Annotated in this window: 32 protein-coding genes and 1 tRNA gene; 7 read left to right on the top strand and 26 right to left on the bottom strand. The window is 70.9% G+C overall.

The genetic code is table 11. The features are described 5' to 3' along the window. Window positions 1–332: 332 nt before the first annotated feature. The 3 genes from MLY01S_RS05740 to MLY01S_RS05730 all read right to left on the bottom strand — a co-directional run bounded on the left by MLY01S_RS05740 (window position 333) and on the right by MLY01S_RS05730 (window position 6,694). Window positions 333–2,078 (bottom strand): HNH endonuclease signature motif containing protein, encoded by a 1,746-nt coding sequence (locus tag MLY01S_RS05740; RefSeq protein WP_255218009.1) that lies wholly within the window; start codon window positions 2,076–2,078, stop codon window positions 333–335. Between the two features lie 133 nt (window positions 2,079–2,211). Beyond that, complete coding sequence (locus tag MLY01S_RS05735) at window positions 2,212–6,171, bottom strand: DNA polymerase III subunit alpha (RefSeq protein WP_067190159.1); 3,960 nt, start codon at window positions 6,169–6,171, stop codon at window positions 2,212–2,214. A gap of 193 nt (window positions 6,172–6,364) precedes the next feature. Further along, window positions 6,365–6,694, bottom strand: a complete 330-nt coding sequence (locus MLY01S_RS05730; protein ID WP_067190157.1) for a DUF6504 family protein — start codon at window positions 6,692–6,694, stop codon at window positions 6,365–6,367. Between the two features lie 386 nt (window positions 6,695–7,080). Here MLY01S_RS05730 and MLY01S_RS05725 point away from each other — a divergent pair, with 386 nt between their 5' ends. Further along, the gene (locus tag MLY01S_RS05725) at window positions 7,081–9,057 is read left to right on the top strand and encodes a calcineurin-like phosphoesterase C-terminal domain-containing protein (protein ID WP_067190156.1); all 1,977 of its coding nucleotides are present in this window, start codon (window positions 7,081–7,083) and stop codon (window positions 9,055–9,057) included. Window positions 9,058–9,183: 126 nt separating this feature from the next. Here MLY01S_RS05725 and MLY01S_RS05720 read toward each other — a convergent pair whose 3' ends face one another. After that, window positions 9,184–10,380, bottom strand: a complete 1,197-nt coding sequence (locus tag MLY01S_RS05720; protein WP_082739760.1) for an arsenic resistance protein — start codon at window positions 10,378–10,380, stop codon at window positions 9,184–9,186. Continuing rightward, window positions 10,373–11,209: an SOS response-associated peptidase gene (locus MLY01S_RS05715; protein WP_067190152.1), complete on the bottom strand. Its 837-nt coding sequence runs from the start codon at window positions 11,207–11,209 to the stop codon at window positions 10,373–10,375. The genes MLY01S_RS05720 and MLY01S_RS05715 overlap by 8 nt, the downstream gene beginning before the upstream one ends. A 304-nt stretch (window positions 11,210–11,513) precedes the next feature. Between MLY01S_RS05715 and MLY01S_RS05710 the strand changes: the two genes are divergently transcribed. The 3 genes from MLY01S_RS05710 to MLY01S_RS05700 all read left to right on the top strand — a co-directional run bounded on the left by MLY01S_RS05710 (window position 11,514) and on the right by MLY01S_RS05700 (window position 14,190). Further along, window positions 11,514–12,608 carry an S-(hydroxymethyl)mycothiol dehydrogenase gene (locus tag MLY01S_RS05710; protein ID WP_067190150.1) on the top strand — a complete coding sequence of 365 codons (1,095 nt, stop codon included), beginning with the start codon at window positions 11,514–11,516 and terminating at the stop codon, window positions 12,606–12,608. Continuing rightward, complete coding sequence (locus MLY01S_RS05705) at window positions 12,608–13,264, top strand: MBL fold metallo-hydrolase (RefSeq protein ID WP_067190148.1); 657 nt, start codon at window positions 12,608–12,610, stop codon at window positions 13,262–13,264. The genes MLY01S_RS05710 and MLY01S_RS05705 overlap by 1 nt, the downstream gene beginning before the upstream one ends. A 164-nt stretch (window positions 13,265–13,428) precedes the next feature. After that, a complete protein-coding gene (locus tag MLY01S_RS05700; protein WP_245232071.1) occupies window positions 13,429–14,190 on the top strand; it encodes a uridine kinase family protein in 762 nt (253 codons plus the stop codon). 81 nt (window positions 14,191–14,271) lie between these two features. Here MLY01S_RS05700 and MLY01S_RS05695 read toward each other — a convergent pair whose 3' ends face one another. The 15 genes from MLY01S_RS05695 to MLY01S_RS05625 all read right to left on the bottom strand — a co-directional run bounded on the left by MLY01S_RS05695 (window position 14,272) and on the right by MLY01S_RS05625 (window position 32,096). Then, window positions 14,272–15,015: a lipoate--protein ligase family protein gene (locus tag MLY01S_RS05695; protein WP_067190146.1), complete on the bottom strand. Its 744-nt coding sequence runs from the start codon at window positions 15,013–15,015 to the stop codon at window positions 14,272–14,274. Beyond that, complete coding sequence (locus tag MLY01S_RS05690; protein ID WP_067190144.1) at window positions 15,012–15,875, bottom strand: thioesterase family protein; 864 nt, start codon at window positions 15,873–15,875, stop codon at window positions 15,012–15,014. The genes MLY01S_RS05695 and MLY01S_RS05690 overlap by 4 nt, the downstream gene beginning before the upstream one ends. 86 nt (window positions 15,876–15,961) lie before the next feature. After that, on the bottom strand, window positions 15,962–16,639 hold the full coding sequence (locus MLY01S_RS05685; protein ID WP_087133464.1) for a methionine ABC transporter permease: 678 nt from the start codon (window positions 16,637–16,639) through the stop codon (window positions 15,962–15,964). Then, window positions 16,636–17,724, bottom strand: coding sequence for a methionine ABC transporter ATP-binding protein (locus tag MLY01S_RS05680; RefSeq protein WP_082739764.1), 1,089 nt, complete (start codon window positions 17,722–17,724; stop codon window positions 16,636–16,638). Before MLY01S_RS05680 ends, MLY01S_RS05685 begins: the two co-directional genes overlap by 4 nt. A 5-nt stretch (window positions 17,725–17,729) precedes the next feature. Next, complete coding sequence (locus MLY01S_RS05675) at window positions 17,730–18,638, bottom strand: MetQ/NlpA family ABC transporter substrate-binding protein (RefSeq protein ID WP_067190142.1); 909 nt, start codon at window positions 18,636–18,638, stop codon at window positions 17,730–17,732. Window positions 18,639–19,233: 595 nt separating this feature from the next. Further along, on the bottom strand, window positions 19,234–20,202 hold the full coding sequence (gene nrdF, locus MLY01S_RS05670) for a class 1b ribonucleoside-diphosphate reductase subunit beta (RefSeq protein ID WP_067190140.1): 969 nt from the start codon (window positions 20,200–20,202) through the stop codon (window positions 19,234–19,236). A gap of 298 nt (window positions 20,203–20,500) precedes the next feature. Next, window positions 20,501–22,669, bottom strand: a complete 2,169-nt coding sequence (nrdE, locus tag MLY01S_RS05665; RefSeq protein WP_067190138.1) for a class 1b ribonucleoside-diphosphate reductase subunit alpha — start codon at window positions 22,667–22,669, stop codon at window positions 20,501–20,503. Beyond that, window positions 22,669–23,133, bottom strand: a complete 465-nt coding sequence (gene nrdI, locus MLY01S_RS05660) for a class Ib ribonucleoside-diphosphate reductase assembly flavoprotein NrdI (RefSeq protein WP_067190169.1) — start codon at window positions 23,131–23,133, stop codon at window positions 22,669–22,671. The genes nrdE and nrdI overlap by 1 nt, the downstream gene beginning before the upstream one ends. A gap of 17 nt (window positions 23,134–23,150) precedes the next feature. Then, window positions 23,151–23,396: a glutaredoxin-like protein NrdH gene (nrdH, locus tag MLY01S_RS05655; protein WP_067190167.1), complete on the bottom strand. Its 246-nt coding sequence runs from the start codon at window positions 23,394–23,396 to the stop codon at window positions 23,151–23,153. Between the two features lie 570 nt (window positions 23,397–23,966). Then, window positions 23,967–25,136 (bottom strand): hypothetical protein, encoded by a 1,170-nt coding sequence (locus MLY01S_RS05650; protein ID WP_067190136.1) that lies wholly within the window; start codon window positions 25,134–25,136, stop codon window positions 23,967–23,969. Between the two features lie 169 nt (window positions 25,137–25,305). Then, entirely contained in the window at window positions 25,306–27,096 is a 1,791-nt protein-coding gene (locus MLY01S_RS05645) for an amino acid ABC transporter ATP-binding/permease protein (RefSeq protein WP_067190134.1), read from the bottom strand. After that, window positions 27,093–28,820 (bottom strand): ABC transporter ATP-binding protein/permease, encoded by a 1,728-nt coding sequence (locus MLY01S_RS05640; RefSeq protein ID WP_067190132.1) that lies wholly within the window; start codon window positions 28,818–28,820, stop codon window positions 27,093–27,095. The genes MLY01S_RS05645 and MLY01S_RS05640 overlap by 4 nt, the downstream gene beginning before the upstream one ends. A 117-nt stretch (window positions 28,821–28,937) precedes the next feature. Further along, complete coding sequence (locus MLY01S_RS05635; RefSeq protein ID WP_067190130.1) at window positions 28,938–29,930, bottom strand: DUF305 domain-containing protein; 993 nt, start codon at window positions 29,928–29,930, stop codon at window positions 28,938–28,940. Window positions 29,931–30,067: 137 nt separating this feature from the next. Beyond that, entirely contained in the window at window positions 30,068–31,039 is a 972-nt protein-coding gene (locus MLY01S_RS05630; RefSeq protein ID WP_067190128.1) for a class F sortase, read from the bottom strand. 148 nt (window positions 31,040–31,187) lie between these two features. Beyond that, the gene (locus tag MLY01S_RS05625) at window positions 31,188–32,096 is read right to left on the bottom strand and encodes a LysR family transcriptional regulator (protein ID WP_245232072.1); all 909 of its coding nucleotides are present in this window, start codon (window positions 32,094–32,096) and stop codon (window positions 31,188–31,190) included. 194 nt (window positions 32,097–32,290) lie between these two features. Between MLY01S_RS05625 and gabT the strand changes: the two genes are divergently transcribed. Continuing rightward, on the top strand, window positions 32,291–33,622 hold the full coding sequence (gene gabT / locus MLY01S_RS05620) for a 4-aminobutyrate--2-oxoglutarate transaminase (protein WP_067190127.1): 1,332 nt from the start codon (window positions 32,291–32,293) through the stop codon (window positions 33,620–33,622). 275 nt (window positions 33,623–33,897) lie between these two features. Further along, window positions 33,898–35,061: a C40 family peptidase gene (locus MLY01S_RS05615; RefSeq protein WP_067190125.1), complete on the top strand. Its 1,164-nt coding sequence runs from the start codon at window positions 33,898–33,900 to the stop codon at window positions 35,059–35,061. Between the two features lie 69 nt (window positions 35,062–35,130). Here the strand turns inward: MLY01S_RS05615 and MLY01S_RS05610 are convergent, their stop codons facing one another. Continuing rightward, on the bottom strand, window positions 35,131–36,561 hold the full coding sequence (locus tag MLY01S_RS05610; protein ID WP_067190123.1) for a cryptochrome/photolyase family protein: 1,431 nt from the start codon (window positions 36,559–36,561) through the stop codon (window positions 35,131–35,133). Between the two features lie 128 nt (window positions 36,562–36,689). Continuing rightward, window positions 36,690–38,075, bottom strand: coding sequence for an NAD-dependent succinate-semialdehyde dehydrogenase (locus tag MLY01S_RS05605; protein WP_067190121.1), 1,386 nt, complete (start codon window positions 38,073–38,075; stop codon window positions 36,690–36,692). A 188-nt stretch (window positions 38,076–38,263) separates the two neighbouring features. On the opposite strand from MLY01S_RS05605, the gene MLY01S_RS05600 reads away from it, so the two are divergent. Beyond that, a complete protein-coding gene (locus MLY01S_RS05600; protein WP_067190119.1) occupies window positions 38,264–39,694 on the top strand; it encodes a pyridoxal phosphate-dependent decarboxylase family protein in 1,431 nt (476 codons plus the stop codon). Window positions 39,695–39,698: 4 nt separating this feature from the next. Here the strand turns inward: MLY01S_RS05600 and MLY01S_RS05595 are convergent, their stop codons facing one another. From MLY01S_RS05595 to MLY01S_RS12625, 4 genes are all read right to left on the bottom strand, one after another. Next, complete coding sequence (locus MLY01S_RS05595) at window positions 39,699–40,244, bottom strand: GNAT family N-acetyltransferase (RefSeq protein WP_067190117.1); 546 nt, start codon at window positions 40,242–40,244, stop codon at window positions 39,699–39,701. Between the two features lie 153 nt (window positions 40,245–40,397). Continuing rightward, a tRNA-Ala gene (locus tag MLY01S_RS05590) sits at window positions 40,398–40,473 on the bottom strand. A 158-nt stretch (window positions 40,474–40,631) separates the two neighbouring features. Continuing rightward, complete coding sequence (locus MLY01S_RS05585) at window positions 40,632–41,546, bottom strand: amidohydrolase family protein (protein WP_067190163.1); 915 nt, start codon at window positions 41,544–41,546, stop codon at window positions 40,632–40,634. 624 nt (window positions 41,547–42,170) lie between these two features. Next, window positions 42,171–46,823 carry a hypothetical protein gene (locus tag MLY01S_RS12625; RefSeq protein WP_218000445.1) on the bottom strand — a complete coding sequence of 1,551 codons (4,653 nt, stop codon included), beginning with the start codon at window positions 46,821–46,823 and terminating at the stop codon, window positions 42,171–42,173. Window positions 46,824–47,103: the final 280 nt, after the last annotated feature.

Here is a 47,103-nt window from a genome sequence, read left to right as displayed (position 1 = left end):
CCCAGAGATGGCCGTCGACGCGCATGACGACGGTGGTCTTCTGGTCCTTGTAGAGCTCCAGACCGGTGGTGCCCTCAGCCACCTCCCGCATCTCTCCGTCGAGGGTGATGAGGATCTTCTTCGGGTCGGACAATGGGTGCTCCTTGTTCACATCAGGCTTCAGGGCTGGTGGCATACGGGGGCCACCGCCAGCCGGGACAAGTCTAGACCCGGGCAGGCAGGCATGCGTACGGGAAGGCAGGCAGGCGTACGGGCCGGCGGGCATGCGTGCGGCAGACGGGCACAGGAAGGCCCACGACCCCACGACCCGCCTGCGGTCCCTGCCTCCTGCGCTACTCGTGCCGCGGATGTCCCCGCGTCCGGTGGTACTGGTTCCGTCTCGGCGTCCGATCCGGGTCGAGGTGCCGGGCCGGGGTGAACCAGGGAACACCGTCCTCGACGTCGATCTCCCACCACCCGGAGTGGACCGCATGGTGATGGTGTGAGCAGAGGAGCACCCCGTTGTCCACGTCGGTCGGACCCCCGTGCTCCCAGTGGTCGATGTGGTGGACCTCGCACCAGGCCGCCGGGATGGTGCAGCCGGGGGCGGCGCATCCGCCGTCGCGGGCGGTGATGGCCTTGCGCTGGGCACGGGTGAAGAGTCGGCGGGCTCGGCCGAGGTCGAGGATCTCGCCTTCACCGCCGAGCACGGCGGGGATGATGTCTGCGTCGCAGGCGATGCGACGGATCTGCCGCGGATCGACCGGACCGGTGAAGTCCATGCAGGACAGGGCCCGGCCGTGTGCGGTTCCGAACGCCACGCCGGCAACCCCCGCTCCGAGTGTGACGCCGGCAGCCCCCATTCCGTCCGTCCTCCCGGGGGCGGTGCCGTTCGTCCACCCGGGGGCGGTGCCGTTCGTCCACGCGGGGTCGGCGCCGGTGCCGTCGGCACCCAGGACAGCACCGCTGACCTGGCGCAGCAGCGTCTCGTAGTCGATGGTGACGAGCAGCTGGGGACGGTGACCGCCGCTGCTCGGAAGCACCTCGGAGCCGGCGTGCGCGAGGGCCGACTGCAGGGCGCTGATCACGGTGTCGGCCTGCTTCTGGCCGCGGGTCCGCGGATCGGTGTGCGGATCGGTGTGCAGATCGGTGTGCGGTGCGGCGGCCGCTCGGCTGCTGGACCGGCCACCGCCGGCCTCCCGGTCGGCCCGAGGGTTGGTGGCCGCTGACGCGAGGGTCTGCAGCACCTCGTTCTGTGCGTCGGTGACGAGCAGCTCCCACCGGTGGAGCCCCCGACGTCGGCCCCGGTAGAACATGCCCTGCGCAGCGTTGAGCTCGGCCTCTGTGGGCGCACCGTGGTCCGGCATCACGACGGCGTCCACGTTCTGGCGCCAGCGCTGGCAGAGACGGCGGATCGAGTCGGCGTCGAGACGGGTGAGCTGCTCGGACAGGAGCCGGTCGGCGCTGGCGATCATGGCGTCCGCCTCGGTGTCCGGCACTCCGGCGAGACGGGCGTCTGTGCGCGCCTCGGTGAGGGTCTTGACCACCACGTCGCCGGCAGCGGGGTCCACGTGCCCGCGGCTCATCGTCGCGGCGACGGCCGGCAGCTGCGGCGGGGTCACCGGCGCGGTGACGAAGGCCTGCTGCTCACGGGTCGCGGCCGCCCGCGCGATGCGCCGCTTCGCCTCGCGGCGATCCACGCGCAGGGTGCTGCGGAGGTAGTCGGCGGCATCCCGGTGGGCGCTCTTGCCCCGGGGCACACCGAGGATCTCCTCGCGGTCGGCCTCGTTCTCGTGCGCCTTCGCGACGTGTCCGGCCAGCATCGCCTGGGCCGCCGCCACGGTCCGAGCCAGCCGTTCGACGTCTGAGATCAGCTCGGGCAGGTCCTCCTGCTCTCCGGTGGCCCACCAGTCCGGCCCTTCGAGCCGGCGCACCACGTGGTCGGCCAATCGCTGTGCGACGGCGACCTCGTGGGCCATGGGCATGTTCGGGAAGTGGCGGGCGCGGGGATCACGCCGGTCCCGAAGACTTCCGGGGCGCACGGTACCGGGTGGCCGCTCGTCCCCGGCCTTGTTCCTCGTCTCTGTTGCGAGTGCCATGCACCCCACCTCCCTTCGTCCATACATTCGAACATCCGGGCCGGACACGATAAGCGCCACCGGCGGCCGGGCCCGCACTGTCCTGACGTCTCCTGCGGACAAGACCCTGCGTCCCGGCCGGCACGCACCCCGGTCAGCCGTCCGGCGTCGGAAGCAGCTCCCAGGTGTCCGGGTGGGGCACCGGGACGGCACGGTCATCGGACCTGCGGACCGGCCAGGGCAGCTCGCCGCCAGCCCGGGCGCCGGCGAGGGCGACGTCGAGGTCGCGGGCGACCCGGCCGACGTCGGCCTTGACGGGCCAGTGGCCCGTCGCATGGTGGGGCACCTCCGGCAGGCGGCCGGGGTGGGCTCGTGCGCCGACCAGCACACCGTCCCTCTCCGCCGCCCGCCGCCGAGCAGCCTCCCGGTCTGCCCGGAGCCAGCGGGCCCAGGCATCGCGGGTGGAGTCGAGGTAGTCGGGGTCGGGCAGGGTCTCGGGCCGGTGGAGGTCCCAGGCGCGCACGGCCTGCACGGACACGGCCTTCGCTCCGGTGCGGCGCACGGTCCCCTCGATCAGCAGCAGCCGGGAGGAGAACAGCATCTCCCCCGAGGCGTGCTGGGCCTCGGTGAAGAAGGAGGTGTCCACACAGCCGGTGCCGTCGTCCACGGAGACGAACACGACGCGCCGGCCACTGCGCATCGGCGGTGTCTGGGTGGCCACGCGCACCCCTGCGACCAGCACCCGCGACTGGGACCGCAGCGAGAGCAGCCGCTCCGCCTTCGTCACCCCGAGCGCCTCCAGGTAGGGGGCGTGGGAGTCCATGAGGTGTGCGGTGACGTCGAGGGCGGTGAGGTCGAGCTCGGTGCGCACCCGGTCCGCGTTCCGCGGGGACGGGAACATCGGCGTCAGCGACTGCAGCTCCACATCCGGCAGGTCCAGGGACAGCTGCCCGTCCACCTGCCGCGGCCGCGCCTTCCGGGACGTCGTGGCGAGCCGCCCCGGACCCGAGCCGTAGCCGGCGGAGTGCTGCATCTCCAGATGGTGCACGAGGTCCGTGCGCGAGGCCCCGCCCGGCGGCAGCAGGCAGTCCAGCGCCCCGAGCTGCGCGAGCCGTTCGAGATTGCGGGCGGTCGGCCGGGCACGGTCGCGCACGTCGGCCAGGCTCATGTAGGGCCTCCCGTCCACGAGCCGCCGCACCTCGGCCTCGCTCAGCCCGGACAGCGCGCTCATCGGCAGACGGATCCCCCAGCGTCCCGGCCCGCGGGAGGCCCCCTGCGCAGACGCCCCCTGCCCAGATGCCCCCTGTGCAGACGCCCCCTGTGCAGACGCCTCCTGCGCAGACGGTCCCGGCACAGGCGGTTCCCCGACGACGGCCGCCTCACCCCCTCCTGCCGGCCCACCGGCGGAGGCGGGTGCCGTCGTCGGGAAGAGGGTCTCGGGCGTTCCCCCGTGGCCTCCATCGCGGGGCGGCAGTCCGAGCTCGGGATGGTCCGGCACCCATTCGACGCGGACGTGGTCGGAGGAGCGGTTCACGTCCACGGGGAGCACGGGGATGCCCATGCGGCGGGCCTCGGCGATCATGAGACGGGCGGGGTACATGCCGGGGTCGTGCTCGAGGATCGCGGCCATGAACGCCTCCGGGTGGTGCGTCTTCAGCCAGGCCGAGTGGTAGGTGGGCACTGCGAACGCCGCCCCGTGCGCCTTGCAGAACCCGAAGGAGCCGAAGGCGTGGAGGGTGGCCCAGACCTCGTCGATGACGTCGAGGCTGTAGCCGCGGGACAGGGCCCGGGAGCGGAAGAACTCCTCCACACGGGTCTCGGCGTCGGAGCCGATGAGACGGCGGAGCTCGTCGGCCTTGGCAAGGCCGCAGCCGGTCATGACGTCGAAGGTGCGCAGCACCTGCTCGTGGAACACGGTGACCCCGTGGGTCTCGGCGAGCACGGGAACGAGGTCCGGGTGCGGGTAGTGGGCCGGCGCCCACCCGTGCCGCTGTTCCAGGAAGGGGCGCACCATGTCCGACTGCATGGGGCCGGGGCGGAACAGGGAGATGTCCACGATGAGATCCTCGAACCGCTCCGGGGCGAGCTTGCCGATCAGCTCCCGCTGGCCCGGGGACTCGATCTGGAAGCAGCCGAGCGTGTGGGTGGTGCGGATCATCTCGTAGGTGGCGGGGTCGTCCAAGGGAACCTGCTCGAGGTCCACCTGCTCGCCGGTGGTGCGGGCGACCTCCTGGAGGGCGTAGGCGATGGCGGACTGCATGCGGACGCCGAGGACGTCGAGCTTGAGCATGCCCATGGGGTCCATGTCGTGCTTGTCGAACTGGCTCATGGGCAGGCCGAGGCCGGAGGGCTGCACGGGGGTGCGCTTCAGCAGGGAGGCGTCCCCGAGGATCACGCCGCACGGGTGCATGGAGATGTGCCGCGGCAGCCGGTCCAGGCGCTCGGTGAGGTCCACGAGCAGGTCCAGCTGCCGGCTGCCCTCGCGGCGCCCGGACTCGAGGCGCTCGGCGAAGCCGCGCAGCTCCGGCATGCGCTCGAGGGCGTCGCGGAAGTGGGAGGCGGAGAACCGCCACAGCTGCTTGGCCACCGCGTCCACCTCCGGGTCCGGCATGCCCAGGGCGAGCCCGGCGTCCCGCACGGCGCCGCGGGCCCGGTAGGCGTTCTGCATGCTCATCAGGGTGGTGCGCTGCTGTCCGAACCGTTCGAACAGCGCCCGGTAGACCTCGTGGCGGCGGGCGGACTCCACGTCGATGTCGATGTCCGGCAGGGTCGAGCGGTCGTCCGAGAGGAACCGCTCCATGAGCAGCCCCTGCGCCATGGGGTCCACGTGCGAGATCCGCAGGGCGTGGTTGACCAGCGAGGACGCTCCCGAGCCCCGAGCCGCCACGCGCACGCCGCGGCCCTCGATCATCCGCACCACCTCGGCCACCGTGAGGAAGTACCCGGAGAACCCGAGCCGGGAGATGATCCCGAGCTCGTGCTCCACACGCTCCTCGAGCTCCCGGCCGGCCGCCGTGGCGGCGAAGGCCGTGCCCGTGAACAGGTCCGGGTAGCGGTCGGCCACCCCCGCCAGGGTCCGCTCCCGCAGCACCCGTGCCGGGTCCCCCTCGATCCCGACGACGGCCGCCTCCGGAACACGCGGCCGCCCCCATCCGAGGTCCTCGGCAGGGTCCACGGCACAGGCCTCGGCCAATGCCTGGGTGGCCGCGAGCAGGGCCGCAGGGCGGATGTCCGCGGCGTCCGCGACCTCGGCGGCGATCCGCCGCATGGCCGCGGTGGGCTTGAGCCATCCCTGGCCGTTGGGCTGCAGGTCGTGCGCCCCGTCCAGGGCGCTGAGGGCCCGGACGGCGTCCAGGACGTCGGCGGTGGCGGCCCCGTCCGGGGCGGCGTAGCGGACGGCGTTGGTGAGCACGGCGGGCACCCGGACCTGCGCGGCGGCGCGGACCATCTTCACGGCGTGCCCGGTGTCGCACCGCCGCCCAGGTGCGGAGAGGTGGCTGACCGCGTTGACGTGCAGGCTGCGGGCGGGCAGAGCGGCCTTCCACCGCCGTAGCGCCTGCAGGCCGGCGTTCCAGCGGCGGCGGGCCAGGTGCCGGCCGACGTCCGAGTCCGGGCCGACCAGGACGAACAGTTCGGGCGTCGGCGGGTTCTTCGGGTCCGCCGCGGTGGGCACCGGTCCGGCGGCGGCCGCGGCCAGCTCGGCGACCGTGATCACCGGGGCACCGCCGCCGGCGCCGCCCGTGGTGCGGGCGTGCGCCGCCGAGACCACCCGGCACAGCGCAGCGTACCCGGAGCCCCCGCAGCCGCCGCGGGCCAGGATCACCACGCGGCCGGCATCGGCCCCCGGCTCCTGCGTCCCCGGCCGCTCCCCCGGCGGCAGGTCTGCCCAGGTGACGGCGAGGTCCACGCCGACGATCGGGGCGATCCCGTGCTGCCTGCACGCGGAGACGTGCTTGGCCATGCCGTAGAGGCCGTCGCGGTCGGTGCAGGCGAGCAGGCGCTGCCCGTCGGCGGCCGCGGCGGCGACGAGTTCGGCGGGCCAGGACGCTCCGTAGTGCGCGCTGAAGGCGCTGGCGACCTGCAGGTGGGCGAAGGGCTCGGCGGTCTCGGTCATGCTGACACTCCTGTTCGACGGAACCGGCACCGCCCGATGACGGCGGACGGACCGGGCGGCGGGAAGCGCGGACAGAGCGCGGCGGGAAGCGCGGACAGGCGTGGGTGAGGCGGACGACGGAGGGAAGGGGCCGGCGTCGGGAAGGACGGGCGGGCGAAGGCCCGCACCTCACGGTGCGGCGGACAGGTGCGGGCTAGGCGGTGGCCACGAGGGGCAGGCAGACCCCGCCGTGGATGCGGATCAGACGCCAGCGGCCGGAGTCCAGGTGATGGGCGACGTCCACGGTCTGCAGCGGAGCGTTGCCGGCACGGGCGAGCCGGACCTGGAGGCGCCAGATCTCGTGGTCCACGAGGCCGGCGCCACGGCCCTTCTCGGCCCGGTGCTCCTCGGCCCACCAGCGGCGGCGCTCGTACCAGCGCACCGGACGCTCGGCGAGCGCGTAGTCCCGACCGTTCCAGCGGAGCCGGTGCGGCGTGCCGTCCTGCGCGCACTCCACGGCGACGGACTGCGTGAAGATTCCCATGGTCTTCTCCCTGATTCCCTGCTCGGTTCTGCCGGCGGACCGGCGTGTGCGGACCCGACGGCGGGATGCCGTCGGGCGGTGGGAGCGGCAGGCCCCGAGGGGCCCTGGACGGGAAGCGCTGGGAAGGCCGCACCCACCATGCTACTCGAACATGTGTTCGAATCGCTTCCCCGAAGCTACGGAGGCGGCCGGACACGATAAGCGTCACGGGGGCGTCGGGGTCCGGTGCGGTGCCCTTCATCCGGCCGTCAACGGCACGTCACACCGTGCTGTCAGGCTCGATGCCGCGCCGGGGCGTGCGGGGGCACGCCGGAGGGAACGGCGCGCTTCACGGCGCGTGCCCCGGGGCTGTCCCCGACGACAGAACCGCAGAACAGAGGTACATCGTGAAGACCACCGCCTGCGTCCGCCGCCTCGGCGCCGGAGCCCTCGCCCTGACCCTGACCGGCGGACTGCTCTCCGCAGCCGTCATCGCCCCGTCCGCCTTCGCCGAGAGCGAGTCCGCCGGCGCTGCGGCCGCTCCGGCCTCCTCTCCGCAGCACCGCCCGCACCCGGTCCACCCGGAGCACCCCGGCAAGGGACCGAAGCACCCGCACCCGGTCCACCCGGAGCACCCGGGCAAGGGACCGAAGCACCCGCACCACCCCGGCACCCCGGAGGAGTTCGACTGGGACCGTGACGCCTACCGCGGTCAGGTGGACGTGCGCCGCACCCCGCACGACTCCCGCCCGAAGGACCCGAACGTGCTCACCGGCCGCGTCTTCGTGGACGCGGACCGCGACTCCCGCCGCCACCCCTCGGAGAAGGGCCTGGCCGGTGTGCGCGTCTCCAACGGCGAGGACGTCGTCCTCACGGACAAGCACGGCCGCTACGAGCTGCCCGTCCGGGACAACATGACGGTCTTCGTCACCCAGCCCACCGGCTACCGCGTTCCGGTGGACGCGGACAACGTCCCGCAGTTCCACTACCACCACCTGCCGGACGGCTCCCCGGAGCTGGAGCACGGCGGCATCGCCCCGACCGGCGAGCTCCCGGCCGCCGTGAACTTCCCGGTGGTGGCGGACGAGCGCATGGCCGAGGAGGACCAGCGCTGCCTGATCGGCGGCGACGTCCAGACCTACACCGAGCAGGAGGTGGAGTACGCCCGCTCCGGCGCGTTCGCGGACCTGGCCGAGCGCACCGACTACACGGACTGCGGCATCCTGTTCATCGGCGACATCGTGGGAGACCGCCCGGACCTGTACCCGCAGACACGCGAGCTGTCCTCCATGCTCAACGGCCCGGCCTGGTTCCTGCCCGGCAACCATGACCTGGACTTCGACACCCCGGACTCCGAGCACGCCTTCGACAGCTTCCGCGCCGCCCTCGGGCCCGAGTACTACTCCTACGACGTCGGTGACGCCCACGTGATCGCCCTGTCCTCCGTGGAGTACCCGCTCGCAGACTCCAGCGGCTACAACGGCTCGATCGACGAGCGCCAGATGGAGTGGCTGCGCCAGGACATCGCCGCGACCCCGAAGGACAAGAAGATCGTGCTGGGCACCCACGTGCCGCTGATGTCCTTCGCGGACAGCACCTCGGCCACCCACTCGATCGACCAGGTGCCCGAGATCTACGAGGTGCTCGAGGGCCGTGAGGTCATCACGGTCGGCGGCCACACCCACTCCACCGAGAACCTGCGCGCCGGCGACCTCGTGGCCGGGTGGAAGGACCTGTTCGGCATCGACGGGCTGCCGTTCGACCACCTGGTGGCCGGCGCGATCTCCGGCGACTGGTACTCCGGACGCCTCGTGGACGGGGACCGGTACCCGCTGGCCGCCCAGCGCGACGGCGCCCTGCCCGGCGTGGTCACCCTGGACCTGACCGCCGAGGGCATCGCCTCCCGCTTCACCGTCCGCGGCGACGACGGCTCCGACCAGATGAGCCTCGGCCTGAACACCCCGGCCTACCGCGAGTGGTTCGAGGCCAACCAGGACCACGCCAAGAAGGGCGGCGCCAAGCCGCTGGCGGACCCGCACACCGTGGCCGCCGAGGACCTGGCCGGAACCTGGCTGACCGCCAACGTGTTCATGGGCGCCACCGGCACCCGGGTCGAGGTCAGCGTGGACGGAGCTGAACCGGTCCCCGCGACCCGCACCCAGGAGATGGACGGCGAGGAGGTCCGCGTGGGCGCCGAGTACTCGGACCCGACTGCGGCCCAGGAGCAGCTGGTGCACGGCGGCTCCCTCGCCGACCGCACCATGCACCTGTGGCGCCTGCCGCTGCCGTCGGACCTGACCGCCGGCGAGCACACCGCCGAGGTCACCGTGACGGACCTCAACGGCGAGCGCCACACCGAGTCGATCGACTTCACCGTGCGCTGATCCTCGCCGCGCGCTGACGCGCGTCCCGCCACGACGACGGCCCCCGTCCCCTCCTCGAGGGGACGGGGGCCGCGCCCTGCAGGCCGGGACCGAGCCGCGCCCTGCCGACCGGGACCGGGCCGTTGCTCACAGCGCCGGCGCCGCCTCCTCTCCCCGCACCGCGCGGGCCGCCATCCAGCGGCTGACCAGGCCCATGCCGAGCAGCTCGACGAGCGACTGCGTCACGATCGCCGCACCGGCCAGTTCCCAGCCGGCAGGCAGTGCCAGGGCGATCGGCAGCACCACGAACGAGTTCCTCGTGCCGAGCGTGCACACGAGGGTGCGGCGCTGTGGGCGCGGCAGTCCGGCGATGTCCCCGGCCACGGTCCCGGCCAGCACCGCGCCGCCGAGGTAGACCACGCACACCAGCGCGCCGACCCAGAGCACGCCGGACGCCTCGGCCGCCGCCGGCGCACTGCCGGCGGCCACGAGGAAGACCACGGCGGTCAGCAGCGGGATCGGCCAGCGGGCCAGCCGCGCACGCCGCGCCTCGCCCACCGGCGAGCGCTGCAGCGACCGCTCGAAGAACGCGGCGGCTCCGAGCGGCACCAGCACCACCAGCACGGCCCCGGTGATCACGCCCGGGCTCAGCAGCGCCGCCCCGAGGCCCGGCAGTCCCCCTCCGGCGCCTCCGACGCCCGCGCCGATGCCTCCCCACAGCACCGTGAACAGCCACACCCACACGGGCAGGCTCACCAGCTGCAGCACCAGGTTCACGGGGGTGATGACCACAGCCGCGGCCCGGTCTCCCCAGGACAGGTAGGAGAAGGTCAGGAACCAGTCCGTGCACGGCACCGCGAGCACCAGCAGCAGTCCCAGCGCCAGGGCCGTCACCTGGGCCTCGGAGCCCACGAGCACTCTGCCGAACACCTCCACCCCGGCCACCAGGCACAGGGCGAACACCGGCATCACCAGCCCGTTGGCCACCAGCACGGTGCCGAGCCAGGGGCCGTCCCGGCCGGCCTCACGCAGCCGCTGCAGCGGGGTCTGGACGAAGGTCGCGAACAGCAGCGCCGCCAGCAGCGGCCACAGCAGCACACCGGTCACCGCTGACACACCCGGCACCGCCAGGCCCAGGGCCCCGCCGAGCACGGCCGCACCCAGGTACAGCCACACCTGGTGCTGCTCCAGGCCCGACGGCGGCGCCGTCGCCTCGGTCTGCGCCGTCACGTCCCCGGACGGCCGCGCTCCGGCAGGGCGGGGCACGGCGACATCGTCCGCGGGCCCCGTCTCCTCGTGCCCTGCCTGCCCGCGGGCCGGCTCCTGCGCGTGCCGCTCAGACAAGGCGTTCCTGCACCCCGCCCTGCGGCCGGATCAGCTCCGGCCCGTTGTTCCGCACGTTGCCCACGGCGGTGCCGACGGGGCGCAGCCGCCAGCCGCGCGCCACGGACTCGGCGTGCTCCACCACGCGCCCGACGAGGTCCTCCGCCTCCTCGGCGGAGCCGAGCTTCACCGGCTCGAGCCAGTCAGCCATCAGGGACTCGTCCAGGGGGACGGGCAGACGGTCGTGCAGGCGCCCCAGGGAGGCGAGGGTGCCGTCGTCGTCCTCCGGGTCCGGGGAGGCGCAGGTGAGGATGGAGCAGGAGAGCACCCACGGGTCCTCGCCGCGGGCCTGGGCCTCCGGGTCCTTCCACCACTCGTAGAGGCCGGCGAACCAGATGACGGGCCCCTCACCGTCACCGGCTCCGGTGGGGTGCACGTAGAACGGCTGCTTCTTCGCCGCCTTCCCGTCGGCGCCCTTCTGCCCGGGGTCGGGGGCCTTCCACTCGTAGTAGCCTTCCACGGGCACGGCGCAGCGGCGGGCACGCACGGCCGCCCGGAACGTCGGCTTCTGCGCCACCGTCTCGGAGCGGGCGTTGAACGCACGCGAGCCCACGGACAGCTCCTTCGCCCACGGCGGCACCAGGCCCCAGCGGGCCACATGGATCCGCCGCGTCACCGCGGCGTCGCCGTCACCCGCCCCGGCGTTCCCCGCATGCGCCACCAGGATCGGCACCTCGGCCGTCGGGGCGACGTTCCAGTTCTCCCGGAGCACCAGCTCCTCGTCCGGCTCGGCGCCGCCCCGGGCCACCAGGTCCCCGGTGGCACGGGCCATCACGTAGCGGCCACACATCTCAACGGTCCTTCCCCTCGTCTGCTCGGCCTCCGGTCACAGCGCACTCGTCTGCCGCATCAAGTCTTCCCCGTCCCGGGCGACGGCGCCACACGCCACGCGTGCTGCGCGCCGGCCCCACCGGACCTGTGACCCGTGCATCCGCCGCCGACCCTGTGATGGGATGGAGGGACCGACGCGGGAGGACGCCCCACCGGCGTGGCGCCGCTCCGACCACACTGCGGGCCCGAAGGCCCGCGGGCCCCGGACCGGCACACACGCGCCGCAACCGTCCGCCCGTGCACCCCACAGGAGAGGAGCCCACGTGCCCCAGAAGGTGAAGGCCGTCATCGCACGGTCGAAGGACGCCCCCGTCGAGCTGACCACCATCGTGGTCCCGGACCCGGGTCCGGGCGAGGCCGTCGTGGACATCAAGACCTGCGGCGTCTGCCACACGGACCTGCACTACGTCGAGGGCGGCATCGGAGACGACTACCCCTACCTGCTCGGCCACGAGGCCACCGGCGTGGTCTCCGCCGTCGGCGAAGGCGTGACGAACGTCGAGGTCGGGGACACCGTCATCCTGAACTGGCGTGCCGTCTGCGGCGAGTGCCGCGCCTGCAAGAAGGGGGACCTGAAGTACTGCTTCTCCACCTTCAACGCCGAGCAGAAGATGACCCTGGAGGACGGCACCGAGCTGGAGCCCGCCCTGGGCATCGGCGCCTTCGCCGAGAAGACCCTGGTCCACTCCGGCCAGTGCACCAGGGTGGACGGCGTGGACTCGGTGGACGAGCAGGCCGCCGTCGGCCTGCTGGGCTGCGGCGTCATGGCCGGCATCGGCGCCGCCGTGAACACCGGCGAGGTCAAGCGCGGCGAGTCCGTGGCCGTCATCGGCTGCGGCGGCGTCGGCGTGGCCGCGGTGGCCGGCGCGAAGCTGGCCGGCGCCACCACGATCGTGGCCGTGGACATCGACCCGAAGAAGCTGGCGAAGGCCGAGGAGCTCGGGGCCACCGTCACCGTGAACTCGAAGGAGCAGGACGCCGTCGAGGCGATCCGTGAGGCCACCGGCGGCGTCGGCGCGGACGTGGTCATCGAGGCCGTGGGCCGCCCGGAGACCTACGAGCAGGCCTTCTACGCCCGCGACCTCGCCGGCCGCGTGGTGCTCGTGGGCGTGCCGACCCCGGAGATGAAGATCGAGCTGCCCCTGCTCGAGGTCTTCGGCCGCGGCGGCGCCCTGAAGTCCTCCTGGTACGGCGACTGCCTGCCCGAGCGCGACTTCCCGATGCTCGTGGACCAGTACCGCCTGGGCCGTCTGCCGCTGGAGGCGTTCGTCACCGAGAAGATCGGCATCGACGAGGTGAACGAGGCCTTCGACACCATGAAGTCCGGCGACGTCCTGCGTTCGGTGGTGGTGCTCTGATGGCACGCATCGACCACATCGTCACCTCCGGCACCTTCTCCCTGGACGGGGAGACCCATGAGGTGGACAACAACGTCTGGATCGTCGGCGGTGCCGAGGAGTGCGTGGTCATCGACCCGGCCCATGACGCGCACGCCGTGTGGAAGGCCGTCAACGGCCGTCAGGTCCTGGCGATCCTGCTCACCCACGGCCACGACGACCACATCCGCCAGGTCATGGAGTTCCGCCGGATGGTGGACGCGCCCGTGCTGATCCACCCGGACGACCGCATGCTCTGGGACGCCGTGTTCCCGGACGAGGCCCCCGACGGCGCCCTGCAGGACGGCGACACCTTCCGCGTGGCCGGTGTGGAGCTCGAGGTCCGCCACACCCCGGGCCACTCCCCCGGCTCGGTGTGCTTCCACGCCCCGGCCCTGGGCGAGAAGGACGAGGAGGGCACCCCCACCGGCGTCGTGTTCTCCGGCGACACCCTGTTCGCCGGCGGCCCCGGCGCCACCGGCCGCAGCTACTCGGACTTCGACACGATCATCGAGTCCATCTCCACGCGCCTGCTGCCGATGTCCGACCGCACGGTGGTCCACACCGGCCACGGCGACTCCACCACCATCGGCGCGGAGGCACCGCACCTGGACGAGTGGATCGCCCGCGGCCACTGACCGCCCTGCCACCACGGTGCGGGCCTTCGGCCCCGTCCCGACGACGGACCCGGCGCCTTCCGCGGAAGGCGCCGGGTCCGTCGTCGTCTGCCCTCGGAGCCCTGGCGCGGTGGCCCTTCCGCAGGCGCACAGCATCTGAGGAGGGTCTGTCAGAATGGGTGACCGTGAACGACACCGCCCAGCCCGAGCCCGTCCAGCCCGAGCCCGCCGCGTCCGGGACCACCGGCTCCGCCGGGGCGACCCCCCGGCCACGCGTGGTGCTGATCGGCGGGGCGTCCGGCTCCGGCAAGTCGTTCCTCGCCCGCCGCTACGGCCGTCCGCACCTGCCGCTGGACTCCTTCTACCGGCCGCAGTCCGAGGACGCCGCCGAGGGCGGGGACGGCCCGGCCTTCCCGCGCACCCCCTACGGGGAGATCGACTGGGACGACGCCGGCACCTGGAACGGCCCGGCCGCCGTCGAGGCGATCGTGCAGCTGCGTCAGACCGGGACCGCGCAGATCCCGGACTACGACATCTCCACGTCCTCGATCGTGGGCACGGTGCCGTTGCACCTGGAGTACGGGAACGGCTCCGAGGCCGACGCCTCGGGTGCCGCCGCCTCGGGTGCCGGCGGCGTGGGCGGGCCGATCGTGGCCGAGGGCATCTTCGCCACGCAGATGCCGGCCCTGCTCGAGGCGGCAGGGGTGCCCTTCGACGCCTGGTACATCGACCAGTCGCCGGTGACCACCGCCGTGCGCCGCTTCGCCCGGGACGTGGCCGAGCGCCGCAAGCCGATCCCCTTCCTGCTCCAGCGCGGCTGGGCCCTGTTCCGCACGGACGGCGCCCGGAAGCAGGCCGCGGTGGACGCCGGATTCGTGGCCCGCTCCACGGCGGACATGCAGCACGACCTGTTCGCCATGGCCGGTGCCCCCGCCGAGGACGCCTGAGCCCGCGCCGCAGGTCACGGGCGTGGGCGACCGGCCCCGGGCCCTGCCGCCGCCGGCCGTCCGGACGTGCCCGCAGCCGGGTCAGACCGCCAGGTCACCCTGGGACATGCCGCGCTCGGCCGCCCAGTCCGCGTACTCGGCGCGCAGCGCCGCCACGAACTGCTCCACGCTCGCGCCGGGGTGCACGTCCTCGGCCCCGCCCACGGTGCGCGGGTCCATCGGCATGCCGAGCTCCCGGTAGACGTCCGTGAGCACCGCACGCAGCGGCGCGGCGTCCGCGACCACCACGTGGGTGGAGAACAGCCAGGCGCCCTTGACCACACGCTGGGCGGAGCCGGCCAGCTTCACCGGGTGCTCGGGGGCCGGGCCCTGCACGGAGAACTCGCCGGGGCAGTACTCCCCGGGGATCTCTCCCACCGAGGCCGGCACGTCCATGCGGGCGAAGGCGCGCACGAACAGGTCGGCGAACGCGGAGAAGCGTGCCCGCTGCGTCACGGCCGCGTCCTCCTGCAGGCACAGGTGGTCCACCACCACACAGCCGTGGTGGTAGGCCGCCGCCCGTCCGCCGGCCCGGCGGGTCAGGGGTGCGAAGCCGTGGGCCCGGGCCGCCGCTGCCGCCGCCTCGAAGCCGGGCAGCCGCGCATCGCGCTGGCCGAACGCGACCGTCGGCTCGGGCACGTAGACACGGATCAGATCGTCCAGGTCCTTCCCCTCCGCCGCGGCAGTGCGGAAGACGGACAGCTCGCCCATGGCCCAGTCGAGATCCTCGGCGGCCCCCAGGGTCCGCTCCTGCACCGCGCAGCGCAGCCGGCGGACTGCGCTCACAGGCCGCCCTCGGCCGGCCAGGAGCGCAGGGTGAGGGTCTGTTCGACGTGGGCGAAGGGGCCGTCGTCGTCATGGAGGACGGTGCTCGTCAGGCCCACGCCGTCCGGGCCCACGGTGACCTGGCCTGCGAGGCCGAGCCAGTGGCCGCTGGGCTCGCGGTACAGATGGATCTGCAGGTCCACGTTGGGGAAGAACCAGCCGCCGGGCTTCGGCGGCAGGGCCGGGGCGATCCCGTTGGCCGTGTCCGTGAGTCCGATCAGGCGCACCAGATCGCTCGTGGGCTCCCCCGCCACCATCTCCCGGTCCGTGGTGATCCACACCCGGCCGTGGCCCGGCGCGTGACCGGGGACGGTGACGCCCTCGAGGGAGGCGATGTACCCGCCGGCCCACCCCTGGAGCGCGTTCTGCTCCTGCGCTGCAGAGCGCGGCGGGAGGGACTCGTCCGGCAGCTGGGCGACAGCGGAGGTGTCCGAGGTGGACAGCAGCCAGGCACGCAGGGTCAGCACGGTGCGACCCCGGGCCTGGAGCACGGATTCGACCAGCTCGATGGTGCGGCCCGGACGCAGGGTGCGTGTGGTCACCTCCAGCTCCCCGGCCCAGAGTGTGCCCAGAATGTCGTAGGAGAGCCGTCCCACCCGCAGCCCGGGCGTGGTCTCATGCGCGCTCACCTCATGCAGCAGCAGGCCCGAGACCGCGGCCATGTGCATCTCCTCTTCCCGCCACGCGCCCTGGGCGTGCACGGTGGAGCGCACGCGGGAGGTGCGGACGCCGTCGGCATCCACGGTGGGCTCGCCGAGGCGGACGTAGAAGGCCGCCGGGTCGCAGGCGGAGGACTCGGGGGTGGGCGCGTTGTCGGTCATGGGCCTCAGTCTGCCAGAACGACGACGGCCGGTGACGTCCCCGCAGGGACGTCACCGGCCGTCGTGGCTCGGGGCCGAGCCGGCGCTCAGCGGCGCATGACCTTGCGGGCCGCCCAGTTGCCGACCAGCTGCAGGGCCTGGACGAACACGACGACGACGATGACCGCGGTCCAGGTGACCGCAGGACGGAACCGGTTGTAGCCCTCCACGATGGCGAAGTTGCCGATGCCGCCGCCGCCGATGATGCCTGCCAGTGCAGACATGTCCACCAGCGAGATGATCACGAACGTGTATCCGAGGATCAGCGGGCCGAGCGCCTCGGGAAGCATCACGGTGGTGACGATCCGCCACCGTGAGGCGCCCATCGCCCGGGCCGCCTCGATCACCCCGGGGTCCAGGGAGACGAGGTTCTGCTCCACGATGCGGGCGATGGCGAACGTGGAGGCCCAGATCATGCAGAACACCACCGCGGTGTTGCCGATGCCGCTGCCGACCACCGCGATGGTCAACGGCTGCAGGGCCGCGATGAGGATGACGAACGGGATGGGCCGGATCAGGTTCACCACGACGTTGATGGCCAGGTTGACCACCCGGTTCGCGAAGATGCCGCCGGGACGCGTGGTGTAGAGGACGAATCCGAGGACCAGGCCGATCGCGCCGCCGAGCAGGAAGGACCACATCACCATGTAAATGGTGTCCCCCATGGCGGTCCACAGCTCCGGGCCGTAGTAGTCCCAGTCGAGGTTGAGGAAGTCCTGGATCACTGCTGCACCTCCTGCACGTCTCCGGCGCGGCCCAGGTCCGCGAGGAAGTCCTCCACCGCCGTCTCCTCCCCGGTCAGTGACACGGTGAGCAGCCCGTACGCGGAGTCCTTGGTGGCGGACACGCCGCCGTGGACGATCTCGAATCCGACGCCCCGCTGACCGGCCGTGCCGAGTACCGCGGACACCGCGGCGGCGTCCCGCAGGGACACCATGACCAGCCGCCCGTCGGTGCGCCGGCGGATGCGGGCCACCTCCTCCGCATTGGGCCGGTCCTTGAGCGCCGTGGTGACGAAGGACGCGGCATCCGCGGAGTGGTTCGTGCGGGAGAACAGGTCGAACACTCGACCGGATTCCACCACGCGGCCCGCGTCCATCACGGCCACCCGGTCCGCGATGGAACGGATGACCTCCATCTCGTGGGTGATGGCCACGATCGTCACACCGAGCTCCTCGTTGACGCGCCGCAGCACGGACAGGACCTCGGAGGTCGTGGACGGGTCCAGCGCGGAGGTGGCCTCGTCGGCGAGCAGGATCTCCGGCTCGGCGGCCAGCGCCCGTGCGATGCCCACGCGCTGCTTCTGCCCGCCGGAGAGCTGCTCCGGGTAGTGCTTGGCCTTCTCGGCCAGGCCGACGAACTCCAGCAGCTCGGCCACACGCTCCCGGCGCCTGGCCTTCGGCCAGCCGGCGGTGGCCAGGGCGTAGTTCACGTTGCCGGCGACGGTCCGCGAGTGCATGAGGTTGAACTGCTGGAACACCATGCCGATTCGTCGACGCACCGGCCGCAGCTTCGCCTCAGAGAGCGCGGAGACCTCCTCGCCGAGCACCGTGACGGTGCCGGAGGTGGGCTTCTCCAGTCCGTTGATCATGCGGATCAGGGTGGACTTGCCGGCTCCGGAAAAGCCGATGACGCCGAAGACCTCGCCGCGGTGTACGGTCAGGGAGACGTCGTCCACCGCCGTGACCTCGCCGCTGCGCCCGCCGAAGACGCGGCTGACGTGGTCGAAGACGATGACGGGCTCCCCCGGGGCGCCCTCTGCGGTGCGCCCGGGGGCGAGCTGCTTTCGGTCAGGGGTGTGCGCTGCCATGGGCATCAGGAGCCCTGCTCGGCGATCGCGGCCTGGTAGTCCTCGGTGACCCGATCGATCTCGTCCTGCTCCAGCTGCACCGGCACGGAGGTGCCGGAGGAGAGCTCGGCATCCGAGTCCAGGATCTGCTGGTTGTGGTAGAGCTCGGCGAGCTTCTTGTACGTCTCGTCGTCCTTGTCCTCCTGGCGGACCACGAACCCGTTGACGAACGGCTTGGCGGCGTCTGCGGACGGGTCGTCCTGGAACAGGGCGGTGTTCGTGTCGATCCCGGCGTCTGCGGAGAAGTCGTTGTTGATCACCGCGCCCTGCACGGACTCCAGCGCGTTCACGGTCTGCTGCGCGGCCACCGGCTGCACCTTCACGGTGGAGGCGGACTCGTCGATGTCCTTCGGCTCCGGGCGGATCGTGTCGTTCTTGAGCGTGACCAGGCCGGCCTGCACGAGCACGCCGATGGCACGGCCCTGGTTGACGGTGTCGTTCGGGATCGCGACGGTGTCCCCCTTCTGGAAGTCCTCCACGTCCTTGTACTTCTTCGAGTACAGCGGCAGGGGGATGATCTCGGTGGAGCCGATCATCACCAGGTCGCTGCCCGAGGCCTCGTTGTAGTCGGCCAGGTAGGCGATGTGCTGGAACCAGTTCATCTGGATGTCACCGTTCTCCAGCGCCGGGTTCGGCTGGGTGTACTCCGTGAAGTTGCGGATCTCCACGTCGAGGTCCAGCTCCTTCTTGGCAAGCTCCACGAACAGCTTGTTGGTCTCGTTCTCGCCCACGATGCCGATGACGATCTTGCCCTTGCCGCCGTTGGCGGAGTCGTCCTGCGCCTGCGAGTTGCAGGCCGAGAGGGCCAGGGAGCCGACGGCGGCGAGGGAGAGGGCGCCGAACGAACGGCGGGACAGTGCGGGGTGCTGGGACATGGGGGATCTCCTCTGGGACAGGGGGGGAAACGACGCCTGCCCGTCCTCGGCTCGTCCGGGACGGGGTCGGGTGCGGTGCTGAACGGCGTGCCCGGCCGGGGCGGGGACGGAGAGTGCCGACGCCGGTGGGGCCGCGCCTGCGCGGACAGGGCGGAGACGCCCGTGCCGCGCCGGTGTACTTCCTTTCGAGGGTCTGCTCTTGCCCGCCTCCAGCCACCACGCGCGTCCCCGTCGTCGGGGTCCTCCGCGCGGCGGAAGTGGGCCGCTTCTCGGTCCGATACCACCCGTGAACATGGGGTTGGTGAGCGGCTCGTCCTGGGACCACGTGGCCCCGCTTCGCCGGCGGGGCCGTAAGCCGCTTCTCCTGAAGCTGGGCATGATCGTAACGTGTCCACGCGCCGCGCACGGCATTCCGGGCGGCTTCTGGGGGCGCATGTGAGGGATTCCACGCCTGGCACCGGGCTGCATGACGCCGCATGACCTTCCGCAGGGCGGTCGGAGACGACGGCGGCCCGCACCCTCGCGCAGAGGATGCGGGCCGTCGTCGACCGCTCGGTGCCGGGGAGGGCGTGCAGAGCAGGTCAGGCGGGCGGGCTCAGAAGTCCCAGTCGTCGTCTTCGGTGTTCTCGGCCTTGCCGATCACGTAGGAGGAGCCGGAGCCGGAGAAGAAGTCGTGGTTCTCGTCCGAGTTCGGGGACAGGGCGGAGAGGATCGCCGGGTTCACGTTGGTGGTCTCGGCCGGGAACATCGCCTCGTAGCCCAGGTTCATCAGGGCCTTGTTGGCGTTGTAGTGCAGGAACTTCTTGACGTCCTCGGCCAGCCCGACGGAGTCGTAGAGGGCGTGGGTGTACTCGACCTCGTTCTCGTACAGCTCGAAGAGCAGCTCGTAGGTGAAGGCCTTGAGCTCCTCGCGCTTCTCCTCGGGCAGGGTCTCGAGGTTCCGCTGGTACTTGTAGCCGATGTAGTAGCCGTGCACGGCCTCGTCGCGGATGATCAGGCGGATCAGGTCCGCGGTGTTGGTCAGGCGCGCGTGGGAGGACAGGTACATCGGCCAGTAGAAGCCGGAGTAGAAGAGGAAGGACTCCAGCAGGGTGGAGGCGATCTTCTTCTTGTACGGGTCCTCGCCGTCGTAGCGCTCCACGATCAGCGCGGCCTTGCGCTGCAGGTTCGTGTTCTCCCGGGACCAGCGGAAGGCCTCGTCGATCTCCTTGGTGGAGGCGAGGGTGGAGAAGATCGAGGAGTAGGACTTCGCGTGCACCGACTCCATGAACGCGATGTTCGTGTAGACGGCCTCCTCGTGCGGGGTGATGGCGTCCGGGATGAGGGACACGGCGCCGACGGTGCCCTGGATGGTGTCCAGCAGGGTCAGGCCGGTGAACACCCGCATGGAGAGCAGGCGCTCGTCGTCGGTCAGGTTGGACCAGGACTGCGCGTCGTTGGACAGCGGCACCTTCTCCGGCAGCCAGAAGTTGTTCACGAGGCGGTTCCACACCTCGACGTCCTTCTCGTCCTGGATGCGGTTCCAATTGATCGCTTCGACGAGGTGGTGCTGCTGGTCAGTCACGGAGTGCTCATCCTTCGGCGGTACGTGGGGCCGGCTTCTCACACAGGAGAATCGGCGTGTTCTTGCGGCTTCCAGGGTGATCGGCACGCACGGAAGCCCGGCTGTTCGAGTGGTCAGTCTAGGCCGACGGCCGGACACGTCGGGCGTGCCTCGCCGTGGGCGGAACGGGGTGTCCCCGGGGTGTCCCCCAGGGGGTGTGACGGAGGGGCCGGGCGGGTTCTCGCCCGGCCCCTTCCGTGCATCACGACGACGGCCGCCCGCCGCCTTCCGGTGCGGCGGCGGACGGCGCGTGGCCGGCTCAGAGCATGCAGGACACGCAGCCCTCGACCTCGGTGCCTTCCAGGGCGAGCTGGCGCAGGCGGATGTAGTAGATCGTCTTGATGCCCTTCTTCCAGGCGTAGATCTGCGCACGGTTCAGGTCACGGGTGGTGGCCGTGTCCTTGAAGAACAGCGTCAGGGACAGCCCCTGGTCCACATGCTGGGTGGCAGCGGCGTAGGTGTCGATGATCTTCTCGTAGCCGATCTCGTACGCGTCCTCGTAGTACTCGAGGTTCTCGTTGGTCAGGTACGGGGCCGGGTAGTAGACGCGGCCGAGCTTGCCCTCCTTGCGGATCTCGATCTTCGAGGCCACCGGGTGGATCGAGGAGGTCGAGTTGTTGATGTAGGAGATCGAGCCGGTCGGCGGGACGGCCTGCAGGTTGCGGTTGAAGATGCCGTGCTCCATGACGGAGGCCTTGAGCTCGAGCCAGTCCTCGCGGGTCGGCAGGTGGATGTCCGCGTCCGCGAACAGGGCTGCGACTCGCTCGGTGGCGGGCTTCCACTCCTGCTCGGTGTACTTGTCGAAGAACTCGCCGGAGGCGTACGTCGAGTCCTCGAACCCGCCGAACCTCTGACCGCGCTCGATGGCGATCTTGTTCGAGGCCCGCAGCGCGTGGAACAGCACCGCGTAGAAGTACATGTTCGTGAAGTCGATGCCCTCCTCGGAGCCGTAGTGCACCCGCTCGCGGGCGAGGTAGCCGTGAAGGTTCATCTGCCCCAGGCCGATGGCGTGGGAGCGTTCGTTGCCCTTGGCCACCGAGGGGACCGACTGGATGTCGGACATGGTGGACACGGCGGTCAGCGCGCGGATCGCCGTCTCGATGGACAGGCCGAAGTCCGGCGAGTCCATGGTCTTCGCGATGTTCATGGAGCCGAGGTTGCAGGAGATGTCCTCACCGACCTCGGCGTAGGTCAGGTCCTCGTTGTACTGCGAGGCGGAGGAGACCTGCAGGATCTCGGAGCAGAGGTTGGACATGGTGATGCGGCCGGCGATCGGGTTCGCGCGGTTCACGGTGTCCTCGAAGACGATGTACGGGTAGCCGGACTCGAACTGGATCTCCGCGAGGGTCTGGAAGAACTCGCGCGCGTTGATCTTGGTCTTCTTGATCCGGGCGTCGTCCACCATCTCGTGGTACTTCTCCGTGACGGAGATCTCGGAGAACGGCTTGCCGTAGACACGCTCCACGTCGTACGGGGAGAAGAGGTACATGTCCTCGTTGCGCTTGGCCAGCTCGAAGGTGATGTCCGGGATGACCACGCCGAGGGACAGGGTCTTGATGCGGATCTTCTCGTCCGCGTTCTCACGCTTCGTGTCCAGGAAGCGATGGATGTCCGGGTGGTGCGCGTGCAGGTACACGGCGCCGGCTCCCTGGCGGGCGCCGAGCTGGTTCGCGTAGGAGAAGGAGTCCTCGAGCAGCTTCATCACGGGGATGACGCCGGAGGACTGGTTCTCGATCTGCTTGATGGGGGCACCGTGCTCACGGATGTTGGTGAGCGACAGGGCCACGCCGCCGCCGCGCTTGGACAGCTGCAGGGCGGAGTTGATGCCGCGGGCGATGGACTCCATGTTGTCCTCGATGCGCAGCAGGAAGCAGGAGACGAGTTCGCCGCGCTGCTTCTTGCCTGCGTTGAGGAAGGTCGGGGTGGCGGGCTGGAAGCGGCCGGCGACCATCTCGTCCACAAGGTGCTCGGCCATGGCCTGGTCGCCCTGGGCGAGGTGGAGGGCCACCACGGAGACCCGGTCCTCGTAGCGCTCGAGATAGCGCTTGCCGTCGAAGGTCTTCAGCGCATAGGAGGTGTAGAACTTGAAGGCGCCGAGGAAGGTCGGGAAGCGGAACTTCGCCTTGTAGGCACGGTCGAACAGGCCCTTGACGAACTCGAACGGGTACTGCTCGAAGGTCTCGGACTCGTAGTAGTCGTTCTCCTGCAGGTAGGTCAGCTTCTCCTCGAGGTCGTGGAAGAAGACCGTGTTGTTGTTGACGTGCTGCAGGAAGTACTGCCGCGCGGCGGCGTGGTCGGCCTCGAACTGGATCTTGCCGTCGGGGCCATACAGGTTCAGCATGGCGTTGAGCTCGTGGTAGCCCAGACCCTGCCACTCCGGCGGCAGGTGCTTGGCCTGCTGGATGAGGTCCTGCTCGGTGACGGTCATCAGAAGATCCCTTCCAATCCTTCGCGGACGCGGGTCACGTCGTCCGACGTGCCCATGAGTTCGAACTTGTACATCAGGGGCACCTGACACTTGCGGGCGATGATGTATCCCGCGAGGCAGTACCCCTCGTTGAAGTTGGTGTTGCCGCTGGCGATCACGCCCTGCAGCAACCTCCGGTTCCCCTCGACGTTGAGGAACTTGATCACCTGCTTGGGGACCGCCCCCTTCCCGTCTCCCCCGCCGTAGGTGGGGGTGAGCAGGACGAACGGGGCGGTGGCCTCCAGCGTCGGCTCCTTCGTGATCAGGGGCAGCCGCGCCGTCTGACCCTCGGGCAGGGCGAGCTTCTGGACGAAGCGGTGCGTGTACCCGGACGCCGAGGAGAAGTAGATGAGCCGGGCGTCCGTGGGGACGAGTCCCTGCGCTGCGGCAGATCGGATGTGGTGGAGGTCCGCGCCTCGGGTCATCTGCACCGCGTTGCCACTCAAGCGACTGAGGTGGCGGCGGCCTGGGCCAGCTCCTCGATCTTGTCCGGGCGGAAGCCGGACCAGGAGTCGGACTCGGTCATGACGACCGGTGCCTGCATGAAGCCGAGGGCCCGAACCTGCTCCAGGGCCTCCGGGTCCTGGGACATGTCGACGGTCTTGTAGGCGATGCCCTTCTTGTCCAGCGCACGGTAGGTGGCGTTGCACTGCACGCAGGCCGGCTTGGTGTAGACGGTGACGGTCATCTGCATCCCTTTGCTTCTCATCCGACGGGCCCCGACTGGGGCTCACATCGGTCCCGGAGCGGAATCCGGGGATTCGTGCTTTCGTTCCCATCGATACTACATGTGGTGATCGGCGGGCGCGACCATCCCTAGATGTAGTGCTTACACGGATGTCATTCATCGTTCACACTCTCTCCACACCCCATCCACACTCCCGGCCGACCACGATCCGCGCGAACACGCGGATCGGGCCGCTTCGACCCCACGCTGTCCACAGCCGGTGGACGGGCACAGTGCACATCTGCACACGCCTTTCAGCGATGTCCACCACTCAAAACGTCGGCGTGTCTGCATGGTCCGGACACTAGATGTAGGCCCGGACAGGACAAGGACTCCCCCGCGGCGCCTGTCGACCCGCCGCCCTCGGCCGAGGACTGACCATGCTCTGCCCCTCCCGATCGTCGGCGGGGCCGGACAGGGACGGCCGAGGGCCGCCACCGTGGCTCCCATCAGCTCACGACGACGGCCCTCTGCCTTCGACGGGCGGCGAGGGGAATCGCCTCTCCCGCCGGATTCGTGACGGCGTGGCCCTCAGGCCATGCCGAACCTACGGCGCAGCGCCACCAGGCCGGTCGCCCCGCCCAGACCTGCCAGCGCGAGGCCGCCGGCAGCGGAGCCACCGGTCTCCACCTTGTCCGGGACGGTGTGACCGTCGTCCGCCGGCTCGTTCGGGTCCTCGAGCTGCGTGTCCCTCAGGAGAAGCTGCGGCGTCATGTCCTTCTTGTCCTCGGCGCTCATGCCGGCCACCGGGACGGCGCCGTCCAGCGTCGCGTCGTAGGTCTTCTGGGTCATCGGGTCGATCAGGCTGAGCCTCCTGTAGGTCTTGCCGTCCGGGCCGACGCCCTCGGCCTCGATCCAGCTCAGGTCCGACTCTCCGGACAGGGTGCTGACGTTGGTCCCGTAGTGTCTGCCGGATTCGAACCCGTGCAGCGGGAACACGCTCGGCGTGTGCTCGGTCCATTCGACTTCGTCGGCGGGCACATAGTGCGTCCCGGTGGCGGTGGCGTCGTCGCTCTGCCAGCGGAACGGCATCCACTCGCGGACGTCGCTGGTGAAGGCCCAGCCGCCGCCGTCGAGGAAGCCGCGGTCGTTCATGTTCATGGGGACCGCGGTCCAGTGGACGTCGATCCAGAGCGGCCCGGACTCGGTGTTGGTGTTCTCGCACCGGTGGTCCACGGGCGTGCCGCCCTTCGCCATGTCCAGGGTCGCCACCACCTCGGCGGTGCCGTCGACCGTGACGGTGACGTCCACCTCGCCGACGTGGCTGGTGTCTGTGCCCTCCTCGAGCCCGAGCGCGTCGCCGAGGTCACTGGTCCACACGGTGCCGACCGGGCCCTCGAAGCTGAACGGGACCTCCACCGGCTCGGTGTCGGCGCCGCGGGGCACCGCGGTGAACGTCACCTGGTCCGCGGTGACGGCGCCCTCCTGACCGGGACCGCGCTGCAGTGCGAACACGATCTGGTGGGCGCTGCGCAGTCGCCCGGTGGAGTCGGGCTCGCCGACGCCCTTGCCCGTGGTGGAGCCCACGAAGCAGCCCCAGACGGCGGGGTCTCCGATCCCACCCACCGGGCCGGGTTCCGGGTTGCCGCCCTGGGTGCCGGCGGTCTCGGCACCGGCTCCCGGTGCCAGCATTGCTGCGGTCAGGGCCAGCGCCCCCATGCCGAGGGCGGTGCGGGGGCCGATGGTCGTCGCGCGGGTCATGGTGCTTCACTCCCATGGATGTCCGAGTGACCGCGGCCGGTCTGGCGCGGCCGAAAGGAACGTGCCCCATGTCACATGTCCCCTCCGCCTCTCAGCCTAGGAATCCGGTGAGCAGATGCCAGGGGAACACCGACATCGCAACAACCCTGTCACCTACGACACAGAACGGTCACGCCCGGTCCGTCTCCCGCGCGATGAGCCTCGCCAGCGGTCCGCCGCGCTTCAGGTCCTCGGGCCGCCCACAGGCCACGATCCGGCCGGCGTCCAACACCACCACCTGGTCCGCGGCGTCCAGCCCGGCCGAGGTGTGCGTGGCCTCCACGATCGTCGCCTCCGGCAGCGCCGCGCGCAGGCCGGCGCGCACCGCCGCGGCGGTCTCGGGGTCCAGGTGGGAGGTGTACTCGTCCAGCAGGAGCACCCGCGGGCGGGCCAGCACGGCCCGGGCCACGCCGAGCCGCTGACGCTGCCCGCCGGACAGCCGCCGGCCCTGCTCCCCGACCTCGGTGTCCAGTCCCCCGCGCTCCCGCACGGCCTCGGCCAGCTGTGCCGCCTCGAGCGCCTCCCACAGCCGATCATCGCCGGCCCGGGGCGCAGACAGCCGGAGGTTCTCGGCGATGCTGCCGCGGAACAGCGTGGTCTGCTGGGTCACGTAGTGCGTGGCCGTCCTCAGGTCCTCCAACGCCACGGCGGACACCGGAACCACGGCCCCCTCGGCTCCGGTCAGCGCGACCGTGCCGGCCGTGGCGTCGTCGTGCCGGGCAAGCAGGCGCAGGATCGAGGACTTGCCGGAGCCCGAGGCGCCCATCAGCGCCGTGTGACTGCCGGCCGGGACCTCGAGCGTGATGCCCGCCAGGGCCGTCGCACGCGCCTCGGCCTCGGACGGATACGCGTAGTCCACGTCCTCTACCCGCACCCCCAGAGACCCCGCGGGCACCGGCACCGGCGTCGGCGGATCCGCCACGTCGGGGGCCGTCACGGCGATCTGGTGCACACGGCGCGCCGCGGCCATCGAAGCGTCCAGCGTCCCGGCAAACCCACGCACGCCGGCGGTCGCGTCGAACAGCGCCCACACCATCGCGGTGAAGGCGGCCAGCGGCACCAGATCCGCCCCGGACGACGCACCGGCCGCCACCACGGCCGGCAGCGTGGCCAGGGACACCGCCTGGGCGGCCCCCTCCCGTGCCACGGCCCACCGGCCGCGGACGGCACCGTCGGCCTGCAGCGCCTCGTCCAGCGACGCCGTCTCCTCCAGCCGACGATCCACATGGCCGTAGCCGGTCACCTCGGACATGCCCTGCACCGAGTCGGTGACGTGCTGAGCGATCTCGCCACGCCGCGCGTTGGCCGCGTCGGCTCCGCGCTGGCTCGCCCGCACGCCCAGCGCCGGGACCACGACCACGGACAGGCCCAGCCCGACCCCCGCCGCCAGCGCCGCCGGCCCGCCGACCTGCGGTCCCATCACGGCCAGGACCAGCGCGGGCATCGTCACCGCGGTCACCGCCGGTGCCAGGGTGTGCGCGAAGAACACCTCGATCCGGTCGACGTCCTTGGTCGCCCGCGTCAGCAGGTCACCCGAGGAGGCGTTCCGCGCGGCCTGGTGCGCCAGGGGCACCAGCGCGCGGTACAGGCGCACGCGCAGCAGCTCGAGCGCCTTGAACGCCACCCAGTGGCCCAGGAAGTGCTCGAGGTAGCCGGCCACGGCCTTCACCAGGGTCAGCCCGGCCAGCACGCCGATCAGCGTCCACACCGTCCCGGGCAGCCATGCCGGCGTCGGCCCGTCGACCGCCAGGGACGCGATCGCCCCGGCGCCCACGCCCAACAGCGCCGCCGCCGCGGCGAAGTAGACGTGCCGGAACAGCACCGAGCCGGCCAGCGGCCACAGCACCGGGGCCGTGGCGCGGATCAGCCAGCGGCCCACCTCTACCAGCGGGGCCGTCCGCGACTGCGCCGTCGTCGTCATCGCCGCTCCTGCTCCACCCGTCCGCTGCGCACGCGCACGGCACGGCCCGTCACCAGGGCGGGGCGGTGCGTCGCGAGCACCACGGTGGCCCGCTCCCCCAACCGCTCGATCGCCTGCTCGATCACAGCCTCGGACTCCAGGTCGACCTGGCTCGTCGGCTCGTCGAGGATCACCAGGGGTCGGCCGGCCAGGAACGCGCGGGCCAGGGCGATCCGCTGGCCCTGACCGCCGGAGACGCCCAATCCGCGCTCGCCCACGGGTGTGTCCAGTCCCTGCGGCAGCGTGCGCGCCCAGCGCGCCAGGTCCACCTGCTCGAGGGCGTCCCAGAGCTGTTCGTCCGTGGCCCCCGGTGCGGCGATGCGCAGGTTCTGCGCCAACGACGCCCGGAACAGCCACGTGTGCTGCTGCACCACGGCGGAGGCCGCACGCACCTCGTCCTGGGTCGCCGCGGTCAGCGGGACGCCGTTCACGTGCACTGTGCCCGAGGCCGGCAGCAGGTCCCCGGCGAGCAGGCCCAGCAGCGTGGACTTGCCCGAGCCCGAGGTGCCCAGCAGCGCCGTGGTCTCCCGTTCGGCCACGGTCAGGTCCACGTCCGTGAGCACCGGCCTGTCCGGCTCGTAGCAGAAGTCCACGCCCTGCACGACGACGGCCCCCTCCTGCGCAGGATCGCCTCGCATCGGCGCAGGCTCGGCCGGGGACGACGCGGCAGGAGCCGTCTCGGCCGGGGTGCCGGGCCGTCTGGCATCCGGTCTGCCACCGGGGTGAGCGTGCCCGGCAGGCACCACGCCGCGGTCCACGAAGGCGGTCATCATCCGTTGCCCGGCCCGACCGGCCATGCCGATGTAGAAGAACCCGCCGATCTGCTTCATCGGCGCGGTCAGCTGAGTCGACAGGAGCACCAGGGCGAGGGCCCCTGCCACAGTGACGGCGCCGTCGTCGTGCCTGACCCAGGCGAGCAGCACGGCGGCGGAGACCATGAACAGGGAGAACACGGACTCGGTGACGAACAGGATGAGCTGGTTCCGCGCCAGCAGGGACATGGTGGCCCGTCGGTTCTGCTCGCCGGCGGCCTGAAGGCGGTCGCCCACACGGCCGGCCGCACGCAGGCCCACGAGCGTCGGCAGGCCCTGGATCGCCTCCAGGAACTGGCCGGCCAGCCGCATGCGCATCTCGCGGGACGCGGCGGACACGCCCGCCACGAGGCGGCGGAACCCCATGATCGCCAGGGGGATCACCGGGACCAGCAGGAGCAGCACCAGGGCGGAGAGCCAGTCCACGAAGACCGCTGCCAGCAGGATGGTCAGCAGCGGCGCCAGCACCGCGCCCACCAGGCGGCCGACGTAGCCCTGGCGATACTCGGTCACGCGCTCCACGGAGTCGGTCATCATCGCCACGAGCCGGCCGGTCTGCGCACCGGTGAAGCGCGCCGGGCCGAGGGCGAAGGCACGGCGCAGCAGCGCCCCGCGCAGGCGGCGGGACTCGGCGGCGATGCTGCGCCCCTGGACGGCATGCGAGCCGGCCTCTGTTGCCGCCGCCACGAGCGCTGCCGCCACGGCGGCGGCCACCACGGGGACGGACACCTGCGCGGAACGGTCGAGGGCGTCGGCGAGCAGCCGGCCCACGCAGAGCATCACGGCGCCGACCGCCACCGTGCGCAGCGCCTCGCAGGCGACCTGGACACGGACGGCCGGCGCACCGGGGGCGAAGAGCGGGTGAGCGGGCATGGGGTCCATCGTAGGTCGGCCGCACACCCGGTCCGCGCCGGCCTCAGCAGAGACGCCGCGGACCCGTGCCGGGTCGGCACGGGCCCGCGGCGTGTGCAACGCCGTCGCCGCCGAGGCTCAGTCGTCGTCGTCCTCGTCGTCGTTCGACGGGGAGTCGGAGTCGGCCGGGCTCGGAGACGGCGAGGAATCCGCGGACCTGTCCGCCCTGCGTCGGTCGCGGTCGTCGCCGTCCTCGCTCTCGTCGCTCTCCGACGGAGACGGGCTGGGCGGGTCCGGCTTGAAGGTGACCGGGCCGTCGTCGTTGTTGATGGAGGCGGGGGCACTCTTCGGGTTCGGCTCGTGGTCACGGCTGCCGCCGATGATCACGCCCATCTCACCCAGCAGCTGCTGGACGTCGTCGATGACGCGGGTCTGGTCCTCGGAGATCTCCTCGGCGAGGTCCTTGGCGTCCTCGTCCTCGCCCTCCTCCACCTGGGTGTTCGCGATCATCACCGAGCCGAAGTGCAGACGGTGCATCTGCATCAGGTACAGACGGCCGGCGTCCTCGTCCGTGGCGGACTCGAGGGCGCGCTTCTCCTCCGAGGTCAGCAGGCCCGCACGGCGGTCCGCGGCGGCCTGCTGGTTGGCCTCCATCAGCTCCTCCTCGGAGGGACCTGTGGCGAAGCCGCTGGGGGTCGGTGTCGGGTTGGCCTCGGCGACGGCCTCGGCGTCCTCCTCGGTCTCCACGCCCCAGTCCTGGAGCAGACCGTCCAGGCGGTCGATCAGCTCGGGACGGCGGTCGGTGACGGCGCGGGCGAACCGGCGCGCCTCCTCGTCCACGCCGTCGCCCTTGTCCAGCAGCAGCTGCGAGTACTCCACGGCCTGACGCTGGTTCCTCAGCATGGTGGACGCGAAGACGATGTCCTGCCGCCGCTGGGCATCCTGGGTCGGGCTCGGCGAGGGCAGGCCGCCCTCGGACGCCGTGGCGGTGGCCGCGGCGGCACGCTCGCGGGCGGACTGGGCGCTGTCCAGGCAGCCGGTCAGACCGAACGCCAGCGCCACGGAGCCGAGGCCGACCGCGAACGTCCGGAGGGGACGGCGGAAGGCGGGGCGGATGCTCGGCTGCTGCATGGCGGGGTTCCTCTCGGCTGGCGGGGCCGCCGCATCGACGTGCGGCCCCGACGGCGGATACGCCGCCGTTCACTGGAAACGGTACGTCGTGACACCCGCCCGGGGAAAACGGCGCGCCCGGTCCGCGACCGTCCGGTTCAGGCGATCCGGGTCGCCTGGACCACCCAGTTGTCCACGGAATGTCCGGTCATGCCGGAGCCCGGGACGAGCTCGCATGTGATGAGCGTGACCTTCCGTCCCGGCTCCTCCAGCTCCCACGCCCAGGCGAACTCCGGGGAGTCGATCAGGTCCCGCTTGCCCATCTGGACCGGGTCCGTGTCCAGGGTGAACTTCGCCTGTGTCCCGTCCTCATAGGTCACCACCACGAGGTCACCCTTGCGGGTCTCCTCCAGGCGGTAGAACACATCCTTCAGCCCAGAGTGGATGACGTGGCCGGTGAGGATGCCCGGATGGGAGGACAGCTCGCCCGGCGTCGTGCTCCACTGGGGCGGCGCGTACCAGCCGACGTTCCGCGGCTCCGGGTTCAGCTCCCCGTCCTCGTCCCGATGCTCCGGAACGATCGGCGCCCCGATGTACTGCTCCCCTTCGTGGTAGACGTCCACATGCACCGGCGCCGCGGTGATCTCGTCCATCGGCGCGGCCGGCGGACCGGTGGGGGTCGGCGTCGGCGACGGGCTGGGCTCCGGCTCGGCCGAGGTCGATGCCGGGGCTGAGGACTCCGGTGACGCGGCCTCCGAGGAGGTCGGGGCGGCAGGGGTGGAGGCCTCCGAGGACGCAGGGCCGGAGGCCTCCGGTGACGCGGCCTCCGACGACGCCGGGGACTGCGTCGCAGACGGGGCGCCGGCCTCCCGCGTCGGGGTGGCCGACGCCGACGACGGCACGCCGGAGGACGCCGCCGAGCCGGAGGAGGACGGTGCGTTGGAGGAGGACACGGACCGCGACGCCGTGTCCGAGGCGGGGCTGGAGACGGACGGCGACGGCGCCGCCGTCGGGGCCTGGCTGATGGGCACCTCTCCGAAGGCGAAGAGGCCACGGACCGAGAACCAGACCACGGCGAGGCAGGCGAGCAGTGCGACCACCCAGATCGCCCGCTTGACGTTCCTGTGCATCTCGGATCCCCTTCTGCGCTCTGTGGGCTCGCCCGGCCAGGGCCGGCGGTGGTCACGGCGGGCACGGTCGCCGCCGCGGCGGACCGCCCGCCACGATTCCAGACGATACAGAAGTGTGGCCGCCGCCGAGGGCACGGCCACGGCGGTCTCAGCCGCGGTACCGGTCCCGCAGCCACCCCTGCAGCTGCTGCGCGAGCGCCCGCAGCGTCGCCTCGCCGTAGTGGTCCGGCGCCCAGGCCGCGTGCAGCCCCACGGCGAGGTCGGCACCGCGGGCCGCCAGGTGCAGCGGCACCAGGTCGAAGGCGGGGTCCTCGGTCACCACGGCCACGCCCGCGCCGGTGGCCACGAGCGCCTGCGCCACGCGACCGGAGTTCACCTCCGTCACCTCCGGCACCGTCAGCCCGGCCACCTCGAGCGCCCCGTCCAACACACGGCGGGACTTGAAGGAGCGGGACGGGACCACGAGCCTTTCGCCCGTGAGGTCGTCCACGCTGATCCGTCCCCGCCCGGCCCAGCGGTGGTGCGGGGCCACGTAGGCCCAGACCGGGGCGTCCACCAACGCCAGGGAGGCCACGGTGTCCGGCGGGGTGGACGGCATCACCACCAGGTCGTGGTGCGCCACGGCCTGCGCCAGCGAGTCGTCCAGGTCCGTCTCCACCACCTCCGCGCGCGGCGCGTCCTCGGACAGCGTCGCCACGAACGGGATGACGACGTCCACGAGCGTGGTGCCCGGCGCGGCGAAGCGGACGGACTCGAGCCGCCCGGCCGCCAGCATCTGGACAGCCTGGCCCGCCGCCCGGTGCTCCGCGAGCAGCCGGCGGGCCACCGGGACGAAGGCCTCGCCGGTGTGCGTCAGGCGCAGCCGCGGCCCGCCCCGGGCGAACAGGGACAGCCCCGTCTGCCGCTCGAGGCGCTGCAGCTGGCGGCTCAGCGCCGGCTGCACCACGCCCAGCTGGCGGGCGGCCTCCGAGACCGTCCCGGCCTCCACGGTGCGCAGGAATGCGGACACCAAGGACGGGTCCAGCTCGGGCAGGCGCCCCAGGTCTGCATGCTTCATGCCTGCAGAGCATAGGCGCTATGACGGATCATCATTGGACAGCATGGACGGGCGGGCGGAGAATCGCCGCAGGAGAGGACGGCGGCGAGCCTGCGGCGACCGGCCGTCGGCACACTGCACGGCGTGACACCGCCACGCAGCTCCTCCTCCTCGATCAGCACATCCGCACCGACCCCCGTCTGGAGGAACCGCCCGTGAGCACCGCCGAGCGCCCTGCCCTGGAGCAGTCCCGTCACCTGGCCACCGAGATCCCCGGCCCGCGCTCGCGCGAGCTTGCCGCCCGTCAGGCCGCATCCGTCCCGGGCGCCCTCGCCCCGACCATGCCGGTGTACGCGGCCCGCGCGTACGACGGCATCCTCGAGGACGTGGACGGCAACCGCCTCATCGACCTCGGCTCCGGCATCGCCGTGACCTCCGTGGGGGCCGCCGCCCCGGCCGTGGTGGAGAACGTGCAGTCCCAGGTGGCCGAGTTCACCCACACCTGTTTCATGGTCACCCCGTACGAGGGGTACGTGGAGGTGGCCGAGCGCCTCGGTGAGAAGTCCCCGGTCCCGGGCGAGACCCGCACCGCCCTGTTCAACTCCGGCGCCGAGGCCGTGGAGAACGCCGTCAAGGTGGCCCGCGCCTACACCGGCCGCCAGGCCGTCGCCGCGTTCGACCACGCCTACCACGGCCGCACCACCCTGACCATGGCACTGACGGCGAAGCAGATGCCGTACAAGCACTCCTTCGGCCCCTTCGCCCCCGAGGTCTACCGGGTGCCGGGCTCCTACCCGCTGCGCGACGGCGGCCTCGACGGCGTCGCCGCCGCCCAGGCCACCATCTCCGCCCTGGAGAAGCAGATCGGCGCGGACTCCCTGGCCGCCGTGATCATGGAGCCCGTCCAGGGCGAAGGCGGCTTCATCGTCCCGGCCGAGGGCTTCCTCCCGACCGTCGTCGACTGGTGCCGTGAGAACGGCGTCCTGTTCATCGCGGACGAGGTGCAGTCCGGGTTCGCCCGCACCGGCGCCTGGTTCGCCTGCGAGCACGAGGGCATCGAGCCGGACCTGATCACCACCGCCAAGGGCATCGCCGGCGGCATGCCGCTGTCCGCCCTCACCGGCCGCGCCGAGATCATGGACAGCGTCCACGCCGGCGGCCTCGGCGGCACCTATGGCGGCAACCCGGTGGCCTGCGCCGCTGCGCTCGGGGTCTTCGAGACCATCGAGTCGCAGGGTCTGATCGAGGCGGCCCAGAGGATCGAGCAGGTCATCCGCGGCCACTTCGAGCAGAACGCGGACGACCGCATCGGCGAGGTCCGCGGCCGCGGCGCCATGATGGCGATCGAGTTCGTGGACCCGGCCACCGGCGCTCCCGACGCCGAGCTCTGCGGCGCGGTGGCCAAGGCCGTCCGTGAGACCGGCGTCATCCTGCTCACCTGCGGCACCTACGGCAACGTGGTCCGCTTCCTGCCTCCGCTCACCATCTCCGAAGAGCTGCTGCGCGAGGGCCTGCAGGAGGTCACCGACGCCCTCAAGGCCGTCTGAGCCGCCCCTGACCGCCGCCTCCCCTGATGGAGGCTCCCCGACGACGGACTGTCGCCCTCCGACGACGGCGACAGTCCGTCGTCGTCACGGCAGCGCTCGGCGCCCGGCCCCGGCGGACACCGAGCGCCACCGGCGGGCCGGGACGATGTGAGCGGTGCCATGGCCGTCGCCGACGCCCGGAGGCTAGACTTCCCCCTGTTGCGCTGGGGGCCACGGCCGATGCCCGCCGTCCTGCACCTGCGCACCGGCTTTCCCCGACCCACTGGAGCTCCTGCGTGTCCGCACACCGTCCGCCGCACGGCCTGATCGGCCGCCGCACCCTGCTGACCTCCCTCGCCGCCGCCTCGGGCCTCGTCCTGTCCGGCTGCGCCCAGGGCGGACGAGGTTCCACCACCGGTGCAGCCGTGGCCTCCCCGAGTTCCCCCGAGTCCTCGAGCTCCCCCGCCCCCTCGACCTCCGCCGCCCCGACCTTCGCGCCGGCCCGCCCCATCGAGGCCGGCGACGAGGCCTTCGTGGCCGTGACCGCCGCGTCCATGTGGACCGAGCCGGGCCTGAACCGCCAGGGCGTGGACGAGCCCTCGATGGGCCGCCCCGTGGACCTGGCCGCCTGGAACGACCGCATGCCCGACTACCAGTCCCGCTACTGGCTGCTCGGCAAGCTCGACTCGCAGGCCCTGGTCGGCTCCCCGGCCGACGTCCTGGAGATCGCGAACGGCTGGGCGAAGGTCTCCTTCTCCGAGCAGCCCGCACCGCACCGCGACGAGGGCTTCATGACCGGCTGGGTGCCGGCGGTCCAGCTCGTGCACGACGAGCGCTTCGCCCAGCTGCGCGAGGAGCACGACACCGTGGTGGTCACCGCGGACAAGGCCACGGTGACCTCTGCCGCCGGCGGCGGCGAGGACCTGCTTGCCGTCTCCTTCGAGACCCGCCTGCCGCTGCTCGAGGAGAAGGACGGGCACGTGCGCGTGGCCCTGCCGGACTCCGAGGACGGCTGGCTGTCCGAGGACTCCGTGAAGGTGCTGAAGCGGGGCGAGAAGCTCCCCACTCCCACCGCCGAGCAGGTCATCGAGACCGGCAAGCGCTTCCTGGGCCTGCCCTACCTGTGGGCCGGTGTCTCCTCGTACGGCTTCGACTGCTCGGGCTTCACCTACTCGATCTTCCGCCACCACGGCATCGACATGCCGCGCGACTCCGGCCCGCAGCTGCGCGAGTCCGGCTTCCCATCCGTGGAACGTGAGGACTGGCAGCCCGGCGACCTGCTGTTCTTCTCCTTCCAGGCCGATCCCGACCGCATCCGCCACGTGGCGGTGTACGTCGGCGACGGCAAGATCCTGCACTCCCCCGAGTCCGGCAAGACCATCGAGATCGTCACGGTGGCCTCCTACGACACCGGCAACACCTACGCCGGCGCCGTGCGTCCGCCCCTGGCGACGGCCTGACCGGCCCCGCCGAGCGATACGCCTCCCCTTCCGTCTCCGGGCGGGAACGACGACGGACCTGAGGAGCGGTCAGGCCAGGCCCTGTGTGGACGCGCGCTCCTTCATGACGTCAAGGGCGGCGAGCGCCTCGGCCCGCGACTGCCTGAGGTCGACGACAGGCTCCGGGTACCCGGACAGCGGCGAGTCGGCCTCGGGCACCCAGCGGGCCACGTACACCCCCTCGGGGTCGAACCGCTTGGCCTGGGTGTCCGGGTTGAAGATCCGGAAGTACGGGGAGGCGTCGGCGCCGCAGCCGGCCACCCACTGCCAGGAGACGGGGTTGTTGGCCTCGTCCGCGTCCACGAGAGTGTCCCAGAACCATGCCTCGCCGTCCTGCCAGGGCTGCAGCAGGTTCTTCACCAGCAGGGAGGCCGCGGTCATACGCACGCGGTTGTGCATCCACCCGGTCTGCCAGAGTTGCCGCATGCCCGCGTCCACGAGGCGGATGCCGGTGCGCCCCCGCGCCCACGCGCGCAGGGCGTGATCATCCGGTGCGTAGGGGAACGCGCGGAACTCCGGACGCAGCGGCATCCGGTCCAGGTCGGGGTGGTGGTACGTCAGGGACCACGCGAAGTCCCGCCAGTACAGCTGGCGCACGAACGCGGCCCGGTCCTGGTCCGGGACGTCTGCGGCGTGCGCGGCGGTGAGCACCTGGCGTGGGGAGAGCTCGCCGGAGCGCAGCCGCGGGGACAGGCGGGACGTGGACTCCCGGTCCCCCGGCATGTCCCTGGTCTCGGCGTAGCCGCCGACGCCCGCCTCGATCGCCTCCAGCTCCTCCACCGCCGCAGACTCTCCCGGCGCCCAGTGCTCGGCGACGGTGTCCTCCCACCAGGCAGGCGAGGTGTCCGCCAGAGCGAGGTCTGTCAGGGAGGTGAGGGAGCCGTCGTCGTGGAGCCGCGCGAGCCTGGCGAGCAGGTCGTGCGGCGGGCCGCCGAGCGGCTCCGGAGCCGGCAGCGGCGTCCCCACGGGGATCTGTGCGGCGGCCCGGTGGAACGGGGTGAAGACCCGATAGTTCCCCCCGGCGGCCGTGGTGACGGTCCACGGCTCGGTGAGCAGGGCCCCGGCGTGGCTGTGCGCCTCGACCCCCGCCGCACCCAGCAGGGTCTTCACCTCGGCGTCGAGGGAACGCGAGCGCGGCGCGTAGCGGCGGGACCAGCGGACGGTGCCCGCGCCGAGGGAGCCGGCGAGCTCCGGCACCACGGACCGGGGGTCTCCGGAGGCGAAAACCAGCGGGATGCCGAGCGCCTCCAGCCGCACCGACAGCTGCTCGAGGCTGCGGTGGTACCACCAGCGCACGGCGGCGCCGAGGGGACGCGGGCCCAGGCGTCCACCGTCGTCGGCCTCCCCGGGCTCCTCTCGGATCCACAGCGCCACCACATCGGCGCCGTCCTCCACGGCGGCGGTGAGCGCCTCGTGGTCGAGGGTGCGCAGGTCGTCGCGGAGCCAGAGCAGGGTGGTCATCGGCCCAGTCTGCCGCACACCGTGCGCAGCGTCCTCGGCCGAGGCACGACGACGGCCGGGGACGTCCGCGCACAGCGACCGGCCGCCCTCGGGAAGGGCCGTCGGGTCTCCACGACCCGAGGGGTCGTTCAAGGCTGCACGTAGTACATCTGCTTGTTGACGAACTCGTCCATGCCGAGCGGTCCCAGCTCGCGGCCGAAGCCCGAACGCTTCACGCCGCCGAACGGGATCTCGGCGCCCTCGCCGGCGGGGGTGTTCACATTGGCCATGCCCACCTCGAGCTGCGAGGCGATCCGCTCCGCCAGCGCCTCGTCCTGCGAGAACACCGCGCCGCCGAGGCCGAACGGGGTGTCGTTGGCCAGTTCGAGGGCCTCCTCCGGGGAGGACACCTTGTAGACGACGGCCACCGGGCCGAAGAGCTCCTCGCTGTAGGCGTCCATGTCCTTGGTGACATCGGTGATGACGGCCGGGGAGAACAGGGCTCCGGCGCCGTCGGCGAGCTCGCCGCCCACATGCACGGTGGCGCCCTGCTCCCTGGCCTTCGCCACCTGCTCCGCCAGGGTCTCCGCGGCGCCGCGCGAGGACAGCGGCAGGTAGACGGTCTCGTCCTCGGAGGCCGGCTCGCCGGGCTTCATGGCGGAGGCGAGCTTCACCAGCTCGGCCACGAACTCGTCGTAGATGTCCTCGGCCACGATCATGCGCTTGTTCGAGTTGCACGCCTGGCCCTGGTTGTACATGCGGGTGCCCCAGGCGGTGGCGGCGGCCTCGGCCACGTCCTCCGTGTCCAGGATGACGTAGGGATCGGAGCCGCCGAGCTCGAGCACGGCCTTCTTCAGGTGCTGGCCGGCCTGGGCGCCGATGATGGCGCCGGCGCGCTCGGAGCCGGTGAGGGAGACGCCCTGGATGCGCGGGTCCGCGATGAACTCGGAGATCTGCTCATGGGTGGCGAACACGTTGGTGTACACGCCGGCCGGCACGCCGGCGTCGTCCATGATCTTCTGCACGGCCAGCGCCGAGCGGGGGCAGATCTCCGCGTGCTTGAGCACGATAGCGTTGCCGAGCATCAGGTTCGGGGCGGCGAAACGGGCGATCTGGTAGTACGGGAAGTTCCACGGCATGATGCCCAGCAGCACGCCGATCGGCAGGCTTCGGACCATGGCGCGGCCGCCGGCGAAGGACTCGATCGGTCGGTCCTTGGACAGCTCGGCGGCGTTCTTCACGAAGTAGCCGAAGATCTCCGCGCTGAACTCGGCCTCCTCGACGCCCTCGGAGACGCGCTTGCCCATCTCCTCGGCGATGATCTGCGCGAGCTCGTGCTTGCGCTCGTCGAACAGGTCGGCGACCTTCTGCACGATCGTTCCACGCTCGTCCACGGACAGGGCGGCCCACTCGCGCTGGCCGGCCACGGCGGTGGCGAGAATGCCGTCAATCTCGGAGTCCTGCAGGGAGTCGAAGGTCTCGACGACCTCGTCGGTGGCCGGGTTGTGCACGCGGTATCCGGTGGCGGTGCTCATGGGGTGTCTCCTCTCCTCGGTTGCCCCTCATTCTGTCCTGTCCTGCGCTGTGCGTCACACCGGCGCGGCGGCGGCCGCTATACGGTCCGCGAAGGCCGGCACCGCCTCGGTGCGGGCGGCCGTCCGGGAACTGGACGCACAGCTCTGAGGCGAGGGGCCGTCGTCGGTAAACGGAGCACAATGGGCGCATGACCCCGGAGGAGTTCCGCACCCACGGCCACGCGCTGATCGACTGGATCGCCGACTACCGCTCCACCCTGCACGAGCGGCCGGTGATGTCCCCGCTGCGCCCCGGCGTGGTGGCCGCGCAGCTGTCCGCCGCCGCCCCCGAGGCCGGCGAGGACCCCGCCGCCGTCCTGGCCGACCTGGACCGGGTCGTCCTGCCCGGGCTGTCCCTGTGGCAGCACCCGGAGTTCTTCCACTTCTTCCCCGCGAACGCGGAGCTGTCCTCCGTGCTCGGGGACATCGCCTCCACCGGCCTGGGCGTGCTCGGGCTGTCCTGGGAGTCCTCCCCCGCCCTGTCCGAGGTGGAGATCCGCACCATGGACTGGATGCGCGAGCTGCTCGGGCTGTCCGAGGGTTGGCGCGGCGTGGTGCAGGACTCCGCCTCCGGCTGCGCCCTCACCGCCATGCTGGAGGCCCGCGAGCGCGCCAGCGGGTTCGCCATGCACGCCGGCGGCACGGACCAGGGCCGGGACCGCATGGTGGTCTACTGCACCGCCCAGGCCCACTCCTCCGTGCCCAAGGCGATGCTGCTGGCCGGCTTCGGCCGCCAGAACGTCCGCGAGGTGCCCGTGGACGCGGACTACGCGATGGACGCGCAGGCGCTGCGCGCCATCGTCGCCGAGGACCGGGCCGCAGGCCTGAGGCCGGCGGCCGTGGTGGCCACCTGCGGCACCACGGCCACCACCGCGCTGGACCCGCTGGCCGAGATCGGGCGGATCGCCCAGGACGAGGACCTCTGGTTCCACGTGGACGCCGCCATGGCCGGCTCCGCCATGCTCCTGCCGGAGTGCCGGTGGATGTGGGAGGGCGTGGAGCTCGCCGACTCCCTGGTGGTCAACGCCCACAAGTGGCTCGGCGTGGCCTTCGACTGCTCCCTGTTCTTCGTCAAGGACCCCGTGTTCCTGGAGAAGGTCATGGCCACCCACCCCTCCTACCTGCAGTCCTCCCATGACGAGGACGTGGTCAACCTCCGCGACTGGGGCGTGCCGCTCGGCCGCCGCTTCCGGGCCCTCAAGCTCTGGTTCATGCTCCGCATGGAGGGCGCCGAGGCCCTGCGGGCGCGCCTGCGCCGGGACCTGGACAACGCCGCCTGGCTGGCCGCCCAGGTCGACGCCGCTGAGGGCTGGGAGCGGGTGGCCCCCACGCCGCTGCAGACCGTCTGCGTGCGACACGTGCCCGCCGGACTCGACCCCGCCGACCCGGCCGACGCCGAGGCGATCGACGCGCACACCCGTGCCTCGGCGCAGGCCGTCAACGCCTCCGGGAAGGCGGCCGTCTCCCTGGCCACGCTCGAGGGGCGGTGGATGGTGCGCCTGTCCGTCGGCGCGCTCGGCACCGAGCGCGAGCACGTCGAGCGGCTCTGGAAGGTCCTCGGCGAGGCCGTCGCCCGGTGACGGCTCAGGCGGAGGCGCCAGGACCGTCGTCGGGGACGGGCCGAGAGTCCAGCGTCTTCTGGAGCAAGACGAGGTCCAGCCACCGGCCGAACTTGCAGCCGACCTGCGGCAACCGGCCGGTCTCGATGAACCCGAGGTGTTCGTGCAGGCGGATCGAGCCCGCATTGCCAGCCTCGACGCCGGCGACCATCACGTGCACGCCGGCATCCCGTGCGGACTCCACGAGATCCTCCAGGAGGCACCGGCCCAGGCCGCGGCCACGCTGGTCCTCGCGCACGTACACGGAGTGCTCCACGGTGTGCCGGTAGCCGTCGAAGGCACGCCAGGGCCCGTAGGTGGCGTAGCCGACGACCTCTCCGTCCTCCCCCTCGGGCGCGTCCACAGCCACGCGGACAGGGAACCCGGCCCGTTGCCGGTCGGCCATCCAGGCGACGCGGTTGTCCGCGTCCACCGTGGCGTCGTTCCAGATGGCCGTGGAGTTCTCCACGGCGTGGTTGTAGATGGCGGCGATCGCCGCGGCGTCCTCGGGGCGGGCGTGGCGCAGGTGCATGGCGGCAGGCCTTTCTGACGGCCAGGGTCAAGGCGGGCAAGACGCCTCAGAGTACGCCCGACGACGCTCCCGCGCCTCCGCCGTCGACGTGCGGTCCGCCGTGTGGTCGGCGCACGAGAAAGGGCCCGGAGCGTGCGCTCCGAGCCCTTCGTCTGGTGGAGGTAAGGGGATTCGAACCCCTGACCTTCTGCATGCCATGCAGACGCGCTACCAACTGCGCCATACCCCCAGATCGAGGCGTCCTCCGGCCGATCTCTCGCCCGAACGACTCGAGAACTATAACCAGGACTCGAGAGCCGATGCAAATCGGCGGAGCCGCCACAGGCACGGCAACGGGCGATGCCCGTCAGTGCCCGCAGACAGTGTTCCCCAGTGGCGGCGTGCCCGTCAGGCCCGCCCGACGAGGCGGGACGGCGTGTGCCAGAGGACGTCCCGCAGCCAGTCTTCCCCCAGTCCCCAGGAGGACAGTGCCTGGAGCTGGTGGTGGTAGCCGTAGGGGATGGTGGGGAAGTCGCTGCCCAACACGACCTTGCCGGCGGCCCGGCGCATCAGCTCCGGGAAGTCCTCGGGTGTGGGGACCAGCTCCTCCATGTAGTCGGTGCCGACCATGGTGGTGTCCAGGTACACGTTCGGGTGCTCACAGGCGAGGGCGGCGAACTCGCGATACTCCGGCATGCCCGCGTGGGCGATGACCAGCACGAGGTCCGGGTGACGTTCCACGAGCCGGGCGATGCGCTCCGGACCGGTGAACTCCCCCGGGTGCGGACCGGAGCCGCAGTGGATGACCACGGGCGTGCCCGCAGCGGCGATCCTGCGCCACACCGGCCCGAGCAACGGGTCCACCGGGGAGAACGCGCCGACCTGCACGTGCACCTTGAACAGGCGCGCCCCTGCCGCGAGCGCCTCGGCCACGTAGGCGTCGGCCTCGGGCTCCGGGTAGAAGGTGGCCGAGTGGATCGCGTCCGGATGCTCCGCCGCGAAGGCGCAGGAATACTCGTTCAGCCAGGCGGCCATGCCCGGACGGTGCGCGTAGTTCAGGGTGCCGTAGGCGGTCACGCCCAGCTCGCGCAGGATGCGGACGCGCTGCTCGTCGTCGAACCGATAGGTGACGGGCCAGGCCGGCAGACCCTGCTCCGGGAGCGCGTCGAACACTCCCCAGACCTTGCGCTGGACGCTCTCCGGCATGAAGTGCACGTGCAGGTCCACCAGACCGGGCAGGCCCAGGTCCTTCAGGAAGGCGGGGACATCGGCATCCCGTGCTGGGGCGAGGCCGGCAAGCAGCGAGGCAGGTGACGTGCTCATGGTCACACCCTACGTGCCCGGCCTCTGGGCCTCGACCTCACGAGGAACCAGATGACGGCAAAGGGCCCGGATCCTTCGATCCGGGCCCTTCGTCTGGTGGACCTAGCGGGAGGCTTGTCGAAACTTGCCCCACCGGTGATACAGATGGTGCGAGTACACCAGTCGATCCGCGCTCGACGGCACGGACCGCAGCGCCGGAGACGCCAACCGCGGCGGTCACCGCGGGCATCCGAAGGCCTTCTTCAACGAGCGGAAGCCGCCTACGCTGCCGGCGGGTCCCTCAAAGCCGTGGCCCGAGAGGTCGGCCTTGGACACGAGCGACTCGCTCGCCTCCTGCGAGAACGCGGTGTCGTCCTCCGCAACCACTCACCATCGACCAGCAAGATTCGGCTGATGCGTGCCATGTATGAGCAAGGGGCTTCACTGGAACGCGTGGGCGACAGGTTCGGTTACACGGCGGGGACAGTCCGCAAACACTTGATCATCGCTGACGTCACAATGCGCCACACGCACTGCCGTGGAACAGGCTCGAAGGCCCAGCAAGGCCATCATTGACGCGCAGCGGGATGGCTCAGCTCCCACGGCCTTTTCAGTCGGGATGAGGCGCCGCCACCGGATAAGCGACTAACTCTCTTCAAGCTGTTGGAGCACTACCGACGCCGAATCGCCAGCCGCGGCGAGTCCGTCCACGATACGGCGGTAGCGGGCGAGCGGCGGGCCCACCACAGCTGCGGAGGCGCGTAGCTCCTCTAGCCAGTTGGTCACGAGCCATATGCGGTTTGCGAACGCGCCGAACCTTCCGTGAAGCACGCTCTCCAACCAGACGAGTCCGGTTGTTGCCTGCCAACTGGTCGGGGCCGTCCGGGCGAACTGCGCCACGGCCTCGGCGCACTTCGGCTCGCCCTTCCCAATGGCCAGCCATCGATCGACCACCCCTTCGAAGGCGTCGGGCGGTGCCCAAGAAGCTCTGCAGCTGTTCAGCGTTGCATCGGGGTCAAGGTCTTCCGGCTTGATCTGCGGTACAGGAAGTAGTGCGGAGATCGCGTAGTCGTGCCACGAGGTGGAGTCGTCGATCAGGCTCGTGTCTGAGTCGATCTCGTCGAGAACCGTCGCCATTAATGGCGGCCAGAACTCGGCGAGCAGGGGGCGCAGTTCGTCGTCGTAGCTGAACGCGGTTGCGAAGCTGTGAAGCAACAGATGAAGGGCGTGTGCGTTCGACGCGAAAAGGCGGAGGTGCGCGTTCAGCGCTTCCCTGTCTCCTTCGGTTGCAAGCTGGATGAACAGGCGTGCGACGAGCTCGTGATGGCGTTCGCCCAGGTGGTCGTAGTTCCCGCGCCAGGCGTGATCAAGGGCTCGCAGGTGAGCGTCCCAAAGCGGGTTAGCGAGGAGTTCCGCGCGTGCAGCCGTGCATTGGGACGAAAGCGCGGCGTGGTTGCAGACCACTGGCATGCGGAGACGGTTGACCAAGAGTTCGTCGCCGGGGACTGTCAGTAGTGTCTGCTCAAAGGGACCCTCAAGTGGGATAGGTCGTCGGCGTTGCGTTTCGTACTCCCACGGCCCTAGGCGAACGGTCGAAACGCAGGCCTGGATGGCCTCCCATAGCGGCTCGTGTCTCGTGCAAACCGTCCCCTCGCTGGTGGCGCAGTCTGCTGCCCAGACAGGCGCTGTCCCTTTTGCGAAGGCGGTGCGAACCTCGTCGTAGACGCTTGTCGCCAACGAGACTAAGGCTCGTTGAAGGCGACCGGCGTCCACGTCCAGGTGCTCGAAGACCGGCAGGAGTAGAAGCGGCACCGCGATGGCCGCGGCACGGTCGGCTCCCATGGAGAAGAGACTGGAGGAGGAGCTGAAACTATCTATCCATGGCTCTTCAGCTGCAGTGAGAACTATGTCGACCGCCCAGTACAACTCGGTCAGTTCTAGTGTCGCGAGGCCCAGAGCGTGCGCGCGCAGGCCTGCGGCCGCGACCGCCACGACGGGGTTTTCGTGCCGGTTAAGCATCGCGGACGAGCTCTCATCCATGAGACGTCTCGCCTCGGCAATGTCCGCAGTGATCGAGTCAACCGGCCATGCCTCAGGTGTCTCGTTCTTCAACGCGTACGCGACCTGCAGCCGCAAGAACGCCTGCGTAGCCTTGATCTCGGCGTTGCTTGGCGCTAACGCAGCTTCGAGTTCTGCCGGACGCCCGAACTGAACGACGACGCCGCCGTCGACGACCGATGCCTCGTAGTTCTCGGCGCTGAACTCCGCAGCCCAGCTGCCGATCACCGCCAGGTACTGCTCCGGTCTTCCTCTCGTCAGGGCTGCCTCGGCAGGGTCTGGTCCCGATGCCGCTGTTTGTTCGACGTCAACAGTCCGTTGAGCCGACTCCAGTAGTCTTAAGCCGACTGCGCTAAGTTGGTCGAGACGTGCCTGGTTGCCAACCGCGCGTGCGTTGACGACCATCCAGCCGACAGTTTCGTGAGGCGAGTACCTGCGCTTGTCCTGGCCTGCCAGCATGTCAGCGTCACGGTCTCGCACAGTGAACGCCCCTTCAGTCGTCACGCGCCCAATCTCCAAGTGCCAGACGGTCACGTCGGCGAGAAACGGGTCGAGGAGGTCTCCCACCTCGTCGAGGTGTCGGGTCAAGAACCCGTGGAGCAGGCCGGGAATCGCGAGATTGTGGCAGTCCTCCAGGAGGAGATCGACGATGGTGGCCAACGGGATCTCAGCTTCGTTGTGTAAGTGGTCGATGAAGCGTTCGAGCGCAAGGAGGGCACTCATGCACGGGTAGGGACCGACACTGGTGCCGCGGTACCAACTCCACACGTGGGAGTCTCCGACGTAATGCCGCTGCCCGCTCTTGGCAGTCAGATGCAGCGACGCGCCCGGATAGCTGGTCCAGTCAACGCCGGCGGTCAGAGTCTGGGTCTCGTCTGTGACGCGATAGAAAGCCGCCTGGTTGAGCATCCGGTTTATGAACGCGATGGTCTTGAGCGGCGTTAGGTTCAGCAGCCTGAAGAAGGGCCCGAAGTACCAGGCGGCACTAAGCGGCCCGTACCCGAATTTGTTGCCATGCCCGAAGTCGCGGATCCCGTCGTCGAGATAGCTGCGTCCACTCAGACCGGCCCACCCAAGTTCAGTGTCTTCTGGTTGGGGACGCTCGATGTAGTAGGCCTCGGTGAGTTCAAGGAGGAGGTCGGAGTCGATTGACGCCAAAGCGAGCACCGAGGACGGTGACTCGAGGATCTCGTGAAGTGAATTCGGCCGCTCGCGCGCGACTGTGCGCAGCCACGAGGCAGCGGCATCGTTGAGATCTTCACCCAGTGCGGCTAGTGCTTGGATTGCGAACTCGTCATACAGGGGCCGGTCCTGTCCGAGGATCGATTCACGCACTCGCTGACGGAGAGGGTCAGGACCTGCGCCGGCGTGAGCCATGCCGCGCAACCACGCGAGTACCAGTTCCTGGACACGTTCTTGTTGAGTGTCGCGCGTGCCAGCCTGCGGCCGCCCGAGGTCTCTACCCTCGCAGAAGGCAACCTCAACAACGGGCGCCAACGCGAACCGGTCACCGAACACGCCTCCGTATCGCGAAGCCGCGAGGCGCAACAGCGTGTCGAGACCCTCTCCCCGTTGGAGTACGTCCCAGAGGTCCCCGATCGCTTCGCGTGCATCGCCGACGGTTAGGAGGGCTTCGACGGGGACCTCTCTCCATCGGATCCCTTCGTCAGCGGCGATGGCGTTGAACTCCTCGGCCAGCTCATCCCAGACCTGACGCCGTGTTCGACCACCTAGGTTCGCCAGGCGCGCTTCGCACGCCAACCTCACTGCCCGAATCGTCCAGCGGGGAGCCTCGTTCTCGGTGAGTGGCGTCCATCCGACTGACAGGAAGAGTCTGCATAACGCGAAGTCGCGGTACAGGTCTGTCGAGAAGTCAGGCCCTTGAGAGAGGGCAGGGTTTGCGTCGGCACGGAAGACCCCGTCGGAACGCAGCTCCCTGACGGCGGCGGAAGTAGGATTTGCCTCCTGCGCGCCGAGACGCCGCCGAGCGACCGTGAGGGTTGCGTCTTCGCGCTCCTCGGGCGGCGCACTACCCGGTCTATGCGTCCCATCGCGGAGCACGAGGCCGTTCCAAACGGCGACGTAGACGTCCGCCTCGCAGAGGAGACGATCGGGCTCGATGGGCCGGCCGGAACGCAGTAAGGCATCGACCAGCCCCGGGCGCCCAAGCAGCCAGTTGGATTTGGCGTTCTCGTTGACTCGGGTTAGCCCGGGGATGCGTTCGGCGAGGAGCGCGCGTTCTGCCTGGGTGAGTTCCTGGACCACATGTATCTGCACCTTCTGCAGGGGATCCGCCGTATCGGCCACCCGCTGCAATACAGCCTCCACGAACTTCGCCCCGTCGGACCGCGTCACTGCCACGACGCCGATGGATTGTTTCATTGCGGACGCAGCCAGCTCCGTGAATATCGACTCATGGCCCTCCAAGACTGCTTCGCACCCGTCGACCACGAGCAGGCGCGCCGTGGCGGTCGGCGCGCCGTCGAAGAGGTCGGTCAGGGTCACTCCGCCGAGTTGGTCCTCGAATTCGAGGACACTGCCGGGAACGTCTCGGAGGCTCATACACACGACGAACGCTCCGTCGGCGCGCAGCAAGTCCCCGACTGCGACCGAGAGCGCAGACTTGCCGACGTCGGGCTCGCCCGTCACTATGAGCGGCCCGCCGTCATCGGCGCAGGCCTCCATTGACCGCCGGAGCGCTTCGACAGCTTCGACGCGCTGAAGATGAACCGACTCGGTCCCAGCAGAAATGGTCGAACGGGTCTGTTGGTGTAGGAGACCATCGAGTCGTTCGACGATCGCCCAGGCGCGTTGATGAGGCCCGAACTGCTTCAGCGGATAGGTAGTAAGGCGGCGGCGCAACATCGCACCTGTCACCTGCGCGCCAGACGGGGCGTACTCTCCGACGAGCTCGGCAAGACGGTGCAGCACGGCTTCTGCCGTTGCCGACGTTCCATCAAGGACGGCCCCCTGGAGGATTCCGACGGCAGACGATCGGTCAGACGTGTCAGTTCCTTCAAGCCTCAAAGTGCGAACTGACAGGCTCGATAGCAGTCTCCAAACGAGCTCCTCCGCGCCGAGGTCGGCTGCTAGGTCGATGTCCTGGGCCGCGGCGGCGATAACCAGCTCCTTCAGGTGCGCCAGGCGTTGCCGTGTAGGAGCGTTGGCGGCTCCGGTGCGATTCACGGCGGCGTCGAAGGCGTCGGCGTTGGAAACCGACCGGGCAATCACCGAGAGCATCGCTACCTGCCCGAACGCCTGTCTCGACCCGGCCACCGCCAGCACCAGCGACCATCGCCCAGCTGACACTTCGTCCCAGTGTTCCGTGACAACCGCCAGGAAGTCGCGAATGAGAGGAACTGAGGCTGTGTCGCTGGAGTTGAGGGCTGGATCACGACGAACTCCGATAGAGGCTCGATGGAGCGCCCCGTCGGGCGCTTTACCCTCGAGGACGATGTCGTCAACGGCGCTGATGTCACTCGCCTGAAGGCGTACCTTGATCAGTTCGATGTTGTCGCCG

The sequence above is a fragment of the Micrococcus lylae NBRC 15355 genome, assembly GCF_001570885.1.
Classification (GTDB): Bacteria; Actinomycetota; Actinomycetes; order Actinomycetales; family Micrococcaceae; genus Micrococcus; species Micrococcus lylae.
The sequence above is the reverse complement of the archived record's forward strand: the minus strand, read 5'-3'. Positions and strand labels throughout refer to the sequence as shown.

Bases quoted from the DNA above. Each gene is read 5' to 3' on its own strand.
- MLY01S_RS05645 (WP_067190134.1), bottom strand. From the start codon at position 27,096: ATGACGACGACGGCGCAGTCGCGGACGGCCCCGCTGGTAGAGGTGGGC.
- MLY01S_RS05735 (WP_067190159.1), bottom strand. From the start codon at position 6,171: ATGACCGAGACCGCCGAGCCCTTCGCCCACCTGCAGGTCGCCAGCGCC.
- MLY01S_RS05650 (WP_067190136.1), bottom strand. From the start codon at position 25,136: ATGACCCGCGCGACGACCATCGGCCCCCGCACCGCCCTCGGCATGGGG.
- MLY01S_RS05730 (WP_067190157.1), bottom strand. From the start codon at position 6,694: ATGGGAATCTTCACGCAGTCCGTCGCCGTGGAGTGCGCGCAGGACGGC.
- nrdI (WP_067190169.1), bottom strand. From the start codon at position 23,133: ATGACCCGAGGCGCGGACCTCCACCACATCCGATCTGCCGCAGCGCAG.
- MLY01S_RS12625 (WP_218000445.1), bottom strand. From the start codon at position 46,823: ATGCTCTCGGTGATTGCCCGGTCGGTTTCCAACGCCGACGCCTTCGAC.
- MLY01S_RS05585 (WP_067190163.1), bottom strand. From the start codon at position 41,546: ATGAGCACGTCACCTGCCTCGCTGCTTGCCGGCCTCGCCCCAGCACGG.
- MLY01S_RS05625 (WP_245232072.1), bottom strand. From the start codon at position 32,096: ATGAAGCATGCAGACCTGGGGCGCCTGCCCGAGCTGGACCCGTCCTTG.
- MLY01S_RS05640 (WP_067190132.1), bottom strand. From the start codon at position 28,820: ATGCCCGCTCACCCGCTCTTCGCCCCCGGTGCGCCGGCCGTCCGTGTC.
- MLY01S_RS05595 (WP_067190117.1), bottom strand. From the start codon at position 40,244: ATGCACCTGCGCCACGCCCGCCCCGAGGACGCCGCGGCGATCGCCGCC.
- MLY01S_RS05740 (WP_255218009.1), bottom strand. From the start codon at position 2,078: ATGGCACTCGCAACAGAGACGAGGAACAAGGCCGGGGACGAGCGGCCA.
- MLY01S_RS05600 (WP_067190119.1), top strand. From the start codon at position 38,264: ATGACCCCGGAGGAGTTCCGCACCCACGGCCACGCGCTGATCGACTGG.
- MLY01S_RS05705 (WP_067190148.1), top strand. From the start codon at position 12,608: ATGGCACGCATCGACCACATCGTCACCTCCGGCACCTTCTCCCTGGAC.
- MLY01S_RS05630 (WP_067190128.1), bottom strand. From the start codon at position 31,039: ATGCACAGGAACGTCAAGCGGGCGATCTGGGTGGTCGCACTGCTCGCC.
- MLY01S_RS05680 (WP_082739764.1), bottom strand. From the start codon at position 17,724: ATGGCAGCGCACACCCCTGACCGAAAGCAGCTCGCCCCCGGGCGCACC.
- MLY01S_RS05715 (WP_067190152.1), bottom strand. From the start codon at position 11,209: ATGTGTGGCCGCTACGTGATGGCCCGTGCCACCGGGGACCTGGTGGCC.
- nrdE (WP_067190138.1), bottom strand. From the start codon at position 22,669: ATGACCGTCACCGAGCAGGACCTCATCCAGCAGGCCAAGCACCTGCCG.
- MLY01S_RS05675 (WP_067190142.1), bottom strand. From the start codon at position 18,638: ATGTCCCAGCACCCCGCACTGTCCCGCCGTTCGTTCGGCGCCCTCTCC.
- MLY01S_RS05605 (WP_067190121.1), bottom strand. From the start codon at position 38,075: ATGAGCACCGCCACCGGATACCGCGTGCACAACCCGGCCACCGACGAG.
- nrdH (WP_067190167.1), bottom strand. From the start codon at position 23,396: ATGACCGTCACCGTCTACACCAAGCCGGCCTGCGTGCAGTGCAACGCC.
- MLY01S_RS05690 (WP_067190144.1), bottom strand. From the start codon at position 15,875: ATGACCGACAACGCGCCCACCCCCGAGTCCTCCGCCTGCGACCCGGCG.
- MLY01S_RS05610 (WP_067190123.1), bottom strand. From the start codon at position 36,561: ATGACCACCCTGCTCTGGCTCCGCGACGACCTGCGCACCCTCGACCAC.
- MLY01S_RS05635 (WP_067190130.1), bottom strand. From the start codon at position 29,930: ATGCAGCAGCCGAGCATCCGCCCCGCCTTCCGCCGTCCCCTCCGGACG.